53 protein-coding genes, 2 pseudogenes and 1 riboswitch are annotated in these 55723 nt (G+C 62.0%); of the genes and pseudogenes, 34 read left to right on the top strand and 21 right to left on the bottom strand.

Annotation, left to right across the window (positions count from 1 at the left end; genetic code table 11):
* Window positions 1-49: 49 nt before the first annotated feature.
* Window positions 50-781 (top strand): SDR family oxidoreductase, encoded by a 732-nt coding sequence (locus RR51_RS23875; RefSeq protein ID WP_039614886.1) that lies wholly within the window; start codon window positions 50-52, stop codon window positions 779-781.
* A gap of 31 nt (window positions 782-812) precedes the next feature.
* Entirely contained in the window at window positions 813-1424 is a 612-nt protein-coding gene (locus tag RR51_RS23870) for a 2-hydroxychromene-2-carboxylate isomerase (protein WP_039614885.1), read from the top strand.
* A 94-nt stretch (window positions 1425-1518) separates the two neighbouring features.
* Here the strand turns inward: RR51_RS23870 and RR51_RS23865 are convergent, their stop codons facing one another.
* The 4 genes from RR51_RS23865 to RR51_RS23850 form a co-directional block, all read right to left on the bottom strand.
* Window positions 1519-2064 carry a cupin domain-containing protein gene (locus RR51_RS23865; protein ID WP_003248033.1) on the bottom strand — a complete coding sequence of 182 codons (546 nt, stop codon included), beginning with the start codon at window positions 2062-2064 and terminating at the stop codon, window positions 1519-1521.
* Window positions 2065-2145: 81 nt separating this feature from the next.
* The gene (locus RR51_RS23860; protein ID WP_039614884.1) at window positions 2146-3351 is read right to left on the bottom strand and encodes an MFS transporter; all 1206 of its coding nucleotides are present in this window, start codon (window positions 3349-3351) and stop codon (window positions 2146-2148) included.
* An 84-nt stretch (window positions 3352-3435) separates the two neighbouring features.
* A complete protein-coding gene (locus RR51_RS23855; protein ID WP_015270187.1) occupies window positions 3436-3969 on the bottom strand; it encodes a cytochrome b in 534 nt (177 codons plus the stop codon).
* Window positions 3966-5018 carry a catalase family peroxidase gene (locus RR51_RS23850; RefSeq protein ID WP_039614883.1) on the bottom strand — a complete coding sequence of 351 codons (1053 nt, stop codon included), beginning with the start codon at window positions 5016-5018 and terminating at the stop codon, window positions 3966-3968. Before RR51_RS23850 ends, RR51_RS23855 begins: the two co-directional genes overlap by 4 nt.
* A gap of 124 nt (window positions 5019-5142) precedes the next feature.
* On the opposite strand from RR51_RS23850, the gene RR51_RS23845 reads away from it, so the two are divergent.
* Entirely contained in the window at window positions 5143-5664 is a 522-nt protein-coding gene (locus RR51_RS23845; RefSeq protein WP_013972484.1) for a sigma-70 family RNA polymerase sigma factor, read from the top strand.
* Complete coding sequence (locus RR51_RS23840) at window positions 5661-6413, top strand: anti-sigma factor family protein (RefSeq protein ID WP_039614882.1); 753 nt, start codon at window positions 5661-5663, stop codon at window positions 6411-6413. The genes RR51_RS23845 and RR51_RS23840 overlap by 4 nt, the downstream gene beginning before the upstream one ends.
* 308 nt (window positions 6414-6721) lie before the next feature.
* Here RR51_RS23840 and RR51_RS23835 read toward each other — a convergent pair whose 3' ends face one another.
* The gene (locus RR51_RS23835; RefSeq protein WP_013972486.1) at window positions 6722-7729 is read right to left on the bottom strand and encodes a GlxA family transcriptional regulator; all 1008 of its coding nucleotides are present in this window, start codon (window positions 7727-7729) and stop codon (window positions 6722-6724) included.
* Between the two features lie 160 nt (window positions 7730-7889).
* On the opposite strand from RR51_RS23835, the gene RR51_RS23830 reads away from it, so the two are divergent.
* A complete protein-coding gene (locus RR51_RS23830) occupies window positions 7890-8360 on the top strand; it encodes a hypothetical protein (RefSeq protein WP_039614881.1) in 471 nt (156 codons plus the stop codon).
* Window positions 8361-8583: 223 nt separating this feature from the next.
* Complete coding sequence (locus tag RR51_RS23825; RefSeq protein ID WP_013972488.1) at window positions 8584-8796, top strand: PLDc N-terminal domain-containing protein; 213 nt, start codon at window positions 8584-8586, stop codon at window positions 8794-8796.
* A 44-nt stretch (window positions 8797-8840) separates the two neighbouring features.
* Here RR51_RS23825 and RR51_RS23820 read toward each other — a convergent pair whose 3' ends face one another.
* Window positions 8841-9167, bottom strand: a complete 327-nt coding sequence (locus RR51_RS23820; RefSeq protein ID WP_039614880.1) for a hypothetical protein — start codon at window positions 9165-9167, stop codon at window positions 8841-8843.
* Between the two features lie 225 nt (window positions 9168-9392).
* Between RR51_RS23820 and RR51_RS23815 the strand changes: the two genes are divergently transcribed.
* The gene (locus RR51_RS23815; RefSeq protein ID WP_039614879.1) at window positions 9393-9803 is read left to right on the top strand and encodes a RidA family protein; all 411 of its coding nucleotides are present in this window, start codon (window positions 9393-9395) and stop codon (window positions 9801-9803) included.
* A 108-nt stretch (window positions 9804-9911) separates the two neighbouring features.
* Complete coding sequence (locus RR51_RS23810; protein WP_039614878.1) at window positions 9912-10784, top strand: DMT family transporter; 873 nt, start codon at window positions 9912-9914, stop codon at window positions 10782-10784.
* Here RR51_RS23810 and RR51_RS23805 read toward each other — a convergent pair.
* Together RR51_RS23805 and RR51_RS23800 are read right to left on the bottom strand one after the other, a co-directional pair.
* Window positions 10781-11500 carry a TorF family putative porin gene (locus tag RR51_RS23805; RefSeq protein ID WP_039614877.1) on the bottom strand — a complete coding sequence of 240 codons (720 nt, stop codon included), beginning with the start codon at window positions 11498-11500 and terminating at the stop codon, window positions 10781-10783. The two genes, RR51_RS23810 and RR51_RS23805, sit on opposite strands and share 4 nt — an antisense overlap.
* Before the next feature lie 81 nt (window positions 11501-11581).
* On the bottom strand, window positions 11582-11833 hold the full coding sequence (locus RR51_RS23800) for a hypothetical protein (RefSeq protein WP_004376383.1): 252 nt from the start codon (window positions 11831-11833) through the stop codon (window positions 11582-11584).
* 122 nt (window positions 11834-11955) lie between these two features.
* Between RR51_RS23800 and RR51_RS23795 the strand changes: the two genes are divergently transcribed.
* The 4 genes from RR51_RS23795 (at window position 11956) to RR51_RS29665 (ending at window position 16548) form a co-directional block, all read left to right on the top strand.
* Window positions 11956-12615, top strand: a complete 660-nt coding sequence (locus tag RR51_RS23795) for a VIT1/CCC1 transporter family protein (RefSeq protein WP_015270197.1) — start codon at window positions 11956-11958, stop codon at window positions 12613-12615.
* A 326-nt stretch (window positions 12616-12941) separates the two neighbouring features.
* Window positions 12942-14399, top strand: a complete 1458-nt coding sequence (locus RR51_RS23790; RefSeq protein ID WP_039614876.1) for a DUF3300 domain-containing protein — start codon at window positions 12942-12944, stop codon at window positions 14397-14399.
* Complete coding sequence (locus RR51_RS23785) at window positions 14396-15289, top strand: DUF2950 domain-containing protein (RefSeq protein WP_039614875.1); 894 nt, start codon at window positions 14396-14398, stop codon at window positions 15287-15289. The genes RR51_RS23790 and RR51_RS23785 overlap by 4 nt, the downstream gene beginning before the upstream one ends.
* A 245-nt stretch (window positions 15290-15534) precedes the next feature.
* Window positions 15535-16548 carry an RHS repeat-associated core domain-containing protein gene (locus tag RR51_RS29665; protein WP_082044753.1) on the top strand — a complete coding sequence of 338 codons (1014 nt, stop codon included), beginning with the start codon at window positions 15535-15537 and terminating at the stop codon, window positions 16546-16548.
* Window positions 16549-16614: 66 nt separating this feature from the next.
* Here the strand turns inward: RR51_RS29665 and RR51_RS23775 are convergent, their stop codons facing one another.
* A complete protein-coding gene (locus tag RR51_RS23775) occupies window positions 16615-17478 on the bottom strand; it encodes a LysR family transcriptional regulator (protein WP_039614873.1) in 864 nt (287 codons plus the stop codon).
* A gap of 92 nt (window positions 17479-17570) precedes the next feature.
* On the opposite strand from RR51_RS23775, the gene RR51_RS23770 reads away from it, so the two are divergent.
* Entirely contained in the window at window positions 17571-17999 is a 429-nt protein-coding gene (locus tag RR51_RS23770) for a multidrug/biocide efflux PACE transporter (RefSeq protein WP_039614872.1), read from the top strand.
* A gap of 252 nt (window positions 18000-18251) precedes the next feature.
* Here RR51_RS23770 and RR51_RS23765 read toward each other — a convergent pair whose 3' ends face one another.
* The 3 genes from RR51_RS23765 to RR51_RS23755 form a co-directional block, all read right to left on the bottom strand.
* On the bottom strand, window positions 18252-19271 hold the full coding sequence (locus RR51_RS23765) for a branched-chain amino acid aminotransferase (RefSeq protein WP_013972500.1): 1020 nt from the start codon (window positions 19269-19271) through the stop codon (window positions 18252-18254).
* 136 nt (window positions 19272-19407) lie between these two features.
* Window positions 19408-20985 carry an ATP-binding cassette domain-containing protein gene (locus RR51_RS23760; protein ID WP_039614871.1) on the bottom strand — a complete coding sequence of 526 codons (1578 nt, stop codon included), beginning with the start codon at window positions 20983-20985 and terminating at the stop codon, window positions 19408-19410.
* Window positions 20986-21310: 325 nt separating this feature from the next.
* Window positions 21311-21670 carry a hypothetical protein gene (locus RR51_RS23755; protein WP_039614892.1) on the bottom strand — a complete coding sequence of 120 codons (360 nt, stop codon included), beginning with the start codon at window positions 21668-21670 and terminating at the stop codon, window positions 21311-21313.
* Window positions 21671-21769: 99 nt separating this feature from the next.
* A riboswitch (cobalamin riboswitch) is annotated at window positions 21770-21982 on the top strand.
* Between the two features lie 100 nt (window positions 21983-22082).
* Between RR51_RS23755 and cobW the strand changes: the two genes are divergently transcribed.
* The 4 genes from cobW (at window position 22083) to RR51_RS23735 (ending at window position 28607) form a co-directional block, all read left to right on the top strand.
* Complete coding sequence (cobW, locus tag RR51_RS23750; RefSeq protein WP_039614870.1) at window positions 22083-23150, top strand: cobalamin biosynthesis protein CobW; 1068 nt, start codon at window positions 22083-22085, stop codon at window positions 23148-23150.
* 3 nt (window positions 23151-23153) lie between these two features.
* Window positions 23154-26915 (top strand): cobaltochelatase subunit CobN, encoded by a 3762-nt coding sequence (gene cobN / locus RR51_RS23745; protein WP_039614869.1) that lies wholly within the window; start codon window positions 23154-23156, stop codon window positions 26913-26915.
* A gap of 1 nt (window position 26916) precedes the next feature.
* Window positions 26917-27939, top strand: a complete 1023-nt coding sequence (locus RR51_RS23740) for an ATP-binding protein (protein ID WP_039614868.1) — start codon at window positions 26917-26919, stop codon at window positions 27937-27939.
* 101 nt (window positions 27940-28040) lie between these two features.
* Complete coding sequence (locus RR51_RS23735) at window positions 28041-28607, top strand: vWA domain-containing protein (protein WP_013972505.1); 567 nt, start codon at window positions 28041-28043, stop codon at window positions 28605-28607.
* 108 nt (window positions 28608-28715) lie between these two features.
* Here RR51_RS23735 and RR51_RS23730 read toward each other — a convergent pair whose 3' ends face one another.
* Window positions 28716-28982 carry a hypothetical protein gene (locus RR51_RS23730; protein WP_013972506.1) on the bottom strand — a complete coding sequence of 89 codons (267 nt, stop codon included), beginning with the start codon at window positions 28980-28982 and terminating at the stop codon, window positions 28716-28718.
* A 342-nt stretch (window positions 28983-29324) separates the two neighbouring features.
* Here RR51_RS23730 and RR51_RS23725 point away from each other — a divergent pair, with 342 nt between their 5' ends.
* Window positions 29325-30650: a sigma-54 dependent transcriptional regulator gene (locus tag RR51_RS23725; RefSeq protein ID WP_039614867.1), complete on the top strand. Its 1326-nt coding sequence runs from the start codon at window positions 29325-29327 to the stop codon at window positions 30648-30650.
* Between the two features lie 123 nt (window positions 30651-30773).
* Here RR51_RS23725 and yghU read toward each other — a convergent pair whose 3' ends face one another.
* Window positions 30774-31616 carry a glutathione-dependent disulfide-bond oxidoreductase gene (gene yghU / locus RR51_RS23720; RefSeq protein WP_013972508.1) on the bottom strand — a complete coding sequence of 281 codons (843 nt, stop codon included), beginning with the start codon at window positions 31614-31616 and terminating at the stop codon, window positions 30774-30776.
* A gap of 200 nt (window positions 31617-31816) precedes the next feature.
* Between yghU and RR51_RS23715 the strand changes: the two genes are divergently transcribed.
* Window positions 31817-32863 (top strand): alpha/beta hydrolase family protein, encoded by a 1047-nt coding sequence (locus RR51_RS23715; RefSeq protein ID WP_039614866.1) that lies wholly within the window; start codon window positions 31817-31819, stop codon window positions 32861-32863.
* Here RR51_RS23715 and RR51_RS23710 read toward each other — a convergent pair.
* The 3 genes and pseudogenes from RR51_RS23710 to RR51_RS23700 all read right to left on the bottom strand — a co-directional run.
* Window positions 32825-34018 (bottom strand): MFS transporter, encoded by a 1194-nt coding sequence (locus tag RR51_RS23710; RefSeq protein WP_039614865.1) that lies wholly within the window; start codon window positions 34016-34018, stop codon window positions 32825-32827. The two genes, RR51_RS23715 and RR51_RS23710, sit on opposite strands and share 39 nt — an antisense overlap.
* A 409-nt stretch (window positions 34019-34427) precedes the next feature.
* Window positions 34428-36014, bottom strand: coding sequence for an ABC-F family ATPase (locus tag RR51_RS23705; RefSeq protein ID WP_013972511.1), 1587 nt, complete (start codon window positions 36012-36014; stop codon window positions 34428-34430).
* Between the two features lie 35 nt (window positions 36015-36049).
* Window positions 36050-36481: pseudogene (locus RR51_RS23700) on the bottom strand (tyrosine-type recombinase/integrase); the annotation flags it as partial.
* A gap of 182 nt (window positions 36482-36663) precedes the next feature.
* Between RR51_RS23700 and RR51_RS23695 the strand changes: the two are divergent.
* The 4 genes from RR51_RS23695 to RR51_RS23685 all read left to right on the top strand — a co-directional run bounded on the left by RR51_RS23695 (window position 36664) and on the right by RR51_RS23685 (window position 39037).
* Window positions 36664-36870, top strand: coding sequence for a hypothetical protein (locus tag RR51_RS23695; protein ID WP_052261098.1), 207 nt, complete (start codon window positions 36664-36666; stop codon window positions 36868-36870).
* A 314-nt stretch (window positions 36871-37184) separates the two neighbouring features.
* A complete protein-coding gene (locus tag RR51_RS23690) occupies window positions 37185-37736 on the top strand; it encodes a lecithin retinol acyltransferase family protein (protein ID WP_052261097.1) in 552 nt (183 codons plus the stop codon).
* 123 nt (window positions 37737-37859) lie between these two features.
* Complete coding sequence (locus tag RR51_RS30860; protein ID WP_161795760.1) at window positions 37860-38321, top strand: HNH endonuclease signature motif containing protein; 462 nt, start codon at window positions 37860-37862, stop codon at window positions 38319-38321.
* Between the two features lie 386 nt (window positions 38322-38707).
* Complete coding sequence (locus RR51_RS23685) at window positions 38708-39037, top strand: hypothetical protein (protein ID WP_232881747.1); 330 nt, start codon at window positions 38708-38710, stop codon at window positions 39035-39037.
* Between the two features lie 131 nt (window positions 39038-39168).
* Here the strand turns inward: RR51_RS23685 and RR51_RS23680 are convergent, their stop codons facing one another.
* Both RR51_RS23680 and RR51_RS23675 read right to left on the bottom strand, forming a co-directional pair.
* Window positions 39169-39834 (bottom strand): SOS response-associated peptidase, encoded by a 666-nt coding sequence (locus tag RR51_RS23680; RefSeq protein WP_039614864.1) that lies wholly within the window; start codon window positions 39832-39834, stop codon window positions 39169-39171.
* Between the two features lie 130 nt (window positions 39835-39964).
* Window positions 39965-41332, bottom strand: coding sequence for an HD domain-containing phosphohydrolase (locus RR51_RS23675; protein WP_039614863.1), 1368 nt, complete (start codon window positions 41330-41332; stop codon window positions 39965-39967).
* A 171-nt stretch (window positions 41333-41503) separates the two neighbouring features.
* Between RR51_RS23675 and RR51_RS23670 the strand changes: the two genes are divergently transcribed.
* The 7 genes from RR51_RS23670 (at window position 41504) to RR51_RS23645 (ending at window position 51817) form a co-directional block, all read left to right on the top strand.
* Complete coding sequence (locus RR51_RS23670; protein ID WP_236693301.1) at window positions 41504-42430, top strand: cytochrome-c peroxidase; 927 nt, start codon at window positions 41504-41506, stop codon at window positions 42428-42430.
* A complete protein-coding gene (locus tag RR51_RS23665) occupies window positions 42427-44238 on the top strand; it encodes a DAHL domain-containing protein (protein ID WP_039614862.1) in 1812 nt (603 codons plus the stop codon). Before RR51_RS23670 ends, RR51_RS23665 begins: the two co-directional genes overlap by 4 nt.
* A gap of 463 nt (window positions 44239-44701) precedes the next feature.
* Window positions 44702-47257, top strand: coding sequence for a type VI secretion system Vgr family protein (locus tag RR51_RS23660; RefSeq protein ID WP_152619931.1), 2556 nt, complete (start codon window positions 44702-44704; stop codon window positions 47255-47257).
* The gene (locus RR51_RS23655) at window positions 47254-49269 is read left to right on the top strand and encodes a T6SS effector phospholipase Tle3 domain-containing protein (RefSeq protein ID WP_039614860.1); all 2016 of its coding nucleotides are present in this window, start codon (window positions 47254-47256) and stop codon (window positions 49267-49269) included. Before RR51_RS23660 ends, RR51_RS23655 begins: the two co-directional genes overlap by 4 nt.
* Window positions 49266-50954: a type VI lipase adapter Tla3 domain-containing protein gene (locus RR51_RS23650; protein WP_082044752.1), complete on the top strand. Its 1689-nt coding sequence runs from the start codon at window positions 49266-49268 to the stop codon at window positions 50952-50954. Before RR51_RS23655 ends, RR51_RS23650 begins: the two co-directional genes overlap by 4 nt.
* Window positions 50951-51220 (top strand): PAAR domain-containing protein, encoded by a 270-nt coding sequence (locus RR51_RS29660; protein WP_082044751.1) that lies wholly within the window; start codon window positions 50951-50953, stop codon window positions 51218-51220. The genes RR51_RS23650 and RR51_RS29660 overlap by 4 nt, the downstream gene beginning before the upstream one ends.
* A gap of 108 nt (window positions 51221-51328) precedes the next feature.
* Window positions 51329-51817 (top strand): hypothetical protein, encoded by a 489-nt coding sequence (locus RR51_RS23645; protein WP_039614858.1) that lies wholly within the window; start codon window positions 51329-51331, stop codon window positions 51815-51817.
* A 108-nt stretch (window positions 51818-51925) separates the two neighbouring features.
* On the opposite strand, the pseudogene tnpC reads toward RR51_RS23645, so the two are convergent.
* A pseudogene (tnpC, locus tag RR51_RS23640) lies at window positions 51926-52537 on the bottom strand (IS66 family transposase); the annotation flags it as partial.
* Entirely contained in the window at window positions 52497-52658 is a 162-nt protein-coding gene (locus RR51_RS31640) for an IS66 family transposase zinc-finger binding domain-containing protein (protein ID WP_236693300.1), read from the bottom strand. The pseudogene tnpC and the gene RR51_RS31640, both read right to left, overlap by 41 nt.
* Window positions 52659-52861: 203 nt before the next feature.
* Here RR51_RS31640 and RR51_RS31090 point away from each other — a divergent pair, with 203 nt between their 5' ends.
* The 4 genes from RR51_RS31090 to RR51_RS23625 form a co-directional block, all read left to right on the top strand.
* Window positions 52862-53017: a hypothetical protein gene (locus RR51_RS31090; RefSeq protein ID WP_161795759.1), complete on the top strand. Its 156-nt coding sequence runs from the start codon at window positions 52862-52864 to the stop codon at window positions 53015-53017.
* Window positions 53018-53315: 298 nt separating this feature from the next.
* Window positions 53316-53648, top strand: coding sequence for a hypothetical protein (locus RR51_RS23635; protein WP_052261094.1), 333 nt, complete (start codon window positions 53316-53318; stop codon window positions 53646-53648).
* A gap of 129 nt (window positions 53649-53777) precedes the next feature.
* Window positions 53778-54089 carry a hypothetical protein gene (locus RR51_RS23630; protein WP_039614856.1) on the top strand — a complete coding sequence of 104 codons (312 nt, stop codon included), beginning with the start codon at window positions 53778-53780 and terminating at the stop codon, window positions 54087-54089.
* A 381-nt stretch (window positions 54090-54470) separates the two neighbouring features.
* Window positions 54471-55723 (top strand): Ig-like domain-containing protein (locus tag RR51_RS23625; protein WP_039614855.1); only part of this gene is annotated, 1253 nt, incomplete at its 3' end.

Raw genomic sequence — 55723 nt, 5'->3', positions numbered from 1 at the left:
ATAACATAGCGTTCGTTTACTAAACGATCATTTACTAATAGGGGCTGGCATGACAGAACAACAAAAAGTGGTGCTCGTGATTGGCGCGGGGGATGCTACCGGCGGCGAGATCGCCAAGCGCTTTGCCCGTGAGGGCTACATTGCCTGTGTTACCCGGCGCCAGGCTGACAAGTTGCAGCCGCTGCTGGACGAAATCCGCGCTGCCGGCGGCCAGGCCCACGGGTTTGGCTCCGATGCGCGCAAGGAGGAGGAGGTGGCGGCGCTGGTCGAAACCATCGAGCGTGATATCGGCCCGATCGAAGCGTTTGTGTTCAATATCGGTGCCAATGTGCCCTGTAGCATTCTTGAGGAAACCCCGCGCAAATACTTCAAGATCTGGGAGATGGCCTGTTTTGCCGGTTTCCTTACCGCCCAGGCGGTGGCCCGGCGCATGGTCCAGCGCGAGCGTGGCACCATCCTGTTCACCGGCGCCACCGCTGGCACTCGTGGCGCGGCGGGCTTTGCGGCATTCGCCGGGGCCAAGCATGCCTTGCGCGCCCTGGCCCAGAGCATGGCGCGCGAGCTGGGGCCGCGGAACATCCATGTCGCCCACTTGGTGGTTGACGGGGCCATCGACACGGCCTTCATCCGTGACACTTTCCCCGAGCGCTACGCCCTCAAGGACCAGGATGGCATCCTCGACCCGGCCCACATCGCCGACAGCTACTGGTTCCTGCACGCCCAGCCCCGCGACGCCTGGACCTTCGAGCTGGACCTGCGCCCCTGGATGGAACGTTGGTAAGCCCCTTTTACCGAGCAAGGACCGTAACCATATGAACAAGACTGTCGATTTCTTTTTTGACCTGGGCAGCCCGGCCAGCTATCTGGCCTGGACTCAACTGCCTGGCCTGTGTGCCCGCCAGGGTGCCACGCTGCGTTACCGGCCGATGCTGCTGGGCGGGGTTTTCCAGGCCACCGGCAACGCCTCGCCGGTGATGATTCCGGCCAAGGGCCGCTACATGTTCACCGACCTGGCGCGCTTCGCCGAGCGCTACGGGGTACCGTTCGGGTTGCCGCCGGGGTTCCCGGTCAATACCTTGACCCTGATGCGCGGGGCAATGGGCACCCAGCTGAGTTCGCCGGAGCGGTTCGATGCGTTGCTGGCGGTGCTGTTCAATGGTCTGTTTGCGCAGCGCCGCAACCTGGGCGACAACGCCGTCCTCGACGACACGCTGAGCCAGGGCGGCTTCGACCCGCAGGCATTTCGCGCGCTGGCGGGTGATGACGAGGTGAAGTCCGCGCTCAGGCACGCGACCGAAGCTGCAGTGGAGCGCGGGGTGTTCGGCGCGCCGACCTGTTTTGTCGGTGACGAGATGTTCTTCGGGCAGGACCGCCTGGACTTTGTCGAAGAGGCCCTGCGTCAGGACGCCGACAGCCCGTCCTGAATGCGCGCTCCCACAGGGTTGGCGCTTTCCCTGTGGGAGCGGCTTTAGCCGCGAACACCGGCGAAGCCGGTGCCATCCCCCACGCATAAAGCAGTCAGAAGTTCGCCGGGGTGTTGGCGCTGATGATTTCGGCCTCGTCCGGGCCGATGTTCTTGAAACTGTGCGGCAGGGTAGTGGGGATGTAGTAACCGTCGCCCGAGTTGAGCACGCTCACCTGGCCATCGACCCACAACTCGACGGTGCCGCGTGTGACCAGGCCACACTCCTCACCCTCGGCATGCACGATCGGCTCGCCCGAATCGGCACCCGGTGCATACAGTTCACGCAGCATGCGCATCTGCCGGCCTTCGACGCTGGCGCCAACCAGCAGCATGCGCAGGCCGTTGCGGCCCAGGTCTGGCTGCTCGCCGCCACGGAACACGTAGCGCTCTTCGCGCACCGGCTCGTCGAAACTGAAGAACTCCGCCAGGCTCATCGGAATGCCTTCGAGCAGTTTTTTCAGGGAGCTGACCGAAGGGCTGACGCGATTCTGCTCGATCTGCGAGATCGTCGAATTGGTCAGCCCGCTGCGGCGGGCCAGTTCCCGTTGGGAGAGGTTGTTGCGTTCACGCACCAGTTTGAGTCGCGTCCCCGTGTCCATAGCCGCCTTGTAATCAGAGGTGTCAATAATAATGAGCGATGCGCATTAAAACACACTCTGCGCGCTTGCGCGCTGTGCTTGTCAGGCCCGCTGATCGCGCGGCATCGGCCATGACCCGACCAGCAGCAACAGCGCCGCCACCGCCAGAAATGGCAAGCGTGGATCGACGGCATAAACCAAGGTGCCGGCCAGCGGCCCGATCACTGCGCCCATGCCCTGCGCAGCACCGATGGACCCGGCCGTGGCGCCTTGCTCGGAGGCGTGCATGGCATTGGCCGCCAGCGCCGAAAACGCCGGGAAGACAAAGCCCATGCCCGCCGCCGCGACAAAGTAGCAAGCCCACAGCCAGGGCGCCGTGGTGGCCAGCGAGCCGCAGGCAAAGCCCAGGGCCGAAACCGTGGCGCCGACCCGGATCATCTTCAACGGCGGCCATTCCAGCTGGCGCAGCAGCACCTGCGCCAGGATCAGCGCCACACCCACCGTGGTCAGGGCGATGCCAGCGGCCTGCGCAGCCTCGGCAGGGCGCAGGTGCAGGCGGTCGAGGGCAAAGAAACCGACGATGATCTGCGATACCGTGACGCTGAGCATGGCGCTGAACGCCACCAGCAAAGGCCGGCGCAGGCGTGGGTCGTTCAGGCGCACCGGGCTGGGAGCATGGCTGTGCGGCAGCGCCTGCGGCTTCAGGGTGAACAGCAGGACCAGAAAGGCACTGGCCGGCAGCAGCGACATGATATGGAACGGCAGGCTCAGGCTATGCCGCGCCAGCAGCGCTGCCAGCGCCGGCCCCACCACCAGGCCGACGGCGTTGGCCGCCCCCAGCGAGGCCATGGCCCGGGCCCGGCGTTGCGGTTCGACATGGTCGGCGATCAGCGCATTGCAGCCCACCGGGATGGCAGCATAGAAGGCGCCGATACAGCCGCGCGCGACCATCAGGCCGATGAAGGCCAGGGTCGCCCCCGGCAGCCAGCGCAGCGCACCTTCTACGAACAGGCACAGCAGCCAGTAGGCCAGGGTGAAGCCGGCGCTGCCCAGCAGCAGGATGCGCCGACGACCCAGACGGTCTGCGGCGCGCCCCCAAGGCCGGGCCAGCAGCACCCAGACCACGCCCGCCACGGTCACGGCGGCACCGGCTTGCCAAGTGGCCATGCCGAGCTGGCGGGCGATCGGGCCGATCAGGGCGACGAAGGCCATCATCGACATGGTGCAGGCCATGTTGGCCAGCAGCAGGGGGCGCAAGTCCAGGGTACTGGCGGGTGCGAGTGTGGCAGGATCCTTTGCGACATTCATAGGGCAGTCCAGGGCGGTACGGCAAATAGAAAGCCGATCTTGTTGGGAATCGTTATCGGTGTCGAGCCCCTGGGCTGCCGAGCGTCATTGGCTGCGGCGCAGCGGGCCAGGCCACATGCTACGCAACACGCCATCGCGGCGCACCCACGCGTGCATCAAGGCCGCACCCACATGCACCAGCACCGTGGCGAACAGCAAGTAGCCAGCCCAGCCATGGGCCTGGCGCAGCACTGCATACAGTTGCAGGTCATGGGGGGCAATGGCCGGCAAGCCCAGGGGGCGGGGGTAGCCACCGGCCGACAGCATGGCCCAGCCCAGCAGCGGCATGGCAAGCATCAGTCCGTAGAGCACCAGGTGCGAAGCCCCGGCGGCCCAGCGTTGCAGTGCAGGCAGGTCGCGCGGCAGGGCTGGGTGGGGCAGGGCCAGGCGAACGGCTATGCGCAGCAGCACCAGCACCAGCAGGGCCAGGCCGGTTGCCTTGTGCAACCCGATCAGCACGGGGTGGCGCGGCGACAGGTCGGCGACCATGCTCACACCGATGAACAACATGGCCAGGATCAGCACGGCCATCAGCCAGTGCAACAGGCGGGCGAGGGGGTGGAAGGCGTCGGTTTTCATGGGTGGGCTCCGGTGTCGAGCGATTCGCGGCTGCGGCGGTTGAAGGATTCCGAGTAGGCGGCCGAACGGGCGGCGAGAATCGGGTCGGTAGAGGCCTGGATGCCCCGGGGTAGAATCAGCGGGTCGAAGTTGATGTCGCGGCAGGCCCCTTGCTCGGGGCCGTCGACCTGTTCCAGTACCAGCGTGCCGGCGTCCACGCTGCGTCGGTCGGCAGGCCACGGGCTGGCAGGGTCGTCCACTGCATCGCCGGGTTCCGCCAGTACCAGGCGCAGCGTCCAGCGCAGCGGGCCCTGGGCCAGCCGTTGCTGCAGGTCGTGCTGCAGGAACTGTTTGTCATCGACTTGGGCAGGCAGGGCGGCAAACGCTGTCTGCGGCTCCAGTTGCCAACGCACGGGGTGGGACGCGCCGCTTGCGTCGATCAGGCGGAAGGCGTTGATGCTGTGGTACTGCGTGCTGGCGAAGCTGTTGCTGGGCTTGTACCCCGCCGCCCATTGGCGAAACGCCGCGCTTTCCGGGTGGGCGGCGAAAAACGCCTGCAGTTTGCCCGGGTCCGGTTTGCCGGTGGCCGGGTCGGGTGCCCCCGCCAGTACCTGTTCATAGAACGCTTGTGGCGTGCTCACCGCCAGCACCGGCGGGTTGTTCATGCCGGTACGCCAGACCTGCCCGTCGTCGGTGCTCAACTCGATGGCCAGGCTGCGCACCGGTATGCCGGTATCCGGCGCGAACGGGTTGGCGCCGCCGATGGCGAAGCGGCCGATCACTGGCACCCGCGGCTGGCTGAACGCCCGCGCCGTGGACAGGCTGACGGCCTGCCCGCTGGGCTGGAAGTAGCCGCTGACGCACAGGCCCTTGGCGTGGTTCTTACGGTAACCCGGGTAATGCCCGGCTTGGGCTTCGAAGGTGTCGATGATGCGTTGTGGGGTCAGGCGGGTATCGCCAACCCAGCCGGCGGCATAGGCAAAGGCGGCGCCCGCGCCCAGCATCACGACGCCGATGGCGGCCAGGCGCAGGGCCTTGGCCGGGCCGTGCAGGGGTGAGTTCATGGTCATTGTCCGGTTCAGTGAAGGTGCCGGTACGACGGCGCAGAGAAAAACTTATTCCCTTGCCGGGAATAGATTTTCCTCGCAGGCGTCTGCCTCTTACACTGACAACCCCAGAGGCCGGGACCTTGCCATGCATGATCTGGACGACCACCAGTGGCGCGAGCTGCTGGCCCGCCTGCGCCGCTTTGCCGTGTGGCTGACCCGCGAGCCGGGCAGCGCCGACGACCTGGTACAGGCAACGGTCGAGCGGGCCTTGAGCCGGCGCGACCAGCAACGTGATGCCGATGCCCTGCGGGCCTGGCTGTTCACCATCCTTTATCGGCTGTTCCTCGATGGAAAGCGCCGTGAGCGCCTGCACGCGCGATGGCTGTCCTGGTTCGGCCGCGGCGAGCGCGATGACGAGCCGGTTGGTGGCAACCTCGAGGCCATTGTCCTGGCCCAGGCCGACCTGCAGGCTTTCGCCCGGCTCACGGCAGAACAGCGTGCGTTGTTGCTGCTGGTCAGCATTGAAGGTTTGAGCTACAAGGAGGCCGCCCAGGCCCTGGGCATCCCTATCGGCACTGTGATGTCGCGCCTGTCGCGCGCCCGCAATGCCTTGCGCGAATTGACCGAGGGCAGCCCCCAGCCCCCGGCCTTGCGGAGACTGAAATGACGCGCCTGATCCCCAGCGAAGACGAACTGCACGCTTATGTCGACGAGCGCCTGGAGCCTGCGCGCCGGGCCGAGGTTCAAGCCTGGCTGGCGGCCAACCCGCACGCTGCGGCCAAGGTCGAAGGTTGGCGTGCCGACGCCCGCCGCCTGCGTACGGCGCTGGCCGGGTTCGGCGAAGTGCCCGGGGCGGCGCAGCTGGACCTGGGGCAGTTGCGCCGGCAAGTGCGCCAACGCCGCCAGCGCCGCTGGGCTACGGCGGCGGTGTTGCTGCTGGCGTTTGGCGTAGGTGGCCTGGGAGGTTGGCAGGTGCGCGATGCGACCTTGGCGCGTGCCGAGCTGCCGATGGCCGATGCCGTCCAGGCGCACCGCTTGTTTGCCGGTAGCCAGGCCTTGGATATCCAGGCCAGCGACCCAGGCCAGTTGCGCGACTGGCTGGGGCGCCACTTCAGCCGCGTTGGCCACTTGCCGGACCTGGCGGGCTACGGCTTCAAACCGGTGGGCGCGCGCCTGCTAAGCAATGAGCAGGGGCCGGCGGCATTGCTGGTGTTCGAGGATGGCAAGGGCCAGCGCATCAGCCTGTTCCTGCGCTCACCAGGTGATCATTATCGGCGCATGCCGGACGGGCAGCGCGTGGACGGGCAGCTGGAGGCGCGGTACTGGTCGCATGGGGCCTACAACTTTGCTCTGGTCAGCGCGGTGGACGATTTGCGTGGGGCGGGGGTGGGTGAGGCGTTGCGCTTGGGTTTGTGAGCCCGCTCTCGCCGGGATCGCACGTGGATGCTGTGGTGATCCTGTGGGAGATTGCCCAGCCCTTTGGGCTGCGCTGTCGCGCAGAGAACCAATATCGCTCGTCTGACGCGTCCTTTGTAGGAGCAGCCTTGTGCTGCGAAGAGGCCGGTACAGCCAATAGACAGGCTTTGTCAGCCCCGGCCTCTTCGCAGCACAAGGCTGCTCCTACAGGACCTCGCCGAACCAATGAGTCATGTGTTGTTCTATGGGAGCGGGCGCGCCGGCGAAGAGGCCTCGCCAGGCCACACATTCCTGCCATTTTCCCCTGCTCACTCGCCCAACCGCTGCTCACGCGACGGCGGGTAGCCAAAGTAAGCCGCATAGCATTTGCTGAAGTGCGACACCGAAACAAACCCGCAGGCTACTGCCACCTCCATCACCGACAGGTCGGAATACTGCAGTAGACGGCGGCTTTTGGTGACGCGCAATTCCATGTAGTAACGCCGCGGCGAAGTGCCCAACTGGGCCTGGAACAGGCGGTCGATCTGTCGGCGCGAGCGCCCGCTGTAGGCGGCCAACTGGTCGAGGCTGAGGGTTTCCTCGAGGTTGTTCTCCATCAGCTCGACGATGGTGCGCAGGTGCAAACTCATGGACTTCTTCGCGCCCGGGCCGACCTGACGATAGCGGGCACCGGAGAACGACAGGATCTCCTCGACGCCTTCGGCCAGGCCGTCGCCATACAGCCGGCGCACCAGGCCGAGCATCAGCTCCATTGCACCATTGGGGCTGGCAGCGCTGAGGCGGTCGCGGTCGAGAGTGAAGCTGGCCGGGGTGATCCGCGTCTGCGGGCTGCGCTCGGACAGGCTGGCGCGCTGCTCAGGGTGGATACTGCAGCCATAGTCGTCCAGCACCCCGGCGCGGCCGAGGAACCACGCGCCGTTCCACAACCCGCCCAGGGCCATGCCGTGGGCCGCGCAATCGCCCAGCAGGCGGTCAAGCTCGGGGTACTTCAATGGCGTGCGCAGGCCGCCACAGATCACCAGCAGGTCCAACTCCTTCAGGGCCTCGGCGGATAACTCGGTAGCTACCAATTCCAACCCCAGGTCGCTGAGCACGCGGTCGCCTGCAAGCGACAGTGGGGTGAATCGAAAGCTGTCGGCGCGCAGCAGGTTGGCCGTGACCAGCACGTCCATGGCAACGGTGAAGCTGGCCATGGAGAAGTGTTCGAGCAATACGAAATCGACCCGATAGGGGGCTTGGGCATTGGCGCTGGTGGACTTCAGCCGCAGCATGTTGCTGGTACTGGTCTTCTTGCTGAACTGGCGTGGCGTGGGCACTCTGGACTCCGCTTCCTGGCTGGCCTTGAGAGTGTGGCGGGTGGCCGGGTGAAAGACAATCTCCCGGGTGGCCGTGTCGTATTCCAGGTCGTGTTCAGGCAACGTGTCTGGCTTGGCCCGTTGCCGCTATGCTGATGCTCCTGTCACTGAGGATACCTTGATGAAGTATGCCGCTGCCCTGTTGCTTTGCCTGATGCCATTGCTGGCCAATGCCCTGGAGCAGGGCGACAAGCTCGCCCCGTGGACGCTGCTCGACCAGTACGACCAGGCCTATAGCCTCGCCGCCGGCACGCACATCCTGCTGGTGGCACGCGACATGGACGGTGCCAAGCTGGTGAAGGCGGCGCTGGCCGAACAGCCCAAGGGTTACCTGGAGGCGCGCGATGCGGTGTTCGTTGCCGACATCCAGCGCATGCCGGCGCTGATCAGCAAGCTGTTCGCCATCCCCGCCATGCGCGATTACAACTACCGCGTGCTGCTCGACCGCGATGGGCGCGTGGCCAGTCGTTATCCAGGGCAGGATGGCCAGGTGCAGTGGTTGCAACTGGAGCAGGGCAAGCTGGTGAGCCAGCGGGCATTTGCCGATGCGTCGACGTTGAAGGCGGCGTTGGAAGCTGCACCACGGCATTGAGAGCTGTCACTGCTCCCTGTAGGAGCGGCCTTGTGTCGCGATGGGCTGCATAGCAGCCCCCTGCGGTCCTTTGTAGGGCAAAAATCCTGGGGCCGCTGCGCAGCCCATCGCGACACAAGGCCGCTCCTACAAGGGCCGCGGTGCCATGCCGCCAACCAAATCAATCTGAACCCTCGGCAGCCTCTGCAACCCAACCCATTACATGCCAAATGGGAGAGCGCTCATGGAAATAGGAACGATCTGGATCATCGTCGCGGCCTTTGTGATCCTGCTGGAAATCTGGGCCATCTGGCACATCATCGGCAGTGACCGGCGCGCCGAGCGCAAGATGCTGTGGATCGTCTTCGTGGTCTACGCACCGTTCCCCGGCTTGCTGTTCTGGGCCTGGCGCGGGCCTCGGGCGGTGAAGGGCAGGGCGGTACTGCAGGAAAAATGATGGAGAACGGCCTCAGCCGCGGGGGCGCCTGAGGCCGTCGATGTTCACTTGGGCAGGATATCGAAGCGAATGGCTGACCCCAGCCCGTCCACCATCAGGCAACCGTAGAACTTCACGGTCGACAGCACACGCAGTTGCTTGAGCGCTTCATGGATGTAGTCGTGAAGCAGCTTTTCGGCTTCGTGCTTGCGCTCTGCAAGTGTGGCGCCTTTGAGTGTGACCATCCCGAGCAAGGTGGTCTCAATGTGCTCGACGGTGTCCAAGCCAATTTTCTCGCGCAGGTGCAGGCGCGCCTGCGCCGCATCGGTTTCATCTCGGGCAGGGTTGTTTGGCTTGATGGTGTAGGCCAGTTGAAAATTGTATTTGCTCATCGCTTTATCCTTGTTACGTACAGGCCTCCATGCCGGGCCTCGCAATCTAGCGCCTGACGGCCACTTCGCATATGAACGCGTAGTTCACGGAAGCTCGTGCGCTGTGCGAAACGTCCTACAGTCGGTGCCTGTTTCGCGGGCAAGCCCTCCTGAAAACCGCGCTTGACCTCGAGTTAACTCAAGGTTCGATACTCCGTCCTTCTTCCAACTGATCGAGGGTTTACCGTGAGCCATTCAACCGCGTTCCAGCTGAGCAATCCCGAAGGCCTGTACGACCCCAGCGGCAATGCCTACTCTCATGTCGCCGAGGTTCATGCCGACAGCCGCCTGTTGTTCATCGCCGGCCAGGGCGGGGAGGACCGCAACGGGCAGCTGTCGCCGCTGTTCGCCGAGCAGGCGCGCCAGGCACTGGCCAACCTTGAGATTGCCCTGGCGTCGAAAGGCGCCAGCCTGGCCCAGGTGTTCAAGCTGACCCTGCTGATCGTCGAGCATTCCGAAACGCGACTGCATGAATGGGTAGCCGAGGCTGACAGGGCCTGGGGCCGTTGCATGAAACCGACCTGCACGCTGATACCGGTACCCCGGTTGGCGCTGGACGGCATGCTGGTGGAGATCGAGGCAGTGGCGGCTGCATAGGTCCGGGCGATTCGGTGGTGGCGGCAGATAAACACTATGTTGTATATCGGTGCTGGCCCAACCAGCATGGCCGCTATAACAACAATTGACCTCAAAGGTGACCACACCATGAGCACCGGCACCACCACGCTTACCGACCCCAAGGCCCGGGCCTGGATCTGGCCGGCACTTTTCAGCCTGGTGGCCTTCGCTGCCAACTCGGTATTCTGCCGGCTCGCGCTGAAGGATGGGGCCATCGACCCAGCCTCCTTCACCGTGGTGCGCCTGGCCAGTGGTGCACTGTTCCTGCTGCTGTTGATCCGCCTGCACAAACCCGCGCTTGCCATGGGAGGGAGCTGGCGCGGCGGCTTGGCCCTGTTCCTCTATGCATTCCTGTTTTCTGCGGCATATCTGCAACTGGGCGCAGGCGCGGGTGCGTTGCTGCTGTTCGGCGCGGTGCAGATCACCATGTTCGGCTTCGCCTGGTACAAAGGCGAACAAATCACCGCGCGGATGCTGCTGGGCATGCTGATCGCCTTCGTCGGCCTGCTGGTGCTGCTGTTGCCCGGTACTGCGGCGCCACCTTTTGCCAGTGCCTTGCTGATGGCCCTGTCTGGCGTGGCCTGGGGCGTTTACACGCTGCTGGGCAAAGGTTCACCCAGGCCGCTGGCCGACACTGCCGGCAATTTCACCCGGAGCCTGCCGTGCCTGGTGCTGCTGGCGCCGATGCTGTTGCTGGGCGCCGACTTGCACCTGAGCCCGCTCGGCGTGCTGTATGCGCTGGGTTCTGGTGTGCTGGCGTCCGGTGCTGGCTATGCCGTGTGGTACAGCGTGGTCAGGCAAGTCAGCGCGCAGCAGGCGGCGACCATGCAGCTCAGCGTCCCGGTGATCGCGGCGTTGGGCGGGGTTGGCCTGATCGGCGAGCCATTGTCGTTGCGCTTGCTGGTGGCCTGCGTGGTGGTGCTGGGCGGTATCGCCCTGGCGCTGGCGTCGCGCCGTTAAAAGAAACGGCGTTGCGCCTTGAGCGTGACCATGCTGTCGCAATAGGTGTTGATGCCCGAATACGCATCACACCCGCCACCACTGAGGTTTGAGTTGCTGTAGACCAGGTTCAGGTCGATGCCGAGCCAAGGCCGGGATAGTTCCAGCGACCAATCGGAAAAGGCATTCACCTCGCTGCCATCACCAATGGTGAATGGCGTACCCAGGCGGTGATGGGCGAGCTTGACGCTCAGGTCGACATCAAACAGCGGCAGTTGGCCGAAGTCGGCGAATAGCGTGGCGGTGCGGTTGTCGGGATTGTCGCGCAGCGCTCCACCGAAACGGCTGCCCAGCACCGAAACACCACCGTACAGGGCATAGCTGTCGGGGCCCGCAATGTTTGGCTGACTATAATGGATCAACCCCACCTCGTAGCCCAGGCTACTGTCGAACCGGTGCTTGTAGCCCAGGTAACTGTCCAGCCGCAGGGTGGAGTCGGGCGTCACGCCCATGCTCGGGGCATACTGGCCAAGGTACCAGCCGCTGGGGTGGCTGAAGTCGAGGCCACCGTGGAACGCACCGATGGCGCTGGGCGATATCAGCCCCTGGGCCATACTGCGTGAGGGGGTGGTGCCGAGTGTAAAGTCGAAGTCGCCCAGTTCGCGTTTGATCTGTTGGGCCAGCAGCATGGGGCTGAACAGCAGTGCAGCACTCAGCAACAGAAGGGGCCTGGTCATGGTCTCCGTCCTGGAAGGCTTGCGGTTGAGCGGTAAAGCATACCTGTGCAGGTAACGTGAGGGAACCGCCGGCTAGCCCATTCAGCCTTTGGTCGAACGGTCGGCGTCTGCAGCTTCGGTCACCACGGGCAGGTTGCCGGCACGCTGGATTACCCGTCGTTGCTGCTCGTAGTCGTCCAGCGACAGGCCACGGCGTTGCAAGGCTTCCAATTGCAGTTGACGGGTTTCTTCGGCGGTGTAGGGACGCAGTTCGGGGTGGCTGGCACAGCCGCTGGTGATGGCGATGGCAATGACGGCAAGGGTGGCGGACAGCAGGCGGGCCAGGATGTTCATCAGGTAGCTCCAGGGGCCGGGGTGGTGGGCGGCGAGTCGATGGAGCTAGGTTATTCGGCCATGTCGTTCGGCAGAAATTGCCATTCTCGATAGTGACTATCGATGGTTCCTGGGAGGGTGCGATGGGGCAAGACGAGCAACCGCGAAAATGGGGCGTGCTGGAACCGATCGACCGGATCACCGAAGTCATCTTCGGCCTGTTGATGGCGATGACCTTCATCGGCTCGCTGAGCGTGGCCACGGCAGGGCGCGAAGACGCGCGGCTGATGCTGATTGCCGCGCTCGGCTGCAACCTGGCCTGGGGCCTGGCCGATGCCGTCATCTACCTGCTGCGTACCTGGACCGAACGCACCCGCAGCCGGACCTTGCTGGCCCGCCTGCAAGCAGGTGATATCAACCAGGGGCGCAGGCTGATTGCCGATACGCTGCCAGAGCGCATCGGCCTGGCACTGGATGAAGACGGGCTGGAGATGCTGCGCGGGCGCATGCTGCGTGATGCTGGCCGCCCGCTGCCGGCACGCCTGGGGCTGGATGATTTCAAGGCTGCCCTGGCCACTTTCCTGCTGGTGGTACTGGCAACTTTCCCGATGGTCATTCCGTTCCTGCTGATCGAAACCACCGGTACGGCCATCCGTGTATCGAACCTGGTCGCCCTGGCCATGCTCTTCCTTGCGGGCTGGCTGCTGGCACGCTATTCCGGTGGCCGCACCCTGTTGACCGGCGTGGTTCTGGCGGTAGTCGGGGCGTCACTGATCGTGGCGATCATCGCCTTGGGCGGTTGAGCACTGCCCGCTCAGTATTTTATGTAGCGGGCGCGCTCACGGCCTTGCTGTGGATACGGCCTTGTGCATGCGCCGGCCTCTTCGCGGGCACCCCCGCTCCCACAGGATCACCACAGGTTTGAACATTGTGGAGTACCTGTGGGAGCGGGCGTGCCCGCGAAAGGGCCGGTACAGTCAATTACAGATCTCAGCCCAGCCCTGATATAGATTCAAAAGCAGCAACCACCGCACCCTTAGAGCGCGAAAAGTTTGCGCCCCCGTATCTGGCCAAAAGCAGCGCCATTGCTACCCTTAACCCACGCGGCCTGATCTCACGGAGAGATGCGATGCGCATGCCATTGTCAGCGGTCCTGTCGGTGATCCTGTATCTGAGTGCCACGCCCGGCCTGGTGCTGGCAGAGGATGTACCGGCCCCCGACCCGGCACCACAAACCGACACGGTCGCGGCCAAGGACCCGGTGTTCACCCAGGAGCAACTGGATCAGATGCTGGCACCCATCGCGCTGTACCCCGATGCGCTGCTGGCACAGGTATTGATGGCCTCCACTTACCCGGGGCAGGTGAGCGAAGCTGTGACCTGGTCCAAGGCCAACCCCAAGGCCACCGGCGACGATGCCGTCAAGAAGGTGGCGAACCAGCCCTGGGACCCGAGTGTACAGGCGCTGGTGGCCTTCCCGCAGGTACTGGCGACCCTGGGGCAAGACCCGGTCTGGGTGCAGCGCCTGGGTGACGCCTTCCTTGCGCAGCCCGACGATGTCATGGGCGGCGTGCAGCGCCTGCGCCACCAGGCCCAGGCCGCCGGCAACCTGCAGAGCAACCAGTACCAGAACGTGACCGTGCAGACCGCCCCGGCACCGGCCTCCAGCGGCAGCAGTACCCAGGTGGTTACGGCCAGTAGCCCGCCCACCACCATCATCATCGAGCCAGCCGACCCGCAAGTGGTGTACGTGCCCAGCTACAACCCGACCACCAGCTACGGCACCTGGGCCTACCCGGCCTCGCCGCCGGTGTATTACCCGCCACCGCCCATGTATTACCCTGGTTCTGCACTGGTGGCGGGCCTGGCCTTTGGTACCGGCGTGGCGATCGTAGCCTCGCTGTGGGGCGACTGTGACTGGGACAACAACGACATCGACATCGACGTCAACCGCTACAACAACATCAACGCCAACAACCGCATCACCAACAACCAGAACAAATGGCAGCACAACGCCGCCAACCGCGACGGCGTGCCGTACCGCGACTCTCGCAGCCGCCAGCAGTACGGTCGCCAGCTGGACGGTGCCACCCAGCGTACTGCCTTCCGCGGTGACGACGCCCAACGCGCCCAGGCGCGGGACAAGGCCCGGGCGTCGATGGACCGGGCCGGCATCGAACGTCCGGCCACCAGCAACCGCCAGGCACGCCAGCAGATGCGCGAGGCGCAGGCAGGTAATTCGGTCGGCAACCGCATGCAGCCTCGTAGCGACAACCCCAGGGCAACCGACCGTCGACAGGAAACCCGCAACACCCAGGCTCGCCAGCAGAACAGCCAGGTGAACCAGCGCAGGCAGGGCGAAGGCCAGGGGCGGCAGCTGGCACAAAATCGGCCTTCCAATACCGCCGGCCGTGCGCGTAACAATGCCTTCGACGGCGTCCGTTCACCCTCGCGCACCAGCGTGCAGGCCAGCCGTGGCCGCACCAGCCAGTCGTTCGCCCAGCGACCGAGCGCATCACGTGCCGCCGGGCACCAGATTTCCCGGCCCAGTGCGCCCGCACGCCGCGGGGTAGGTGGCCGTCGATGAACCGTCAAACGATAGCGGCACTGGTAATCGCAGCCGGTATGACATGGTCATCCCTGGCCGCTGCGCAGGAAGCCTTCCCGACACCGGAGAAGGCCGTGGAATCCTTTGTTGCGGCGCTGGGCGAGGAGAAACCTGATGAAGCCCGCCTGGCCCGGTTGCTGGGTGATGACTGGCGTGCCTACATACCGCGCGGTGGTGTGCAACGCAGTGATGTGGACACGTTCCTTGCGCAGTATCGCGCGCAGCACAGCATCAACCTGTCGGGTACAAACAAGGCCATCCTCGCGGTGGGCAGTGATCACTGGACGTTGCCTATTCCGTTGACCAAAGGCGACCAGGGTTGGCGCTTCGACCTCAAGGCCGGCAGCGCCGAAATCCGCGCCCGGCGCATTGGCCGCAACGAGCTGGGTGCCATGCAGTCGATGCTGGCCTATCACGATGCGCAAATGGAGTACGCCACCCAGGACCACAACGGCAACGGTGCGCTGGAATACGCGCAGAAGATATTCAGCGAGCCCGGCAAGCATGACGGGCTGTACTGGGACGACGATGGCGATGGCCAGGTCAGCCCGCTGGGCCCGCTGTTCGGCCAGGACCGGGTTGGCGACGACTGGTATGGCTACCACTTTCGTATCCTCGATGCACAGGGCCCATCCGCCCCTGGTGGTGCCTACAGTTACCTGATCGGCAACCAGATGAGCCGTGGCTTCGCCATGGTCGCCTGGCCGGCCAGGTACGATGACACCGGGGTGATGAGTTTCATGATCAGCCATGACGGCGAGGTGTTCGAGAAAGACCTCGGGCCGCACGGTGACAAGCTGGCCAAGGAGATGAAACGCTTCGACCCGGATGACAGCTGGAAGGTGGTGGATGTGCCGGTGGATGACTGACTCTGCAGGGCCTTTGAGCCGCATCGTTTCGTTTGCGGGTATGGAAGCCGACGACTGAAACTGCGCTGCGCAGAAAGTGGCTCTCATCTGATGGGGTTTGGTACCTATGGGCTGCAAGGTAGCCCTGGCTTTCATACCGCCAGATCGGTTTTTAGTGTTTTACGGTAGCCGTACCTGTCATTTCTGACAGTTGTTTGATCGGGCCCGACGCGAAAATATGGCTACCTCATCCACGGGAGCCAGCTATGACCTCGCCAATGAAGTACACGCGCTTTTTCATGCAGCAAGACAGGGTTCATACCGCTTTGTCAGGCGACGCTGCCGTGGTCTGCATGAGAGGGCAGGCAGGCGTTCTGGCAGAAACCAGGCTGGAGCAAGAAACAGCGCGCTCGGCATTACTGGCTGCAGACAGCGGGGATTCAGTTGTAGGCGTCCGATCTCAGGGGCAGCCGGAGGCGGTGACTTACAATGCCTATGGGTATCACAATCCCAATGACATTCCCTTGCATCGACCGGCATTCAATGGTCACCTGCTGCTGTGGTATCTCTATTTGCTCGGGAATGGTTATCGTGCCTTCAATCCGGTCTTGATGTGTTTTCAGAGTCCCGATAGCCAAAGCCCATTTGGAGCGGGTGGCTTGAACTGTTATGCCTATTGTGCGGGTGATCCGGTCAATTTCAGTGATCCCAGTGGGCATATGCTCAAACGAAAACTTCCTTCACCAAGTCACACTCTTAGCAAGCGTCCGGCATTAGGCCAGAGTGGAAGACCCTCACCTCAAGAAGTGATTGATAAAATGTATGCTCATCCAGGCTGGGACCTGGCCTACGCACCTGAACGAGAAGCTGCGCCAGCTCAGCACTCGACGCGGCCTGATCAGGTATTGAACACGATGGTGACCCCCCGGGATCGTGCAATGACGACTCATGTTGCAGAGTTGTCTTCATCCAATGCAGGAACTCCTGTGGCGTCAAGCATGCGTTTGCCTGAAAATCACCGGAGGAGACCTGTTATAAAGGCTAATCCAGCTGGTTTGGCTAGGTTCACCGTGCTGAACCAGGTAAATGAGCATACGTTTCCGGGTATGACGATTGAAGAAAGTAGACAGGCGCGTCAACTGGCAATGGACGCAAGGCAGAGTGGAGCTAATATTGCCGGTACATTAAAAACAGCTTTTCCGAGCATTACGCTTGGTGCAATTGATAATATCAGGAAAGGGGCGAGAAGAATAATTAATAAATACTCATCCAATGAATAATTTGTATTGATTAATTGGTTTATTCGCGAGTCGTGCCACATTTCACATCGCCCTTTGAATAAAATTTTATTGCGGACTATTTTCCAGCATCTGCCGCACCAGCCACTGCCCCGCGGGCCCGAGCGCGCGCCGGCTGGACCAGGCCACGTCCATATCCACCCGCCGTGGATAGCCCGCGACCTGCAACTCCACCAGCCCACTGCCAAACCGTGCCACCAGTGCCCTGGGCAGTTCGGCCCAGCCGAACCCGCGCACGGCGAACTCCAGCAAGGTGAGGTAGTCCGGTGCCGACCAGGCTTGGCCACGACCGTGGTGCAGGCTGGGAGCATAGGTCTTGATATACAGCTGCCGGACGTTCTCCAGGTGCTGCGTCTGCACCTGGGGCAAAGCCGCCAACGGATGCCCGCTGGCCACGTACACCCCAAACTCTGCCTGCTCTGGCAAGCGCGCAACGGCAACGTCCGCAGGGTAACTGGGCTGGGTGGCAAGAATGCCGACATGTGCCAGGCCCTGCTGGATCAGCTCGATCACATCGGCATCTTCCGATGGGCCGCAGCGCAGCTCGGTATGCGGGTAGTGCTGGGCGAAGCGGGCCATCACCGCGCCCTGGAAGGTGACGCTGTAGCTGTCCGACATCACCACCGAGACCAGTGCCTCGACGTTTTCCGCCAGCCGCACCGCCAGAGCATCGAGCTGGGCGCTGGCATCGAGAATCGCCTCCACATGGCTCAGCACCTGCCGCCCAGCCTCGTTCAGCGTAGGGTGGCGACCGCCACGCTCGAACAACGGGCAACCCACATCGGCCTCGAAATTGGCGATGGCGATGCTGATGGTGGACTGGCTTTTGCGCAACTTGCGCGCCGCAGCGGAGAACGAACCCAGCGATGCGGCTTCGACAAAGGCGACCAGAGCTTCGGGTGAGTAGCGCATGGTATTGATAAAGCCGATGGTAGCTATGTCGCGAGTATCAGTTCTATCAAAGAAAATAGGAAGCACGACTCACGCGATGGATGGAATTTGCAATGAAAAACGTGTCTTTCACCGAACGCCTGGTTCACGCCGTCGGCTATGAAGTGTTCGCCGTGCTGCTGTGTGCGCCGCTGTTGTCCTGGATCATGGGCAAGTCGCTGGCGACGGCGGGGGCGCTGGCGGTGACCCTGTCGGTGATCGCCATGCTGTGGAACATGGTCTACAACGCGCTGGTCGACCGCTACGTGCAGGTCGAGCGCATCCACTGGAAGGCCAGCGCACGCTTTGTGCACGGCCTGGGCTTCGAAGCCGGGCTGGTGGTGTGGTGCCTGCCGGTGGCGGCGTGGATGCTGGAGATTTCGTTGCTGCAGGCGTTCATGGTGGAGTTGGGCTTCTTCGTGATCATCCTGCCCTACACCGTGCTGTACAACTGGGCCTTCGACAAAGCCCGGCACCTGCTGATGCAGCGTCGCCTTGCATGAAAACCATCTGCCTGCGCTGCTCATCGATTTGTGCATTGTGCGGATATCCTGGGCTGCTTCGCAGCCCTTTCGCGACACAAGGCCGCTCCTACAGGGACGGCGCAGACTTCAGGCTTGCGCTGTACCTGTGGGAGCGGCTTTAGCCGCGAACACTGGCGCAGCCGGTGCCATCTATAGTTGACCGCGTCAGCCCATAAAAAAACGGGGCATGCCATCGCTGGCATGCCCCGTTTTTCAAACCGTTAAAGCGCCTCAGGCAACCTTGACGATCCAGCCAGCCGGTGCTTCCACGTCACCGCTCTGGATACCGGTCAGCTCGTTGTAGAGCTTCTGGGTAACCGGGCCGACCTTTTCCAAGTCGTGGAACACGTGCAGCTTGCCGTTGTACTCGATGCCGCCGATCGGGGTGATCACCGCAGCGGTACCGCAGGCGCCGGCTTCGATGAAGCGGTCCAGCTTGTTGATTTCCACATCGCCTTCGATCACGGTCAGGCCCAGGCGCGATTGCGCCAGTTCCATCAGCGACAGGCGGGTGATGCCCGGCAGCACCGAAGCCGATTTCGGGGTGACGAACTCGTTGTTGGCGGTGATGCCGAAGAAGTTGGCCGAACCGACTTCCTCGATCTTGGTGTGGGTCAGCGGGTCGAGGTAGATGGCGTCGGCGAAGTTGGCTTTCTTCGCTTCTGCACCCGGCTGCAGGCTGGCGGCGTAGTTGCCACCGACCTTGGCCGCGCCAGTGCCTTGGGGGGCTGCGCGGTCGAAGCTGGAGATCTGGAAGTTGTGCGGCTTCATGCCGCCCTTGAAGTACGAGCCAACCGGGATGGCGAAGATCGAGAAGATGAACTCGGGGGCGGTGCGCACGCCAATGTTGTCACCGGTGCCGATCACGAACGGGCGCAGGTAGAGGGCGCCTTTACCATGCGGTGGCACGAACTTCTCGTTGGCCTTGACCACTTGCTTGCACGCCTCGATGAATACATCGGTCGGCACCTGCGGCATCAGCAGGCGGGCGCAGCTGCGCTGCATGCGGGCGGCGTTCTGGTCCGGGCGGAACAGGTTGATCGAACCGTCCTTGCAACGGTAGGCCTTGAGGCCCTCGAAGCACTGCTGGCCGTAGTGCAGGGCAGTGGAGCCTTCACTGATGTGCAGTACGTTGTCTTCGGTCAGGGTGCCCTTGTCCCACTCGCCATTGCGCCATACGGACAGGTAGCGTTTGTCGGTCTTGATGTAGTCGAAACCCAGCTTGTCCCAATTAATGCTTTCGTTGCTCATGACACCCTCATTGTCTTGCAAGTGCCCGATTGCTCGGGCTGCTGTTATATGCGCACCACGCCACCATAATACATCCGTGGCAGATCGGGAACGGCCAGTCACGAATTGATAGCCTGCAATGCATTTATTGCGGCTTCTACAGGTGCAGGTACTCGTCCAGCGCCAGCCGGTCGAGCAGTACCTGGTCGTGGGACGCCACCACCAGCGCCCCGCGAAACTGCCCGAGCATGTGTTCCAGTGCGGCCAGCGACGGCAGGTCCAGGTGGTTGCCTGGTTCGTCCAGCAGCAACAGGTCGAGCGGCCGTTCGCGGTACAGCACGGCGGCCAGTGCTGCCTTCATTCGTTCACCGCCGCTGAGCAGGCCGCTGGGCAGTTCGATGCGGGCCGCATCCAGGCCAAGTTGCGCCAGGCGGCTGCGCAAGTCGCCTTGGGCCAGTGTCGGGTTTGCCTGGTGCAGGTGGTCGAGCACGCTGGTATGGCCTGGTAGTGCGCTGCAGTGCTGGTCGAGCAGGGCGGTTTCACCACTGAGGCGCAGGCTGTCGGGCGGTGCTGGCAACTCGCCGTTCATCAGCTTGAGCAAGGTGGACTTGCCACTGCCATTGGCGCCGACCAGGCCCACCCGCTGGCCCAGGCACAAGCGCAGGTTCAATGGTTTGCGCGTGCCGCGGGGTAGGTGCAGCGCCTGCAAGGCCAGCACTTCGCGGCCCGGATGACGCTGCGGCGTGGGTGCATGCAGGGTAATGGCGCAGTCCTGCTCGACTTCGCGAGCGGCGTCACGCACTTTGCCCTGCAGCGCCTGCCGGACGTCGCGATGGTCGCGGCACTGCTTGCCCGCAGTGGCCTGGCTGCGTTCCTGCTGGCGGTCGACCAGGATCTTGGCCTGGTTGGCGTGCCTGGCGTTGCGCCCGGCGCGGGCTTGATGACGTTCCAGGTCTTCGCGCTGGCGCTGCAGTTCGCGCGCCTGGCGTTGCTGCTCCTGTTTCAGCCGGGCAAGTTGCTGTTGGGCCAGCGCCGTCTGGCTGGCTTTCTGGGCCGAATAGAAGCTGTAGTTGCCGCCATAGGCCTGCAAGCCCAGGCTGGACAATTCGACGATGCGCGTCATGTGCGCGAGCAGTTTGCGATCATGGCTGATCACCAGCAAGCCCCGGTCCCAGGCTTCGATCATGCTCAGCAGTTGGGCGCGGGCGGTGCTGTCCAGGTGATTGCTCGGTTCGTCGAGGATCAGGTAGTCCGCTTCGCTGAGCCAGGCGCCGACCAGCGCCACGCGCATGGCCTGGCCACCGCTCAGGCTGTGGGCGGGCTGGTGCCAGTCGAGCTGGCCCAGGCCGTGGCGTTGCAGGTGCCCCTGCAATTGCTCGCGGATATCCCAGCGTTCGCCGACGGTGTCGAAGTCACTGGGGGCGACGCTGCCTTGCTCGATGCGCTCCAGCGCAGCGAGCACCGCGCCCACCTGGGCCAGGTCGGCGACCGTGGCGCTGCGCTCGATCACCTGCTGGTCCAGAAGATGGATGTGCCCAAGGCGCCGACACTGGCCGCTGCTTGGTTCGCGCTGGCCGGCAAGTACCTGCCCGAGCAGGCTCTTGCCCACACCGTTGCGCCCGACCAGGCCGGTGCGGCGTTGGTCGAAGGTTTCGCTGAGGTTGGTAAATAACAGCCTGCCGTCAGGCAAGGCCAAGGAGACGCTGTCCAGCGTCAGGATCGACGTGTTCGTCATGCACTACTCCACAAATGCCGCGACATCTCCGGAGCGAACCGGAGGCTGAAGACAGGCCGTCGAAGGGACGGCGGCATCAATGGCGCATTGGACGAACACCTCGTGACAGGGGAATGCGTAGCCTAACGGATAGAGGCATCGTTGTCGCGGGAAAACAGATTCCGCGAGTGCGCCGCGTGCCCTGTAGGAGCGGGTTCACCCACGAAACAGGCGACGCGGTGGATGGCACGGGCTTCGCCCGCGTTCGCGGGTAAACCCGCTCCCACATGGTCGGCATCGCCCTTAAGGCGTGCACTGGACCTGTAGGACCGCGCATGCCCCTGGTTCAGCGCCCCATCAAGCGCTTGCCCCAGTCACCCCCGTGGCTCTGCCGGCAGGCCTCTTCACTGTCAAACCGCACATGCCAGGCCGGATGATCCAGCTGAATGCCGGCCTGCTCCAGCGCAAGGCCTGTCAGTGCCAGCATGCGCACCTTCGCGTCGCCCGCCACGGCGGCGGCCTTGTCGGCCTCTCGCTCGAACACCCAGGTAATACGCAGGCTGGCCGGAAAGTCCTCGGGCGCGAGACGATGGGTAAGCCAGCTGAAACCGACGATCTCCGCCTTGGCGGTTTCGCAGGCTTCGGTCAGGCAAACCACCAGTTCACGCTCCAGGCGTGCCATATCGCGCTTGTTCAGGGGTTTCACCGGGGGGGCCTCGCTGCTCAAAGCCACCACTGTAACGCAGTTGCGCCACTTGTTGTCGGCCAGCCCGACAGCAATGGTTGACCACCCGCCAGCCACTGCGTAGCCTTGCCACTTCGAGGTTCTTCGGCCAGGCCGAAGCTAAGACGGGAACGCGGTACAAGCCGCGGCTGCCCCCGCAACTGTAAGCACCGACAACGGATCGACACAGCCACTGCGCCCGCGCGCGGGAAGGCGTCATCCCGCCAGACCGCTGCACCAGCGGGCACATGGAACGGTGCGAGCCAGGAGACCTGCCTCGTCACGTTTTCGACTTTCAACCGGGCGGGGTGATCCGGTGGCGAACAAGCCCGGCCGGCCTGGCCTGCGGCTGTCGTCCTGCATGCCCGCGCCAATCTGCCAAGGGCAATGCGACATGAAAACACTGGCCAAGCTCCCCGTCACCATCGTCACCGGCTTCCTCGGCTCGGGCAAGACTACCTTGCTGCGCCACATGCTCGACAACGCCCAGGGCCGCCGCATTGCGGTAATCGTCAACGAGTTCGGCGAGCTGGGCATCGACGGCGAAATCCTCAAGCAGTGCAGCATCGGTTGCTCCGAGGAAGAAGCCACCGGCCGCGTCTACGAGCTGGCCAACGGCTGCCTGTGCTGCACCGTGCAGGAAGAGTTCTTCCCGGTGATGCGCGAGTTGGTGGCACGCCGTGGCGACCTGGACCATATCCTCATCGAAACCAGCGGCCTGGCGCTGCCCAAACCGCTGGTGCAAGCCTTCCAGTGGCCAGAAATCCGCAATGCCTGCACCGTCGACGCGGTGATCACTGTGGTCGACAGCCCTGCTGTGGCCGCCGGCACCTTCGCCGCCTACCCGGACCAGGTCGATGCCCAGCGCAAGCTCGACCCCAACCTGGACCACGAGTCGCCACTGCACGAACTGTTCGCCGACCAGTTGGCCAGTGCCGACCTGGTGGTGCTGAACAAGGCCGACCTGATCGACGCCGAAGGCCTGGCCAAGGTCCGCACCGAGGTGGCCGAAGAACTGCCTCCGGCGGTCAAGGTGGTCGAGGCCAGCAGCGGCAAGCTGCCGCTGGAGGTGCTGCTGGGTGTGGGCGCCGAGTCCGAGGCGCACATCGATGGTCGCCGTACCCACCATGATTCGCACCATCACGGTGATGACCATGACGATCATGACCACGACGCCTTCGACTCCATCTCCATCGACCTGCCCGAAGCCGACGAAAGCCTGCTGCTCGATGCCCTGACCCAGCTGGTGGTGGAGTTCGGCATCCTGCGCGCCAAAGGCTTCGCTGCCATCCCGGGCAAACCGATGCGCCTGCTGGTGCAAGGCGTGGGCACCCGTTTCGACAAGCACTTCGACCGCGCCTGGCGCGCCGACGAACCGCGCATCACCCGCCTGGTGCTGATTGGCCAGGACCTTGACGCCGCCCAGCTGGAAGCGCGCCTGCGCCAGGCACTGGACGCCTGACCCATGCACCTGCTGCGGACCCAGCCCGGCGGCTTCGTGCCGGATGACAGCATTGCCGACCTCGGCCAGACGCCCGCCGAGCTGGTGATTCTCTGCAGCGGCGATTCGCACCTGGCATTGCTCGCCGATACCGCCGAGCAATTGCCCGAGGATTACCCCAGCCTGCGCCTGGCCAACCCGATGCAGGTACAGAACCATGCCTCGGTCGACCTGTACGTCGACCAGGTACTGCGCCATGCCAAGGTCATCCTGGTGTCGCTGCACGGTGGCGTCGGCTACTGGCGCTATGGCGTCGAGCAGTTGGTCGAGCTGGCCGGCCGTGGCGTGCAGCTGATCCTGGTGCCGGGTGACGACCGCCCGGACCCGGAGCTGACCAGCTTGGGCAGTGTCCGCGGCGAGCAGGCCGAACGCCTTTGGCACTACTTGCGCCAGGGCGGCAAGGCCAATGCCATCAACCTGTTCAACTGCCTGGCCAGCCAGTGGCTGGGCCGCGACTATGCCTGGGACGAGCCGCAGCCGCTGCCGCGCACTGCCGTGTATCACCCGGCCAAGGGCAGCGCCACGCTGGAGGATTGGTACTCCCAGTGGCATCCCGAACAGCCGGTGGCGCCACTGTTGTTCTACCGCTCGCACCTGCAGGCGGCCAATACCGCGTTCATCGATGTGTTCTGCCAGCGCCTGCAGGCGGCCGGGCTCAACCCATTGCCGATCGCCGTGGCCAGCCTCAAGGAAAGCGCCTGCCTGGAGCAGGTCGAAGCCTGGTTGGACGAAGTAGGTGCCGAGGTGCTGCTCAACACCACCGGCTTTGCCCTGTCCAGCCCGGAACGCCCAAACCTGCGCCCGTTCCGTCGCGACATCCCGGTGCTGCAGGCCATCTGCGCGCAAGACAACCAGCCCGGCTGGGAAGCCAGCGAGCAGGGCCTGGGGGCGCGTGACCTGGCCATGCACATTGCCTTGCCAGAACTGGACGGGCGCATCATCACCCGCCCGGTCAGTTTCAAGGACATGGCCTGGCGCAGCGAGCGCAGCCAGTCCGATGTGGTCTGCTACCGCGCCCACCCCGAGCGCATGGATTTTGTCGCCGAACTGGCCCGCCGCTGGGTCGAACTGGCGCGCCTGCCTAATGCGCAAAAGCGCGTGGCCCTGGTGCTGGCCAACTACCCGACCCGGGATGGCCGCATTGGCAACGGCGTTGGCCTGGACACGCCAGCGGCCGCGCTGAACATACTCAAGGCCCTGCAGGCCGAAGGCTATCCGCTGGCCGACTTGCCGGGCAGCGGCACGCAGCTGATCCATCAGTTGCTCGGTGGCGTGACCAACGACCTCGACCAGCTGGACCTGCGCCCCTGCGCGCAGAGCCTGAGCCTGGCCGACTACCAGGCCGCCTTCGAGCGCCTGCCAGAGGCAAACCGCCAGGCCGTGCTGGAACGCTGGGGGCCGCCGCAGCAGGACCCGATGTACCGCAGTGGCCGGCTGATGGTGGCCGGCCTGCGCTTTGGCTTGACCTTTGTCGGCATCCAGCCGGCGCGCGGTTACCAGGTGGACCCCAGCGCGGTGTACCACGACCCGGACCTGGTGCCACCGCACGGCTACCTGGCATTTCACTTCTGGTTGCGCCACGCCTTTGCCGCCGACGCGGTGATCCATGTCGGCAAGCACGGCAACCTAGAATGGCTGCCCGGCAAGGGCGTCGGGTTGTCGGCGCAGTGCTGGCCGGACGCCTTGCTCGGCCCGCTGCCGAACATCTATCCGTTCATCGTCAACGACCCGGGCGAGGGCGCCCAGGCCAAGCGCCGCACCCAGGCGGTGATCATCGACCACCTGATGCCGCCGCTGACCCGTGCCGAAACCTATGGCCCGTTGCGCCACCTGGAGCAATTGGCCGACGAGTTCTACGAAGCGCAGCTGCTCGACCCGCGGCGCGCCCGCGAGTTGCAGCGCGACATTCTCGAACTGGTCAAAGCCAACCACATCGACCGCGAACTGCAGCTGGAAGGCCAACTGGACGATGCCGCCGTGTGGCTGCCACGCCTGGATACCTACCTGTGCGACCTGAAGGAATCGCAGATTCGCGATGGCCTGCATGTGTTCGGCCAGTCCCCGGAAGGCCGGCTGCGGCTGGATACCTTGCTGGCGCTGTTACGGGTCGAGCGTGGCGACGGTCGCGGTGGCAATGCCAGCCTGTTACGGGCCCTGGCCAAGGCGCTGGTGCCAGGCTTCGATCCGCTCGATTGCGAACTTGGCCAGCCGTGGCAAGGGCCACGTCCGGAACAACTGCAGGCCATGAGCAGCGAGCCTTGGCGCACCTGTGGCGATACCCGCGAACGCCTCGAACTGTTGGCGCTGCAGTTGATCGACCAGGCGCTGTGCGGCACCGTGCATTTACCTGCCCAGAGCGAATGGCAGCCGGTGCACGATGTGGTACGGACGCTGCGAGAATCGGTGGCACCCAGCCTGGACGCCTGCGGCAGCGCCGAAATGGATGGCCTGCTGGCGGCGCTGGCCGGGCGTTTCGTGCCCGCCGGCCCCAGTGGCGCACCCAGTCGTGGTCGCCTGGACGTGCTGCCCACCGGTCGCAACTTCTATACCGTGGACGTGCGCAACCTGCCCACCACCACCGCCTGGCGCCTGGGCTTCGCCTCCGCCAACCTGATCCTGGAGCGCCATCTGCAGGACCACGGCGATCACCTGCGCCAGCTCGGTCTTTCGGTGTGGGGCACGGCAACCATGCGTACCGGCGGTGATGACATCGCCCAGGCCATGGCGCTGATGGGCGTGCGTCCGGTGTGGGCCACGGGGAGCCAGCGGGTAGACGATTTCGAGATCCTGCCGCTCAGCCTGCTCGACCGCCCGCGGGTGGACGTGACCTTGCGCGTTTCCGGCTTTTTCCGTGATGCCTTCGGCAACCTCATCCGCCTGTTCGATGCCGCAGTGCAGGCGGTGGCCGCGCTGGACGAGCCCGACGATCTCAACCCCCTGGCCGCCCGCGTGCGTAGCGAGCGCGCCGCGCTGCAGGCGCGGGGCGTGGACGCCGAGCAGGCTGCGCGCCAGGCTGGCTGGCGGGTGTTCGGTGCCAAGCCCGGGGCCTACGGCGCCGGGGTGCAGAACGCCATCGACGGGCGCCTGTGGCACAGCCGCGACGACCTGGCCGAGGTCTACCTCAACCACGGCGGCTATGCCTACGGCGCCAGCGACGACGGAACCCCGGCCCGAGCACAGTTCGCCCAGCGCCTGGCCAAGGTGCAGGCGGTGCTGCAGAACCAGGACAACCACGAACACGACCTGCTCGATTCCAACGACTATTACCAGTTCCAGGGTGGCATGCTGGCGGCGTCGGAAACCTTGTCCGGTGCGGCAGTTGCCAGTTATCACGGCGACCATAGCCAGGCCGACCGGCCGCGCATCCGTACCCTCAAGGAAGAGCTGAACCGGGTCATCCGCGCCCGGGCGCTGAACCCGAAATGGATCGACGGGGCCAAGCGCCACGGCTACAAAGGCGCCTTCGAGATGGCGGCGACGGTCGACAACCTGTTCGCCTTCGACGCCACCACGCAGCTGATCGACGACCATCATTACCAGGCGCTGGCCGATGCCTACGTGCTCGACCCGGCGACCCGCGACTTCATGCGCGAGCACAACCCCGAGGCCCTGCGCGACCTTACCGAGCGTTTGCTGGAGGCCCAGCAGCGCGGTCTGTGGCAGGCACCGGGTGACTACCGCGAAGCCCTCGAGGAACAACTGCTCGACGGCGAGGAACAGGCTTGAAATGAGTGAACCCGTGCAATTTCCACTGGCAGCCGTGGTCGGTGCCGATGACCTGAAACTGGCGCTGTGCCTGACCGCAATCGACCCGAAGATCGGCGGCGTGCTGATCGAGGGGCCACGTGGCATGGCCAAGAGTACCCTGGCCCGTGGCTTGGCCGACCTGCTCGGTGAGGGCCCGTTCGTGACCCTGCCACTGGGCGCCAGCGAAGAGCGGCTGGTCGGCACCCTCGACCTGGATGCCGCACTGGGGCAGGGCAAGGCGCAGTTCTCCCCAGGGGTACTGGCCCAGGCCGATGGTGGCGTGCTGTACGTCGATGAGGTGAACCTGCTGCCCGACACGCTCGTCGACCTGTTGCTCGATGTGGCGGCCAGTGGCACCAACCGTATCGAGCGCGACGGCATCTCGCACCGGCACAGTGCCCGCTTCGTACTGATCGGCACCATGAACCCGGAGGAGGGCGAACTGCGCCCGCAGTTGCTCGACCGCTTTGGCCTCAATGTGGCCCTGGAAGGCTTGCCCGAACCTGAGGCGCGCCAACAGATCATTCGCCGCCGTCTGGCCTTCGACAGCGACCCGCAGGCCTTTTGCGCGCAATGGGCCGAGGCCCAGGCGCAATTGCGCGAGCGCTGCCAGGCGGCGCGTCAGGCCCTGGCCGGCATTGCCCTGGACGACCAGGCGCTGGCCTGGATTACCGAACGCTGCTACGCCGCTGGGGTCGACGGGCTGCGCGCCGATCTGGTCTGGCTGCGCGCCGCACGCGCCCACTGTGCGTGGCGTGGTGGCGAGGCCATCGAGGAGGCCGATGTCGATGCAGTGGCCGAGTTCGCCTTGCGCCATCGCCGCCGCGTTTCGCCCCAGGCCAACCCGCCTGCGGCGCCGCGCCAGCCTGAACAGCAACCCGGTCGACAAGACGCGGGCAACCCTGGCGAACAGGGCGGGCAGGGCGACTGGGGCGCAATGCCGGCGCAGCCTGTGGCCAGCGGCGCGCGCCGCGAGGTGCCGAACTGGGCAAAAAAGCCCTGAGCATCCCCCAGTCACCTGCCAAAGGGGCGGATGCCAAAGCAGGCGCAGGTAAGCAATACGGTGCCAGCCGAGGCCGGGCGCGCAGTGCTGCGGCCGGGCGGGTGGCCTGGCTGCCGACCCTGCTCAAGGGCCGGCCCCGCCAGCGCCAGGACCTGTGCTGGCAGCAACGCCAGGCCAGGCCCGCAGAACTGTGGCTGGTAATCGTCGATGCTTCGGCCTCGACCCGTCGCCACCAGGCGTTGGCGCAAACCAAAGGGCTGCTGGCGGCGCTGTTCGACCAAGCCTACCGCCAACGTGCCCGGTTGGCCCTGCTTACCGCCAGCGGGCGCTCACCTCAGTGGCAGCGCCACGGCCTGAAGGCCTCGGCCGCCTTGCAACCGTGGCTACAAGCCTTGGGAGCTGGTGGTGGCACGCCGTTGATCGCTGCACTGGAGCAAGCTCGGCACTGGTTGCAGGATCGGCAGCGGGCCCACCCCGAAGAAGCGTTACGCTGCCTGGTGTTCACCGACGGTCGCCTGCAACACTGGAATACCGTGCAGCCGATGCCTTGCGCCACTCTGTTGGTGGACATGGAACTGGCGCCGGTGCGCCTGGGCCGTGCGCAGCGCCTGGCGCAGCAACTTCAGGCGGATTACCAGCACCTGCAACAGTTCAGGTTGGTGGATTGAAAAAGCACCGGTGCGACACTATGCCGCAATAAGAAAAAGTTGCCAGAACAGCAACCCGGAAGTTGTACAAGTGCGTGGCGACGCACGCACTTGGTTTGCCGGCCGATATTATTTCGGCATTGACCACGGCTGCAGGTCGTAACCTTTTTCGCACAGTTCGGCGCGCACTTCCTCGATCAGGCTGGCCCACTGGGCCGGGTCGGAATAGATGCGCGAAGACACTTGCTTGCTGCCGATGCGGGTGCTGGTCCGGTCGATCACTGCCAGGCTCAGTTCACCAGTACCGTTGGGTGCATCCCAGGCTACGCACTGGAAGGGTTCGAAGGCGTGGTCGGCAATCAGCAGTGCTTCGTTGACACGGAGCGGGGCATTCATGGTTCGGTCTCTCTATGGTCCCAAACATCCAGTTAAAGTCCGCGTTGCTTCGAAGTCGCCTCGGTTATCGCGAAGTGCAGCGCGGGGTTATGTGTACTGATGCTCGTTGTCCGGGGGCGAGTCACACATTGGTTGTAAAAAATTTTGCCAGGGTCGAATCCGTTCTTGCCCATGCCGCCATGTGATGTCGATAAAGTGCGAAAATTCCCGTCACGCATTGTAAAAAAATGATTCGGCAGACAGACGGTACTGGGAACCGTCAACTTAGTTGCTACTGTTAATCGGGCGCCACAACTTACTGTTTTATTTCAAAAAACTGAAAACTGGCGCCAAGGATTGGTCATGCAGCAGCCTGCCGCCCAACGCCGTTTGCTCATCGTCGACCCCTGCGATGACTGCCATCGTTTGTTACCCGGATTGCGCAGCGCAGGCTGGGATGTGCACAGCTGCATGCTCGGCGCCGCGTTGGATCACCCTTGCGATGTGGGCCTGTTGCGCTTGCAGGCGTCGCACCTGAGGCGCCCGGACGGGGTCAAGGACTTGATCAAACGCAGCAACACCGAATGGATTGCCGTGCTCAGCGCCGAACAATTGCGCATGCCGGCCGTCGGCGATTTTGTTTGTGAATGGTTCTTTGACTTCCACACCTTGCCGTTCGACGTTTCCCGCGTTCAGGTCACGCTGGGCCGGGCCTTCGGTATGGCGCGCCTGCGCGGCAAAGGGATGGCGAGGGTGGATGAAACAAGCCACGAACTGCTCGGTGATAGCCGCCCGATCCGCGAACTGCGCAAGCTGCTGGGCAAGCTGGCGCCCACTGAATCGCCCGTGCTGATCTGTGGTGAAAGCGGCACCGGCAAGGAACTGGTGGCCCGCACCCTGCATCGCCAGTCGCAACGCAGCGAGCAACCGTTCATTGCCATCAACTGCGGGGCAATCCCCGAGCACCTGATCCAGTCGGAACTGTTCGGCCATGAAAAGGGCGCTTTCACGGGTGCTCATCAGCGCAAGGCCGGGCGCATCGAAGCGGCTAATGGTGGCACGCTGTTTCTCGACGAAATTGGCGATTTGCCGCTGGAGTTGCAGGCCAACCTGCTGCGCTTTCTGCAAGAAAAGCACATCGAGCGCGTGGGGGGCAGCCAGCCGATCCCGGTCGATGTCAGGGTGCTGGCGGCTACCCATGTGGACCTGGAAAGGGCCATCGAGCAAGGGCGCTTTCGCGAAGACCTGTATTACCGCCTGAACGTGTTGCAGGTAGTGACCGCACCATTGCGAGACCGGCATGGCGACCTGTCGATGCTGGCCAGTCATTTTGCCCATTTCTACAGCCTTGAAACCGGGCGTCGACCGCGCTCGTTCAGCGAGCATGCCCTGGCGGCCATGGGCCGGCATGACTGGCCGGGCAATGTCCGCGAGTTGGCCAACCGGGTAAGGCGCGGGCTGGTGCTCGCAGAAGGCCGGCAAATCGAGGCACAGGACCTTGGGTTGCAGCCCCTGGACCAGGTACAGCAACCGCTGGGCACGCTGGAAGAGTACAAGCACCAAGCCGAGCGCCAGGCGCTGTGCGATGTACTCAGCCGGCACAGTGACAACATGAGTGTGGCGGCCAAGGTGCTAGGTATATCGCGGCCGACTTTCTATCGGTTGCTGCACAAGCACCAGATTCGCTGAGCAGCAGCCCTCGGCTGTGCTCGAGCCTTTGGGAGCAGGCATGCCCGCGAAGCAGGCGCTGCGGTGGATGGCACCGGGCTACGCCGGTATTCGCGGGTAAACCCGCTCCCACAAGAGGCCGTGTTATTCGTCCAGGTCTGCCGCTGCATGCCGCTCCGGCACCTGGCTGGCCTCATCCCCCCAGGTCCGGTTCACCCGTGTGCCACGCTGCACCGCCGGGCGCAAGGCAATCTCCTCGGCCCAGCGCTGCACATGCTTGTACTCGTCCACCGCCAGGAACTCCGCCGCGCCATACAGGTTGCCGCGTACCAGCTGGCCATACCAAGGCCACACGGCAATGTCGGCGATGCTGTATTCCTCGCCGCCCAGGTAGCGGCTTTCGGCCAGGCGCCGGTCGAGCACATCCAGCTGACGCTTGGCTTCCATGGTGAAGCGGTTGATCGCGTACTCGAACTTTTCTGGCGCATACACATAGAAGTGGCCAAAGCCGCCGCCCAGGTATGGCGCCGCGCCCATTTGCCAGAACAGCCAGTTCAGGCTTTCGGTGCGTGCAGCTGGCGCTTTCGGCAGCAAGGCACCGAACTTTTCCGCCAGGTACAGCAGGATCGAACCCGACTCGAACACCCGCACCGGCGGCTCGACGCTGCGGTCGAGCAGGGCAGGGATCTTCGAGTTGGGGTTTACCTGGACAAAGCCGCTGGAGAATTGGTCGCCCTCGCCAATGCGGATCAACCAGGCATCGTACTCGGCCCCAAGATGGCCCAGGGCAAGCAGCTCTTCGAGGGCGATAGTGACCTTCACGCCATTGGGCGTGGCCAGGGAGTACAGCTGCAGCGGGTGCTTGCCCTGGGGCAGGTCCTTGTCGTGAGTCGGGCCGGCAACCGGGCGGTTGATGCTGGCGAACTGGCCACCGGACGCGGCGTCGTTGCGCCAGACCTTGGGTGGCACGTAGGCGGGCTTGCTCATGCGTGAATCTCCTTAAATGGCGCGAAACGGTCACGTAGAGACGTGGACCTGCATCTATGCCACGGGTTCGACGAAAAGCGCAAATGCATAGGGCGCGGGCGTGAAGTGCATGACTTCGGTTTCATTCAGGTTTCATCCTGTGCAGCCCAGGCCGGTTCTATGCTGGGCTATCTCTTCGCCCTGCAAGGAACCGCCGGCCGATGACTCTTTCTCGCTGCGTGCTGGCGCTGGCCCTGCTCGGTAGCCTTCTGGCCCATGCCGAGGCCGCACCCTGGGTTGTCGGCCTGCATCACATGACGTTGGCCGACCCGGTCGACGCCCGGCCCATGCAGGCGCTGGCGTTCTACCCGGCCATTGGCAAGACCCGCAGCAGCCGGATAGACGGCTACCCGGTCGACGTGAGTGAAGAGGCGCCGGTAGCATTGGGCCAGTTCCCATTGCTGGTGCTGTCCCACGGCAATACCGGCAGCCCGCTGGCCTTGCACTACCTGGCAACGTCGCTGGCGCGCCAGGGTTTTATCGTGGTGGCGGTGGTGCACCCCGGCGACAACGCCCGCGACCACAGCCGCCTGGGCACCCTGAGCAACCTGTACGGCCGGCCGCTGCAAGTGAGTGCCGCAATTACGGCCGCCCGCGATGATGCGTTGCTGGGGCCTTACCTGAACGGTGGCAAGGTTGGGGTGATCGGCTACTCGGCCGGTGGTGAAACTGCCTTGATCCTCTCAGGCGCGCGCCCGGACCTGGACCGCCTGCGCAAGTACTGCCTGGAGCGCCCTGACGACGCCGACGCCTGCAAGACCCACGGTGTACTGATTGCCGACCGCAGCGAGCTGGTGCCAGAGGCCGACCAGCGGGTGGGGGCCGTGATGCTCATGGCGCCGCTCAGCCTGCTGTTTGGGCGCCATGCCCTGGCCGGGGTGCAGGTGCCGGCGCTGATCTACAGTGGCGACAGCGACCAGCTGGTGGCGGTGGACCGCAATGCCGAAGCCCTGGCCCGCAAGTTGCCGGTCACACCGGACTATCGCCTGCTGGCCGGCGCCGGGCACTTCGTGTTCATGGCCCATTGCGATGCCGAGCAGTCCGTGCGGATGCCGGCGCTGTGCAACGACGCCGCAGGTGTGGATCGTCGGCACATCCACCATTCCCTGCAGCAGGAAGCCGCGGTGTTCTTCAGCCAGGCGTTGGGCGCGCCGGAGCCGGCCGAGCGTTCAGCCGCGAGTGGCGCGCCGCGCCAGCAACAGCGTTAGGCCGACACCGGCCAGGGCGAGCAGGGCGGCCACACAGAAGATCGAGGCATAGCCTAGATGTGCGGCCACTGCGCCCATCACCGGCCCGGCGATGGCCAGGGCCATGTCGAAGAACACGGCGTAGGCCCCCAGCCCTGCACCACGGCTGCTGCTGGGTACCTGCTTGATCGCTTCAACCCCCAGCGCCGGGTACACCAGCGATAGCCCGAAACCGGTAAGCCCGGCACCGATCAGCGCCCACGGCGGCGACGATGCCAGCCACAGCAGGCTCAGGCCGAGCACTTCGGTGGCCATGCACGCGACCGCCACGTTGTAGCCACCAAAGCGGTTGACCGCATTGACGAACAGCAGCCGGGAAATGATGAAACACACGCCAAAGGCACTCAGGCACCAGGCTGCGCCCACCCAGCCGCGCTCCAGGTAATACAGGGTGACGAAGGTGGTCAGGGTACCGTAGCCGATAGAGGCAAGGGTCAGGCCCAGACCGCACGGTGCGACCCGGCCGAAGGCCGACCAGAAGGGCAGGCGCTCGCCACGCACCACCACCACGTCCGGCCGCTTGCGCAGTACCAGCAGGGCAGATACCGCCAGCACCAGCAATGCCGGCCCCAGCACGCTGAAGTCCAGCCCGTCGACGGCCAGTACACCCAAGGGGGCACCAATGGCGATGGCGCCATAGGAGGCGATACCGTTCCACGAAATCACCCTGGCGGTGTGTTCGGGCCCGACCTGGCTGATGCCCCAGCTCAGCGTGGCCACGCCGATCAGCCCTTGGGCGATGCCCAGCAGCAGGCGCCCGCCGAGCAACAGCGCCAGGCTCAGCAGCGGTAGCGTCAGGGTCCAGGCCGAGAGCAGGGTCAACACCCCGCAGCCGGCAATCCCCAGCAAGCCGAAGCGAATGGCCTGCTTGCCCCCCAGGGTATCGGCCACGCGCCCGGCAAACGGGCGGCTGAGTAGCGTGGCCAGGTATTGCAGGCCAATGGTCAGCCCGGCGACCACCGCGCCAAACCCCAGCTGGTCGTGCACATGGCTGGGCAGCACGGCGATCGGCAGGCCGATGCAGAGGAAGGCGATGAAGGTGTAGAAAACGATCGACAGGATCTGCAGGGTGATTTGCAGCGTGTTACTGGCGGGGGCGGGTTGTTGCGCGGTCATGGGCTCGTTCGCGGGCGGGCGGTTGGGCGTGGCCCCATCATGGCCGTTGCGCGAAGGAAATGAAAGCAGGCTAACGAATTATTCGTCGGGCAGTGCCAGCTCGTGGGATCGGCGGTGAATTCTTCGCGGGCTCGCCCGCTCCCACAGTGACTGCACAGAATTCAAGGCCTGTGCAGTCCCTGTGGGAGCGGGCGTGCCCGCGAAGAGGCCGGCCCAGCCATACAAGATGGCCAGGCCGCCGCATCAATCAGACCAGCACACCCTGGCTACGCAGGTAATCGTCATTCGCGGGCTCGCCAGCTCCCACAGGATTTGCATAGGCCTCAAGTGCTACGCAGCCCCTGTGGGAGCGGGTTTACCCGCGAAGAGGCCGGCCCAGCCATACAAGATGGCCAGACCGCCCCATCAATCAGACCAGCACACCCTGGCTACGCAGGTAATCGTCGTAGGTACCGCTGAAGTCCACCACACCATCAGCCGACAGCTCGATGATGCGCGTGGCCAGCGAAGACACGAACTCACGGTCATGGCTGACGAACAGCAGGGTGCCCGGGTAGTTCTCCAGCGCCAGGTTCAGCGCCTCGATCGATTCCATGTCCAGGTGGTTGGTCGGCTCGTCCATCACCAGCACGTTCGGCTTCTGCAGGATCAGCTTGCCGAACAGCATGCGGCCTTGCTCACCACCGGAAATCACCTTCACCGACTTGAGGATCTCGTCGTTGGAGAACAGCATGCGCCCGAGGGTGCCGCGGATTACCTGCTCACCGGAAGTCCACTGGCCCATCCAGTCGAACAGGGTCATGTCGTCTTCGAAGTCGTGGGCGTGGTCCTGGGCGTAGTAGCCCACTTCGGCGCTGTCGGTCCACTTCACTTCACCCTTGTCCGGGGTCATTTCACCGACCAGGGTGCGCAGCAGGGTGGTCTTGCCGATACCGTTGGGGCCGATGATCGCCACGCGCTCGCCAGCCTCGATGGTAAAGCCCAGGTCCTTGAACAGCACCTTGTCGTCGAAGGCCTTGGCCATTTTTTCGACGGTAACAGCCTGGCGGTGCAGTTTCTTGGTCTGCTCGAAGCGGATGAACGGGCTCACCCGGCTCGACGGCTTGACCTCGGCCAGCTGGATCTTGTCGATCTGCTTGGCCCGCGAGGTGGCCTGCTTGGCCTTGGAGGCGTTGGCCGAGAAGCGGCTGACGAAGGTCTGCAGTTCGGCGATCTGGGCTTTCTTCTTGGCGTTGTCCGACAGCAGCTGCTCGCGGGCCTGGGTGGCAGCGGTCATGTATTCGTCGTAGTTGCCCGGGAACACGCGCAGCTCGCCGTAGTCCAGGTCGGCCATGTGGGTGCAGACACTGTTGAGGAAGTGCCGGTCGTGGGAAATGATCACCATGGTGCTGTTGCGCGCGGTGAGGATGTTTTCCAGCCAGCGGATGGTGTTGATGTCCAGGTGGTTGGTCGGCTCGTCGAGCAGCAGTACGTCCGGGTCCGAGAACAGCGCCTGGGCCAGCAGGACACGCAGCTTCCAGCCCGGAGCCACCTCGCTCATCGGGCCGAAGTGCTGTTCCAGCGGAATACCCAGGCCCAGCAGCAGTTCACCGGCGCGTGATTCGGCGGTGTAGCCGTCCATCTCGGCGAATTCGGTTTCCAGTTCGGCGACGGCCATGCCGTCTTCCTCGGTCATTTCCGGCAGCGAGTAGATACGATCGCGCTCGGCCTTGACCTTCCACAGTTGGCCGTGGCCCATGATCACCGTGTCGATCACGGTGAATTCCTCATAGGCGAACTGGTCCTGGCGCAGCTTGCCCAGGCGCGTGTTCGGCTCGAGCATGACCTGGCCGCCGGACGGCTCCAGGTCACCGCCGAGGATCTTCATGAAGGTCGACTTGCCGCAACCGTTGGCGCCGATCAGGCCGTAGCGGTTGCCGTTGTTGAATTTGACGGAAACGTTTTCGAACAGCGGCTTGGAGCCGAACTGCATGGTGATGTTGGCGGTGGAGATCAAAGGGCTTACCTATCAGTCACTTACAGTGCTGGATTTCAACCTGATACCGATTTGATACCAATCTTGAGTTTTTCCAGCTCGCTCCAGTCGGAGCTTGAGTTGAGCCAACGGGCATACGTCGACAGCAGCATTTGGACGCTGTGACCCAGCTGTTGGGCGATAAATGCGGGGTTGAGGCCGGACATTAAGCATATTGTCGCATAGGTGTGCCGGCAGTTATATGGGGGTCGACGCCGAATGCCCAGCTCATTCAGCACCGGCACCCACTGTTTGTGCAGATCGGAGGTCTGTTTCAGGTACTCGGCGCTCTTCGACTGCGGGAACAGGAACGGCGTTTCGGTCACCGCCCCCTTCCCATGCCTGCGGCGGTCCGCGCATTCCCTGGCGAACTGGATCGCGCGCAAGGCCCGGTCATTCTGCAGCGCGAAACGATCTCTTCCTGTTTTCGTCCTTTCCTCCACCCCGCCCCAGGTGCTGAGCCGCTTACCCGACTAGGAAGGCTACCCCAACCCCGTCGATTGGCCTGTGGCACCGATGTAATCCATCGAGATCAAGCCCGCCATTCCAGATCGGTGGCGGAAACCGCTTTTCGAGATGATGGCATATTGCTACATTGTGCGCCGCAATTTTCCTAAGGATAGAAGCCCGCATGAAACACCTGATTTTTATGTCAGCCATTGCTGTCAGCGCTGCTTTGAGTGGCTGCGTTGTTCAGAGCTCGTACAGCAAGACTATTGCAGTTACCAAGGATGCAGACGGCAAAATCCTTCAAACAGTTGAATCCGAAACTGTCGTACAGCCCGGACAGGGCTACCCCATGCGTCTTCAGCTGATCAGAGGCATACAGCCAAACTGATCAGCACATTGCACATAGCCCGCTTCGAGCGGGCTTTTTTTCGCCTAGATGGCCAGACTTACCGAACGCCAGCCAGGCAGGAACCTCTGCAGTCGTGGTGCTTGAGGATTGCTTGAGGACGCTGACCGAATGGCGGGTGACCTCGTAGCAGCGCTTGAGCGAAGTCGAATAGCAGGAATTGCATGCGAAGCCATCCACCGAAAAATCAGGAATAGCGGAGCATTCAGCAACCCAAGATAACCTGCGTCCTTGGACCCGTTGTACTAAAGCTGGCTCGGTGCCATGATTGGTTTACGTTTTTAAGGAGCATTTAAATGCGTCGAGGAGACCATCTCGTCAGCTTGCGGGCAGGTTACACGCATCATGGTATCTACATTGGATGTGGAGAGGTGCTCCACTATTCCGGCTTCGGAGACAGTGTTTCGGGACCTATTTGCAGAGTCAGCTTGGATCGGTTTAGCGGCGGAAAGCCCACAACTGTTTTGTCCCATCCTGCCGCTGTTTACGATGCCGAAGAGCGAATTGCCCGGGGATACTCACGCTTGGGTGAGAACTCCTATAACCTTGTCACCAACAATTGCGAGCATTTTGTGAGTTGGTGCATTTACGGAGTTTCGACCTGCCAGCAGATTAGAAACGTGCTCCGCGCCGCTGGTATTCCTGGAACCACTATCGTTCCAAGCATAGCCGCTGTCATTTCTGCTGCCTCACAATCAGATGAGTCGGTTCAGACGGCGGCCAAGGTCGCGGCGAAGGAAGCAATGAGTAGTGCTGCAATCATCGGCGCAGCGACTATCGTTGGCGGGCCTATTGGTCTAGCGGGGGCTGCGGCCATTCTGGCGGCAAAGAAGGTTCTCCTCAAATAACAAGGCAGGTGAGTCGCTGATCCAACACGCTCTGAATGCCACAGGCTGAAGGCCTTTTAGTCGAGTTGGATGCACAAAATATCATTAATTGAGCGCGATAGAATGCCTAAAGATACACCTTCCATGGCAAAAAATAAGATGCGGCGATGCTTCGTTGCAATCTTGGATCCGCATCCATCCCGTGCCGAGGTCACTGCATTGTGGGACTACTTTCAATCATCCTGCGCATACTGCGGAGTGTTATTGGATCGTCTTTCTCGGAATGGGCATATGGATCATATCCTATCTTCCGCAATGGGAGGCTCGAACGACATTCACAACCACTTGCTTGCATGCGCAGTATGTAATGGGGATGAAAAAAGAGATGAAGAGTGGAGCAGCTTTCTCGCTAGGAAAGTAGCGGACAGCGAGCTCGCAGCTGATCGTCACGCACGCATTTCAGCTTGGATCGAACGAGCTGAAATTGGAAATGGCCTTGACCCCTCAGTTAGGTCTCAAGCCGAGACCATCATTGCTGAAGCGCTGAACGATTTTGATGCGGCGGTGCAAAAGCTAAGGGCGCTGCGTCAAGCTACTGATGAGTGAAAGTCGATTCCAAAACAGAGGAGCTTTTCTAGCTCCTGCCAGTCGTTGGACGAGTCAATCCAGCGCGCATAAGTCGATAAGAGCATCTGCACGCCATACCCGAGCTGATGGGCGATAAATGCGGGAACACGCCGTTGGAGCGCGCAGGCCATTCCATCGTCATGGATGCTCCAAGCGTTGGCCTCATCGGGGAGGCGTCATTGTTTGAAAGGGGGTGATATTCTCCCCCCGCTTACCAAACAGGGAGATTGGTAATGGATTTTTTGCGAAGGTTCAGGGCGCTTGGCTTACGAATAAAGCCGAGTGGATCTCCAACGGCAGCGTTCGTATGGCTTGCGATTTGGATAGCGATCCTGCGATACGGGGACCCATCCGCGTCATTTATCATGTATTCGGTGCCTTTCGGCATTGCTCTGATCGCGCTGGGGCCGCTGGAGCTGCTGCCAGAAAAGTGGCCCAGGCTCAATTTTCTGGCGAATGCCCTGGCCAGCGGTTTCTTCTTTGTCAGCATCATGTTCGCTGGCGTGGCACTGTCTTATGAAATGCCATTGGAGAGTGGCGGAAGAACAACGTTCTGCCTTGGCTTCTGGGCTTTACAGCTGTTTATTTTGCACAAGGCTCAGCCCTGGATAAAGCAGTCACCTTTTCGTCGACTTGGCGAGTATCGCATGGCGTACTCCCCTCCGGAGGCCAGCCAAAGAGCCGAGCGGGATTGACGTTTGTGCTGGGGGAATGAGCAGTCGCCCGAAAGTGGTGATCGGCCCGTGGTATCTGTCCAAGCTGTTCAAACGGGTTCCGTACAGGTCGATTTCTGATACCAAAGCGCGCGGAAGGGATTTGCCTCCATTCACTGAAGCGGGTTCATCAGCTCGGCACCTTGGTTACGCACATTCCCCACGGCGATACCCACCCGGTACCAGTCGAAGGCTTCGGCCGGCTCACCCAGGTTGAGCACCAGTTGTTCTGCGCGCTCGCTCGGCATTGCTGCCGCGATCCACTCGTACGCCAGTTCTGGCGACAACACGACAGGCCGGCGGTCGTGAACGTCGACCATTCCGCCCTGAGCGTCGGCGGTGATGATGACGAACCCGTCGCGCTCTGTGCCGGTGAATTGGCCGATCGAGGCGCAAAGGGCAGGGCGCCCATCCTGGCGGCGGATGTAGTACGGCTGCTTCTTCGGCCCACCTTCATCAACCCATTCGTACCAGCCGTCGATTGGGGTGATGGCCCGGTGTGGCCAGATCTCCCGGAAGAATGGGCCATGCGCCACCTTCTCGACGCGGGCGTTGATCGGCGCAGCGCGATCGGTCGCCCAGTGCGGGCGCCATCCCCACTTCACCAGGTCCGCTCGTGGGCCTGCATCATCCATCCGCAGTACTGCCACCGGCGTGGTCGGCGCGATGTTGTACCGGCCAAGCGGCTGGTCGCCGACGTTGTTCCGCCAGGCCTCTGGCAGGCTCAGGGTTTCAACGAAGTCATGTATGCCACGGTACTGGCTGAGCCTTCCGCACATACGCCCTCCTACCGAAACCTGAAGGATAGCCGTTGGCTGGTAGTAGTGCCGGCAGTCATACGGGGACGGCCAGGCACCCCGCTTGCCACGATGCACGACCAACGGATTTCAGCACCTGCCCGCAACGGGGTCAGCCTGCCGTTGCGGGCGATGGCTGCAGGCTGCCTGCCTGCTCGGGAACCCTGACGAACACGCTGTATCTGCCACCTTCCATTTCTTCGAAGGCAATCAGTTTTTTCACCAGCGCACCGTTCAGTACCTTGCCGGCATTCAATAGCAGCATGCCGTTGTCGGCGTTGAGGTTGCGCGCCAGTATCATGCCATCCGCCAGTTCGTGCGTGCTCAATACCTTGATCGCCGGGTCGGTCAAGGTAATGTCGCGCATATACTCGGCACAGACGTTGACGAAGTCTTCCACCAAGTCTGGGTCATACAGCTTTCCAGCATACTTGCGTATGTAGAGCAGTGCCTCATCGCTATTGAGCTGGCGATCCAGAACCAGTCCGCGCTGCAATTCGATGAAATCCACGGCCATTTTCAACCAGCGGGCGCCCAGTGGAATTGCCACTCCCTTCAGGTGATCCGGAAAACCGCTGCCATCCCAGCGCTCCTGGTGGTGAAGTATGAGTTGTGCGGCTTCTTTTATTGGCTCCAGGGTCATGACCAGCGCTTCGCTCTGTTTCGGGTACGACCGGTACAGTTCGCGCTCTTGTGGAGGTATGAGATCGGCGGGGCAGGTGAGCATGTTGTCGGTCCAGCTCATCTTGCCGATGTTGTAGAGGGCTGCAGCCATGGTCAGGTTGCGACAGGTACCTTCGTCCAGTCCATGGCTGGTGCAATACACCCGTATCAATTCTATGACTTGCCGGTTGGTCTGCTTGGCCTTGGGCAGACGCATGTTGCCCAACTGCGAAAAGAACTCGGTGGTGGTCACGTAACTGCGCTTGAGTTCTTCATAGGCAAGGTCAAGCATGTCGGCAGTTTGCTGCAACTCGGCGGTGCGCGCCGCTACACGCTGTTCAAGGCTTTCGTTAAGCGCCTTGAGTTGCGTGATCTGAACCTGAGTCAGCTGTTCAAGGCGCTTTCGCTCGCTTTCCGAATGTTGGTGGGCCAATGCCTGGCGCAAGGTGACCAACAGCTCTTCATCATTCCAGGGTTTGCTGATGTAACGATAGATGTGCCCATCATTGATGGCTTTCGCGATGGTGTCCGTGTCAGCGTAACCCGTAAGCAGAATGCGCAACGTGTCGGGAAAACGCTCATGTACGTGGGCCAACAGTGTTGCCCCGTCCATGTTTGGCATGCGCGCATCACTCATCACCAGATTGATCGGGCGTTGTTGGAGCAGTTGCAGGGCGTCGGCACCGCTTTCGGCAAGGAGGAGTTCGTAGGGTTGGTTGCGAAGTAGACGACGAAGGCTGCTGAGAATCGAGGGCTCGTCGTCAACCAGAAGTATCACCGGCTTGTCTGCTGCGCCATCGGTAACGGGTAGCTCCATGGGTCCCTCCCTGCCGGTCTCGGCCAGACTACTCCTTGGCCACAGCCTAGATGATATTTGCCCCCGCCGTTAGCTTTTGTCTGTTGGCCTCACTATGCTCGGAGGCAGGTGCATCTCGCCAGGGAGGGTTGTGCTGTGCCGATTTGTCTGCAGGTTCGCATCGTTGCCTCGATGCTTGTCGTTTTACCGGCATGGGTGCTGGCCCAGAGCATCGGTGGGCCGCTCACGCCATTGCCGGCGGTGCCTGAGCTTGACCCTGCCCGGGTGGAACTGGGGCGCAAACTGTTCAATGACTCGCGTGTGTCCCTCGATAGCAGCCAGTCCTGTGCCGATTGCCATCGCCTGGATCGTGGTGGCGCGGACGGGCAGGCGCGTTCGCCTGGTGCAGATGGCAAACCCTTGCCAGTTCACACACCCAGCGTCTTCAACGCCAGCCTGAACTTCCTGCAGTTCTGGGATGGGCGCGCGCAATCGTTTGACGGCCTGGTGCACCTGGCAACCGGTAATACGGACGGCAAAGAAGATGGCTGGGCTACCGTGGTCCAACGAATTGCTGACGATCCGGCTTACCAGACGGGGTTCGCCGAAGCCTATGGCAAACCAGTGACCGCCATCGATGTCAAAGATGCCCTGGTTACGTACCAGCGTACCCTGCTGACACCCGATTCACGCTTCGATCGCTATCTGAAAGGAGATACCAGCAGCCTCAGCCTGGAAGAGAAGCATGGCTATCAGCGCTTCCAGGAGTACGGTTGTATAGCCTGCCACCAGGGTGTGAATATCGGCGGCAACATGCTGCAGAAGTTCGGTGTTTTCGATGATTATTTCACCAACCGTGGCAGTGTTACCGTGGCAGATCAGGGGCGCTACAACGTGACAGGTGATCCGGACGATCTCCACCTGTTCAAAGTTCCAAGCCTGCGAAACGTGGAGGTGACTGCCCCTTACTTTCATGACGGTTCGGCGCCCACCTTGGAAGCAGCCGTCGATGCCATGTTTCATTATCAGTTGGGACGTACGCCGAGCGACGATGATAAAGCGCTGATCATCAAGTTTCTCCAGACCCTCACCGGCCAATGGGAGGGTAAACCGTTATGAGGTTGAACGCTCGGCGCAGTCTGCTGCTGTTGGCTGCGTGCTCCATGTCGCTGGCTTCCGTGCTGGTCTACCTGTACTGGATGTCCAGGTCCGATGAGAGTGGCAACTACGCCCAGGCGCGCGATCTGATTCGCCAGATCAAGCAGTACGATGCGCAGTGGGAGGGGGCAGTGCTCAAGGCGCGCACCACCACCAATTACAACTACGACCCGCTGGTGCTGCCGTTGATCGAAATGAAGCGCCTATGGCGGGAGTTCGGCACGCTGGAAGGGCGTCATCAAAAAACAGAAATGCTCGCTTGGCAGAAGGCTTTTCGCGATTACCAACAGGCCTTTGACGACAAGGTCCTGCTGGTCTCGCGGTTCAAGACGCACAATGCGATCCTGCGAAATTCCCTGGCTTTTCTCCCGGCTGCGGCCGATGTAATACAGGTGCACCTTCGTCAATTGGTCGATGCCGATACACTGCGTCTGCGCAGAATCACCAGCGATACCTACGACTTGATGTTGAGCAGCCTTGAGTTTGCCCATACCACAACAGATGAAAAAGCTGCCGACATCCTTGTCGGACTGAACAATCTTTCGGTCAACAAGGAGCGCTTGCCTGTCAATTTTCAGATGCCCATCGATACCATCAGCAAACACATAGCGTTGATTCTTCGTGAGCAACCCAAGGTCGATCAATTACTTGAAGCGATCGAGGCGGTTCCGATCGCCGAGAGTCTGGACGCCATTGCGCTGATGCTGGACCGCGACGAGCAAGCAGCAGCGCTGACGGCTCAGCGATACCATTTCTACCTGTTGGTGTTTTCCACCCTGCTGGTATTGCTATTGCTGTACATGGGGATGTGGCTGACGCGTAGCTACGCCGAAATAAACCGGGTAAACCGAGCGCTGGTGAGTGCCAACGACGAACTGGAACAGCGGGTCGAACGGCGTACCCAGTCACTTACCCAAGCCAGCGCAGCACTGCAGCGCGAGGTGGATGAACGCCGGTTGCTCGAGAACCAATTGGTCCAGTCCGAAAAGCTCGCCTCGCTCGGTCAACTGGCAGCCGGCGTAGCCCATGAAGTCAACAATCCGATTGGTTTTGTCTCTTCCAACCTCGGTGCACTGGACGACTATTTCGGCCGTTTGCAGGACATGCTGAAGGCATATGCTGACGCGGAAAATACCCTGCTTCCGAACGCGCTCGGCGCGGAGCTGGCGAAGTTGCGCACGGAAATCGAGCTGGATTACTTGCTGGAGGATATTCCGGCGCTGATCCGCGAATCCAAGGACGGTATCAGCCGCGTTGCGCGGATCGTCAAGGACCTCAAGGACTTTTCGCGAGTAGAGAGCAGCCATGACTGGCAAGTGGCAGACCTGCAACAAGGCATAGAGTCAACGCTGAACATTGTTGCCAGCGAACTCAGGCACAAGGCGGACCTTGTCAAGGATTACAGCCCATTGCCGCCGGTCGAATGCCTGCCTTCACAGATCAATCAGGTAATCATGAATCTGCTGGTCAATGCCACCCAGGCGATGGGGGCCGAGCGTGGCAGAATTACCCTGCGAACCGGTGCCAGTGACAAGTGGGTATGGATCGAAGTCGCAGACAATGGTTGTGGCATTCCTGGCGAAAGCCTGCAAAAGATCTTCGATCCGTTCTACACGACGAAGCCCATCGGCCAGGGCACCGGGCTGGGATTGTCACTTTCGTACGGAATCATCAAGCGTCATGGTGGCGAGATCCGCGTAGACAGCGAGGTGGGCGTCGGTACGACATTCAGGGTCGAACTGCCCATCCATCAGGCCCGGTCGGCCTGAGAGCACCAGGGAAGTGGAATGCAAATTGCTGCGACCCTGGGGCATCGATCATGCGGAGTACGCAGAAATGACTCAGAATGACCGCTACTACATGATCTTCGTTGTGGTTGCTGTGCTGGTCCTGGATCTGGCAGCGACATTTGTGTTTCTCAAGGCCATCGCCTGACCCCCATTTGTGGGCCTGGTTGTACCCGAAATCGGGGTCATCTGCAGAGTGACTACCCGGTTTGGGACAAGTTTTGTCCGCCCCTGTCTGGTTCACGACCGCACGGCACCGCAGGCCCTGAGTCGACCGCCAGCAACGCCCCCACCCAAGTCGGTGAAGCGGTCGGTGGAAAGGGAAAAGTTCCGGCAATGGAACGATCGTCACAGTTTGTCAAACTCTGACTCACCCTGATCGGTCCGGTCCTGTCAAAACCTGTGATACCTTCCGCGACTTGTTTTGCTCAGGGATATAACGTCGATGGAATTGACGAGCATCTTTGCACCACAGAACCGCCGACTGATCAAATTCACCACCCCCATCCGAGATGAGCAGGCGTTGTTGCTGGAGCAATTCAGCGGCAATGAGGGGTTATCCACGCTGTTCAGCTTCGAGCTATCGTTGATCAGCCAGGATGCCAGGCTCGAACTCAAATCATTGATCGGCCAACCTGCCCGCCTGGACATCGAACTGGCCGACGGCGGCGTACGCCATATACATGGTCATATCACCCGGTTCAACCTGCTGGGCAGCGACGGTGGCCTGGCGAGTTACAGCGCGACACTGAGCCCCTGGCTGTGGATGCTGACGCGACGCATTGATTCGCGGATCTTTCAAGAGCAGACCATTGAAACGGTCATCCGCACAGTTTTCGATCATTACGGCGGGCTGGGCACATTCGAGTTTCGCCTGCTGAAACCTCTCAAATCCCACAGCTACATAACCCAGTATCGCGAAACCGACCTGGATTTCGTGTTGCGCCTGCTGGAGCAGGACGGCCTGTTCTTCTACTTCGATCACGGCACGGACGGCCACAGCCTGATCATCACGGATGAATCCCAGGCTCTGCATGCGTTGCCCGAACAACCGCAAATCCGCTACCACAGCGCCTTTGTCACCGAGACCAGTGACTCGATCACCCAATGGCGCAGCCACCGGGTATTGCAATCGGGCAAGATGGCCATCCAGACGTTCGATTACAAGCAGCCAAGAAACCCGTTGCCCATCCACATGGGCAGCCTCAATGAACAGGGCGATGTCGCACCCTACGAGGTGTACGATTTTCTCGGTGCCTACAGTCATCGCCTGCCTGACGAGGGCGAGGCGCTGGTCCGTCGCCACCTGGAGGTCATTGAAGCCCAGGCCAAGACCTTCAGCGGCAGCAGCAACTGCCGGGCCATGCGTGCGGGCTACACCTTCGAACTGACCCAGCACTTCGACCATGAGGACGGTGCGGCAGAAGCTCGCCAGTTCCTGCTGGTGTCGGTCGAGCACCGGGGGCGCAACAACTACTTTTCGGACGAGCCCGCAGGTTACGACAATCAGTTTGTCTGCATTCGCCAGAGCATCCCTTACCGCCACCCGATCACCGTGCCTCGCCCCACCATCAATGGGCCGCTCAGTGCGATCGTGGTCGGGCCGGAGGGCGAAGAAGTCTTTACTGACGAACTGGCGCGGATCCAGGTCCGGTTCCACTGGCAGCGCGGCGACAGCCTGCCGCAGGGTACCACCTGGGTGCGGGTGGCGATGCCCAGCGCTGGCAATGGCTTCGGTCATCAGTTCTTGCCGCGTATCGGTCAGGAAGTGCTGGTGACCTTCCTGGCCGGCGATATCGACCGCCCCGTGGTCACCTCGGTGCTGTACAACGCCGAGCAGATCCCGCCGCGCTTCAGCAAAGCTTCAGGCCTGCCAGGCAACCGCGCACTTTCCGGCATCCAGACCCAGGAGCACAAGGGCCGCGGTTTCAACGAGCTGTTGTTCGACGACACACCGGGCGCCTTGCGTGCCCGCGTCGGCACCACGCACCAGGCCACAGCGCTCAATCTGGGCAAACTCACCGAGCCACGTACCGACGGCCAGGCCGAGGCCCGTGGCAACGGTGCCGAATTGCGCACCGACGCGGCGATTGCCCTGCGCGCCGCCCAAGGCCTGTTGCTGACCACCTATGCCCGCCAGGACGCCATGGGGGCGCAGTTGGACCGTGAAGAGCTGCTCAAGCTGCTGGCCGAGTGTGGGGAGCTGTTCAAGAGCCTTGGGCAAACCGCCGCCGCGCGAGGCGGGTCAGCGGTGGACAGCGAGGGCATCGATGCCTTGAGCCAGGCCCTGAAACAGTGGCCAGCGCCCGACAGCGACAGCCCGGGCGAACCCGTGATGGCCGTTGCGGCCGAGGCGGGTATTGCCAGTGCCACACCGCGCTCGCAAATCCACTATGCCGGTGCAAACCACGACACCACCGCCCAGGACCATCTGCAGTTGACCAGCGGCGCCGCCATGCGCCTGCAAGCCGGCAAGGGCATCAGTGCCTTCGCCCAGGATGAGGGCATCAGTGCCATTGCCAACCGCGGCAAAGTGCTGGTCCAGGCCCAGGAAGACGACATCATCCTCAACGCCCAGAAGAACCTGCACCTGTCGGCCGCCGAAGGCGAGGTGGTCATCACCGCGCCAACCATCCGCCTGGTGGCTGATGATGGCAGCTATATCAAGATCGGCGGCGGTGTTGATATCGGCAGCCAAGGCAAGGTGATCGTCCATGCCAGCGAGCATGACTGGGTCGGCCCCAACACCGACAGCGCGCAGATACCGGCCTTCACCCGCGACCCGGCGGCGCAACGCCTGGCCTTCCACTACCCGGGGCACGCCGACGACAGCGTGCGAATGGCGGTTGACCACGCCTACCAGATCAAACTCGAAGACGGTAGCACCGTGCAAGGCGTGACCGATGCCAGTGGGCTCACCGAACACGTCGAGCGCGAAGCGATGCACCAGGCACAAGTGGCTGCCTTGCGCAGCACCGGCAGCAAAGGAGGCAGCCAATGAGTGGCGATCAATATGCGGTGGCTGAAAGCGTCACCCGGCTGGTACCCAACTTCAGTACCGAACGCAAAATGGAGGTGCCCGCCGACCTGCCAGGGGTGGTGATCTTCTTGCACGGCGTGAATGACCCGGGGGCTTCATACGAGTCGGTGGAGACGGGGTTGTGCCAGGGGGTGAATGAGCGTCTGGATCGGCCTGATCTGAAGGCGGGGCGGTATGGGGCTGCCTACAGTGCTGCGAAAAAACGCCCAGTTGAAGAGCTCAGTGAAGATGACATTGCAAAGCTGGACGACCCCGACACGTACCTCTATCGGCGAGACACGGCAGACCCCAAAACCCGCAGCCTGATGATCCCGTTTTATTGGGGCTATCGCGCTGAGCCCGGCGAGATAAAGCGCGATGAAAATAACGACCCGACCAAACTGCGTGACCAATACCAGGACGTATTCGGAAACCGTCTGGACCGGCACTTCGCCAAAGGCGGCGGGTTCTTCGCCAATGCCACCAACAACCTGCTGGAGATGTACGGCCCAGGCTTTGCCAAGGCTATCCGGCATCTTGCACAAGTCATGCTATCCAACACCCAATACATGGGAAAAGGGCCACACCGGCGTTACTTTGTGTTCGCAGCAACGCGTTTGGCCATGCTGGTCAGTGAGATCCGCCGAGTATCGCCTGATGAAACCATCACCATCATGGGCCACAGTCAAGGCACCTTGATTACCCTGCTTGCTCAAGCCATGTTGATCGACAAGGGCCAACGCTGTGCCGACACCGTCATCATGGTGGACACGCCTTACAGTGTACTGCCCAAGGCCACACCCAAAGGCCATGACACACTCGCGACATTGATCAACATCGCCACCGCAGTCACCCAGGCACCCCATGCCCAGCCGCCACTGTCTGCGCTCAGGGACAGCAAGACCTACGGCGGTCGCACGGGCCCCAGGTGGTCACCCACGCAGGGCTCGCGCGCGGACAAGGTCGGCAACCTGACCGTTTTCCCCGAGCGGGACAACCGCGGCAAGGTTTACCTGTACTTCTGCCCGGACGACACCACTGTGGCCCTGGACGACGTTCATGGCATCGGTACCTATGGGGTACCCAATACCTTGCCTGACGGCAAACCGGCGATGGCGGCGTTGCAGTCCTTGCGGTTTTACCAGCGCCTGTGGACCAAGCGTCATCGCGACGGTGAGCCGGTACTGGTCGGCGACGCCCTACAGCAAACGGTGCTGCGTGCCAAAGGGGAACCCCGCTACCCTGGCGGGTGGTCAGCTGCCGCCGTGGCCTCGCGAGCGCCAATAGCCAAAGGTGAGGAACTCCTGATCAATGCCGAACCTTTAAGCCCACCCCATGCTCCACAGCTGTTTGGTGGCGAGGCAGTAACTGGCACACCCACCCAGGCAGGCCTGGACAGCCCCGATGACGTGAGTATCCGCTCCGCGCTGGGCAATCCGAAAGCCAGTTTCAAATGGTTCAAGGTGCGTACCAGCCCTCACCGCGTGAACTCGGATGAAGAACGGGCCCGGTGGAACACCGGCAAAGAGCCCGGTGATCAAACTTCAGCCATAAACCAAGTAGCCGTGCGTCAAGGCTCAGAGGTGAAAGAGTATGTCATTTACCGTGAAGAAACGCCTAATGAAATCCAGGCCCGGATGCCCGTAGATCCGAAAGAATGGGAACCTAACAGCTACCACTCGGCCGTTCTGCGCAGTCCGGAGAACCAACGTTGGGTAACGGCGATGGACATTGCTATTGGCCAGGCGCACAGCCTCGATGACCCGGCTATGCGGGAGGTGTTGCTTGCGATTGCGGATTGGAAGATGAATGAAGCGGCATTTACGGAAATCATTAAATTGCCGGGTTGGGCGAGACTGAGTGAGGAGGCTCAAGCATTAGTAACTGCCAGTTCTCGGTATTATGAAGAAGGCCTATTCCCATCCTCTGGTCTGGTATCGCTTACTCCGCCTTCCCTGGTAAGCACTCCACCCGAACAAGGTGTTGGCCGATGAACGACCATTCGCCCTCCGCTCAGACACGGCCCAACCTTAAACCTTATATGTGGATCGCTGGAGTACTGATTGTGCTCTGGCTCGGTTTCATCTGGATTGTCCAACTCAAAGCACAGGAGACCGGAATGGTAATTCGCGACATGAAACCCGTCTTGGCCTGGGGCGTTGCTGCGATTGTCAGCCCGCTACTGCTGATTTTCGGCATTCATTGGTGGGGCAACGCCATGGCCAATGAAAAAACAGAAATGGTTGCGTATAAAAACCAGGTAAACGCCAGAAACGCCGAACGGCAAGCCACCCAGGCTCGGACCTACGCCTTGGAAATTCGAGGTGTGGGGCTTGGCATTTACCAAGATGGTCAGTCCAAAATCTGGCAGTTCATCAAAAAGAAGAACGACAATTTCGCTTCGATTTACTCGCAGGACCCGAAAGACTACGACCCGTCATTAGACACAAGGCGGAGCTCCAGAGACATTAAAGTCCGAATTGCATTCAAGAACTCGGCAGGTGAAGCAGTAGCGTACTGGCCAATCCCGGTGTTTGCGCTGGGACCTCCCGCCCCCTACGACAGCGCCTATAGCGCAGCGGGCCTGATCAATTCAGGCCGTAACGCTGCGACCTTGGGCGTTACCCAGTTTCTGTGGCAAGACGATGAAAGCACGACGCATGCTCAAGGCATGATCGAGCGACTGTTCACGTTTTTTGACGATAACCCCAAGGTGCCACAGGCCCTGATCGCGAGCCGAGACGGTGATGTGACGCGAGACGGCTATCGCAAACCCGGCACACCGGGATTGCAAAATGGCCATGTGGTCCCGACCATCTACGAAAGTATGACGGGGCTCCTAGTCACGCGCTCGGACCGAGTGGACCGCTATATTCGCCCCTTCGTCACCCGTGACACCGAGGACAATCAAGACAAAAAAACTGACTTTGGCAAGTTGTGGGCGTTTTATTGGGATCGGAGCAAGGCATTTTCAGATTGGTATGTAGCCGCCGAGCATGCCAAAGGCACAAAAGTGCTATTACCGCCTAGCACCATGTCCACCGCCTACTGGCAATCGCAACTGCCCACTTTGTGGAAAACCATCAGCAACCGCGGCCCAGGCCATTTCGAACCGTCCCCCTGGCTGCCCGTGCGTTGGGCCGAACACCAGCTTAAAGAGTTCGACGCAGCGCCAGTGCTGGGCTACCTACACCGTCCGATCAAGGTCTCGATGCAGGACGAACACGGCAAGCGCCTCAAACCCGCGTTGCAGGCCAAAGCCTTGCAGGCGGGTTGGCTCAAGGCCCTCGACACCCTGCCCGATGGGCAAAAACCGGTGCGCGTGTTCTACGACACCACTGACAACGCTGAAGCAGAAATCGCCCTGACCAACGCCTTGCACAGCCTCAATACCGATGGCCAAGGCCTGGATGTGGGCAATGTCGACGAGGGCTATGACATCGGTCGACGCCTGGGTAATACCGGCGTCAGCAGCGCGCTGGTGGAAATCAACCTAGCCACCATCGCCAGCTACCACGACGGCGGTGCCAGTGCCGTGGTGTACGCCGGCAGCGACGGTAGCCTCACCGTGCAGATGATCAGCCCGCCGGATGAGGCACGCAAAGCGAAGAACCAGCAGAACCGCGGCGCTGACCCCTTCAAGTATGGCTTGCCAAGTGCCGGACGATCCAAGTCATGAGCCATCCCATCTGCCTGGGCGACCCCACCAGCAGTGGGGGCAGCGTGCTGTCATGCCAACTGGCTGGCACCCACACCGTCAACGGCAAAACGCCAGCGGTACTGGGCGACAAGGCCAGTTGTCCGCTTCACCTAGGGGTTTTTGCTTTTATCGAAGGGCATCCAAGCCGACGCATGAACGGTAAGCCTGTGGTGCTGCAAGGCCATCGGCTGGCATGCGGGTGTCATGGTGTGGCCAATAATGCGCTGAATGTGAGCGTCGTGTAGTCACGAGCTTCGGCCCCCCTCAAACCGCAAACCTCATCAGCTGATCGCCAGAGTGCTAATGGTGATGGCTTATGCCCCGAGTCAAATCACATCCATAAAGGACTTTTCATGCGTAAATTTCTCCGTTTGCCAGTCTCGAAAGTAACCCGTATTACGCTTTTTTCGCTCATTGCACTGACCTTTGGCACGACAGTAACGGCGGCTGATTACTCCTGTGACGGATTTGTCGGTAGCTTCGCCAATCGTCCCGATAATGAAGCAGCCTTGAAAATCGTTAAAGATGGCAACGGCTTTGCAATGTTTTTCCAAGGTGACTCACCTGACGACTGGGAGCGCGTGCCGCTGAAGGTTGGCGTACCCGAAGATGTACAGAAAGAGATGCTCGCGGATGGAAAAAAAATGATACCGCTAACGTGCGCATTATCAGCTGACGAGGTTTTACTCTGGCAGTTTCCGACCGGTAGCCCAGACAATCCTTCTGAGAGCAAAAGCCGCAACCGTTCCAAGTACCCGCAAAAGACCCCTTATATTATGGTCGTCAACGGGGGAGTTGCCGCTGGGGAAACTGGACTATACCGAGTTAGAAAAGAGGATTAAGCCCGCCTAGGGTAAGCGTCCGCCCAACTCACCTTGCGTAAGTTAGGCAGGCATCCACTGATGCGGCAACAGTTGCCCGATCTCACTGGCCAGCTGTGTTGGCAACTACGTCAGCACATCTTTGAGATAGGCATACGGATCATGCCCATTCATACGCGGCGACTGGATCAAGCTCATGATTGCAGCCGCCCGTTTACCACTGCGCAGCGACCCGGCAAACAGCCAGTTCGAGCGCCCGAGTGCCCATGGCCGTATCTGGTTTTCGACCTGATTGTTGTCGATGGGTACAGCTCCATCGTCTGGGTAGCGCGTCGGCGCTACCCAGCGTTTCAGGCTGTAATCGAGGGCTTTGGTCGTGGCTGATCCGTTGGGCACCAAGTCGCGCTGGGCCAACATCCAGTCATGCATTTTTTTGAGGATCGGTACCGCCAGTTCCTGACGTATTCGCCAACGATCTTCATCATTCATGTCCCGCGTTTGGCGTTCGATCTCGTACAAACCGCTGATCGAGTGCAGCGCCTGTTCGGCCGACTGGATTTTGTTCGCCACGTGCAAATCGAAAAACTTGCGACGAGCGTGGGCCATGCAGCCGATTTGAACTTCGCCACCATCACGTGGGCCAACAAGCCTGCGGTCGGGATGCATTTGTCGATAACCTGCGCCGGCACCGGCGCCTGCATCAGTGTCTCGCACTGACGGCTGCCCATTTGCCACGTACATGTTGCTCGACGGTAAACACGCCCGGTGTGTAATCCAGCTTCTCGCTGACGTCTGCGCCGATGCGTTGAAGTTGGCAGCCACAAGCGCACTGAGTGTTTTCTGGTTCGTGACGGATCGGCAAATGCGTCCGTGTCCATGGTAAGCATCTCTTAGCTTGGATGAAAAAGTTGGCTGGATAATATCCAGTAAAATCAATGAGTTGCGTTCAGTTAATTGTTAGTCTCATTCAGATAGCAGTCCAGTGGCGTACCTCTGCCTGAACATCCCACCTTGGTGCGGTCCAACGAAAGCAAGGCCTGGTTTCACCTGGCCGGAGGTACGCACATGAAACGCAAGGCTGTATGGGTCGTAGTGTTGTCAGGGTTGCTGCTGCTCGGTGGTTGCTGGCCATATTGGCACCACGGTGGGCATCACGGCGGCGGCCATCACCGGCATTTCAACGACGGCTACCATGGTGGTCAGGACTACCGCCGCTATTGATGCCTTCCGCTTGCGGCCACGCCTGTGCGAACACACTGCAAGGCAGCGCATGCTCGCCCAGGCTGGCTTGCCTGCAACTTGCCCGCTGATCCATGAACGAAGTTTAACTTCGCGGGTAAAGCCCGCCTTGGAGCCGATATAGCAAACAAGCATATTGCCCGGCTAAAATTGAGCAGTAACATGGTCAAACTAAAACAAAAAAGGGGCATGCAGTTCGGCAACACTTCCCAAGTTACTCGATGGGGTGGCAGGAGCGTGTCGCGTGAAAAGTTCAAGATCGGTAGCAGGTGCAATACTGATGTCCACCTTCACCACACTGTTCATGACAGGCTGTGCGCATGACCCCGATGTGCGTCAAGGCCATGGGTATGCAGCCGGGGCCACGGAAAGAAGTACGCCGGCGTACCTGGGGTGCGTCAAAAGCGAGCTCCAAGGGAATGTGAAAACCTACCAGGTCGATGGCGACAACTCGGTCAGGCTGTTTGTCGATAGCACCGACCCCGACACGGCGGGTGGCCTGGTCGAGGTGCGGGGCACGGGAGCCCAGCGCCAGTTCGCGGCCTATCAACGTGATGCCTGGTACGACCATGGCAGGCTGCTGGACGCCGCGCTGATGTGTTCGAAAGCATGATCATCTGACCCTTGATGCAAAAGGCCCGCCCTCGAGAGCGGGCTTTTTGCATTTGCCACCCCCAGCCGCAATAATCCGCTCATTTGAACGGAGAACACCAAGTTGGAAACAAGAAGCGTTGTTGCTGAGATGTTCATTGGGATGCCCACGCATTTCTGGGTTTTGCCCGTTGCCGGCCTGATCGCCTGGTTCGGCCTGAAATGGGCCGAACAGTCCGATAGCCACGCCAGCATGCTGCGGGCCGTGACCTACCTGCTGCTCATCGCGTTGGCGGTGTTGCCCAACGGTTTTTATGCGCTGTTTCCCCCTTCGCCCGACATGCCCGAGCTGTTGTTGAATCGTGAGCCGCTGCCCAACTACGAAGGGCGCTTCTACCTGGATGCGTTCTACGTGTTCAGTGGGTGGGCACTGAGCAAGGTGGCCAAGCTCAAGTTCAACTAGAGCAAATACTGAACAAGCCGCTCGATGAGTGGTACATGCCGGTATCTCGTCTCGGGGCGGCTCGGTTTCCAAGTCGTTCATCGCGATTTTCTCATCTCCATTGCCGGCGAGTTTACATGCCCATGTTCAATTGGATGGGTCGGCAGTGGAGTGTCATCCAATCGCATCTATCAAAATGGGTAAGTTACTCTCCATTCGTATTAATCCAAACAAGATTCTACTTTCGATCAAGAAATCAATTGCGACTGGCGTTCTCGTCAAAGTTGGGAGGGCTCGCAAGTTATTTGTAAAAAACCGGCTGGCGTTTTATGAGCAGCGTGCTATTTCTGGAGATATGAGCGCGACCGCTCAGTCGTGCTGTAGACAAAAGGACTGTCAGGTATGTCGATTCAGGCCAAGGTATCTCCCCTCGCTCAAAGTGTTACTTCTGCCGCCCCCATCGCAATCCCCGACAACGGAATCCTGACTCTTACCCAGAGCAGCAACATTGTTCTGGACATTGCTCCGGAAGGTGTGTCGGGCTACACGAAGAGCGGTGCCGATCTGATCGTACAGCTGAAGACTGGCGAAAGCCTGCGCATTGCCAACTTCTATGTCGAGGGGCAGCCTGCAAGCCAGTTGTACCTGGTAGACCGGGACAAGCTGCTGGCCGTCGACTTGCCGCCGGTCGCTGCCGATGGGCCGCTGGTGGCAGGTTATGTACCCCAAGAAACGCCGGCCGGGTTCGAGTCGCTCACTGGCGCCGACAGCACCATTGGCGGGCTCAGCCCCGGTGCTGCACTTCTGGCTGGCGCTGCGATCATTGGTGGCGGCGTCGCGATCGCCAACAGCAATGGCGGTGGTGGCGGTGGTGGTGGCGGTGACAGCAGTGTGCCGCCCGATACCTCGGCCCCGGCGCCGGCCAGCGGGTTGCAAATTGCCCCGGATGGCAGCAGCATCAGCGGCACGGCCGAGCCGGGCGCCACCGTGGGTATCGACAGCAATGGCGATGGAGAAACCGACGTCAGCGTGGTCGTCGGCCCCGACGGCAAATTCCAGATTCCGCTGAATCCGCCACTGACCAACGGCGAAACGGTTTCCGTGGTGGTGACCGATCCGTCCGGCAATAGCAGCCCGCCCGCTACCGTGCAGGCCCCTGACTTCCCTGATGCGCCGCACATCAACCCGAGCAACGGCTCCAGCCTCAGCGGTACCGCCGAGCCGGGCAGCACCGTGCTGCTCACCGACGGCAACGGCAACCCCATCGGCCAGACTACCGCCGACGGCAACGGCAACTGGTCGTACACACCCGATAGCCCACTGCCCGATGGCACGGTGGTCAAAGCGGTGGTCGTGGATGCCGCCGGTAACAGCGGCCCGCCCGCCAGCACCATTATTGATGGTGTGGCGCCAGCGGCACCCGTGATCAATCCGAGCAACGGTACCGAGCTTAGCGGTACCGCCGAGCCGAACAGCGCCGTGACCATCACCGATGGCAGCGGTAACCCGATCGGCCAGGTGACTGCCGATGGCAACGGCAACTGGAGCTACACCCCGGCGACACCGCTGCCAGACGGTACCGTGGTCAACGCCACCGCGACCGATGCGGCCGGTAATACCAGCGGGCAGGGCAGCACCACCGTGGATAGCGTGGC

It is taken from the genome of Pseudomonas sp. C5pp (assembly GCF_000814065.1).
GTDB lineage: Bacteria > Pseudomonadota > Gammaproteobacteria > Pseudomonadales > Pseudomonadaceae > Aquipseudomonas > Aquipseudomonas asiatica.
The sequence above is the reverse complement of the archived record's forward strand: the minus strand, read 5'-3'. Positions and strand labels throughout refer to the sequence as shown.

Excerpts from the sequence above, each read along its gene's own strand:
- RR51_RS23690 (WP_052261097.1), top strand. The coding sequence starts at position 37,185 with ATGCGTCGAGGAGACCATCTCGTCAGCTTGCGGGCAGGTTACACGCAT.
- RR51_RS23785 (WP_039614875.1), top strand. The coding sequence starts at position 14,396 with ATGAACCGTCAAACGATAGCGGCACTGGTAATCGCAGCCGGTATGACA.
- RR51_RS23875 (WP_039614886.1), top strand. The coding sequence starts at position 50 with ATGACAGAACAACAAAAAGTGGTGCTCGTGATTGGCGCGGGGGATGCT.
- RR51_RS23665 (WP_039614862.1), top strand. The coding sequence starts at position 42,427 with ATGAGGTTGAACGCTCGGCGCAGTCTGCTGCTGTTGGCTGCGTGCTCC.
- RR51_RS23670 (WP_236693301.1), top strand. The coding sequence starts at position 41,504 with ATGCTTGTCGTTTTACCGGCATGGGTGCTGGCCCAGAGCATCGGTGGG.
- RR51_RS30860 (WP_161795760.1), top strand. The coding sequence starts at position 37,860 with ATGGCAAAAAATAAGATGCGGCGATGCTTCGTTGCAATCTTGGATCCG.
- RR51_RS23650 (WP_082044752.1), top strand. The coding sequence starts at position 49,266 with ATGAACGACCATTCGCCCTCCGCTCAGACACGGCCCAACCTTAAACCT.
- RR51_RS23635 (WP_052261094.1), top strand. The coding sequence starts at position 53,316 with ATGTCCACCTTCACCACACTGTTCATGACAGGCTGTGCGCATGACCCC.
- RR51_RS23830 (WP_039614881.1), top strand. The coding sequence starts at position 7,890 with ATGAAGTATGCCGCTGCCCTGTTGCTTTGCCTGATGCCATTGCTGGCC.
- RR51_RS23820 (WP_039614880.1), bottom strand. The coding sequence starts at position 9,167 with ATGAGCAAATACAATTTTCAACTGGCCTACACCATCAAGCCAAACAAC.
- RR51_RS23775 (WP_039614873.1), bottom strand. The coding sequence starts at position 17,478 with ATGCGCTACTCACCCGAAGCTCTGGTCGCCTTTGTCGAAGCCGCATCG.
- RR51_RS23725 (WP_039614867.1), top strand. The coding sequence starts at position 29,325 with ATGCAGCAGCCTGCCGCCCAACGCCGTTTGCTCATCGTCGACCCCTGC.
- RR51_RS23730 (WP_013972506.1), bottom strand. The coding sequence starts at position 28,982 with ATGAATGCCCCGCTCCGTGTCAACGAAGCACTGCTGATTGCCGACCAC.
- RR51_RS23680 (WP_039614864.1), bottom strand. The coding sequence starts at position 39,834 with ATGTGCGGAAGGCTCAGCCAGTACCGTGGCATACATGACTTCGTTGAA.
- RR51_RS23760 (WP_039614871.1), bottom strand. The coding sequence starts at position 20,985 with ATGACGAACACGTCGATCCTGACGCTGGACAGCGTCTCCTTGGCCTTG.
- RR51_RS23805 (WP_039614877.1), bottom strand. The coding sequence starts at position 11,500 with ATGACCAGGCCCCTTCTGTTGCTGAGTGCTGCACTGCTGTTCAGCCCC.
- RR51_RS23740 (WP_039614868.1), top strand. The coding sequence starts at position 26,917 with ATGAGTGAACCCGTGCAATTTCCACTGGCAGCCGTGGTCGGTGCCGAT.
- RR51_RS23850 (WP_039614883.1), bottom strand. The coding sequence starts at position 5,018 with ATGACCATGAACTCACCCCTGCACGGCCCGGCCAAGGCCCTGCGCCTG.
- RR51_RS23685 (WP_232881747.1), top strand. The coding sequence starts at position 38,708 with ATGTATTCGGTGCCTTTCGGCATTGCTCTGATCGCGCTGGGGCCGCTG.
- RR51_RS23790 (WP_039614876.1), top strand. The coding sequence starts at position 12,942 with ATGCGCATGCCATTGTCAGCGGTCCTGTCGGTGATCCTGTATCTGAGT.
- RR51_RS23695 (WP_052261098.1), top strand. The coding sequence starts at position 36,664 with ATGAAACACCTGATTTTTATGTCAGCCATTGCTGTCAGCGCTGCTTTG.
- RR51_RS23855 (WP_015270187.1), bottom strand. The coding sequence starts at position 3,969 with ATGAAAACCGACGCCTTCCACCCCCTCGCCCGCCTGTTGCACTGGCTG.
- RR51_RS23645 (WP_039614858.1), top strand. The coding sequence starts at position 51,329 with ATGCGTAAATTTCTCCGTTTGCCAGTCTCGAAAGTAACCCGTATTACG.
- RR51_RS23660 (WP_152619931.1), top strand. The coding sequence starts at position 44,702 with ATGGAATTGACGAGCATCTTTGCACCACAGAACCGCCGACTGATCAAA.
- RR51_RS23675 (WP_039614863.1), bottom strand. The coding sequence starts at position 41,332 with ATGGAGCTACCCGTTACCGATGGCGCAGCAGACAAGCCGGTGATACTT.
- RR51_RS23630 (WP_039614856.1), top strand. The coding sequence starts at position 53,778 with ATGTTCATTGGGATGCCCACGCATTTCTGGGTTTTGCCCGTTGCCGGC.
- RR51_RS23840 (WP_039614882.1), top strand. The coding sequence starts at position 5,661 with ATGACGCGCCTGATCCCCAGCGAAGACGAACTGCACGCTTATGTCGAC.
- RR51_RS23860 (WP_039614884.1), bottom strand. The coding sequence starts at position 3,351 with ATGAATGTCGCAAAGGATCCTGCCACACTCGCACCCGCCAGTACCCTG.
- RR51_RS29660 (WP_082044751.1), top strand. The coding sequence starts at position 50,951 with ATGAGCCATCCCATCTGCCTGGGCGACCCCACCAGCAGTGGGGGCAGC.
- RR51_RS29665 (WP_082044753.1), top strand. The coding sequence starts at position 15,535 with ATGACCTCGCCAATGAAGTACACGCGCTTTTTCATGCAGCAAGACAGG.
- RR51_RS23800 (WP_004376383.1), bottom strand. The coding sequence starts at position 11,833 with ATGAACATCCTGGCCCGCCTGCTGTCCGCCACCCTTGCCGTCATTGCC.
- RR51_RS23765 (WP_013972500.1), bottom strand. The coding sequence starts at position 19,271 with ATGAGCAACGAAAGCATTAATTGGGACAAGCTGGGTTTCGACTACATC.
- RR51_RS23865 (WP_003248033.1), bottom strand. The coding sequence starts at position 2,064 with ATGGACACGGGGACGCGACTCAAACTGGTGCGTGAACGCAACAACCTC.
- RR51_RS23715 (WP_039614866.1), top strand. The coding sequence starts at position 31,817 with ATGACTCTTTCTCGCTGCGTGCTGGCGCTGGCCCTGCTCGGTAGCCTT.
- RR51_RS23825 (WP_013972488.1), top strand. The coding sequence starts at position 8,584 with ATGGAAATAGGAACGATCTGGATCATCGTCGCGGCCTTTGTGATCCTG.
- RR51_RS23655 (WP_039614860.1), top strand. The coding sequence starts at position 47,254 with ATGAGTGGCGATCAATATGCGGTGGCTGAAAGCGTCACCCGGCTGGTA.
- RR51_RS23710 (WP_039614865.1), bottom strand. The coding sequence starts at position 34,018 with ATGACCGCGCAACAACCCGCCCCCGCCAGTAACACGCTGCAAATCACC.
- RR51_RS23795 (WP_015270197.1), top strand. The coding sequence starts at position 11,956 with ATGGGGCAAGACGAGCAACCGCGAAAATGGGGCGTGCTGGAACCGATC.
- cobW (WP_039614870.1), top strand. The coding sequence starts at position 22,083 with ATGAAAACACTGGCCAAGCTCCCCGTCACCATCGTCACCGGCTTCCTC.
- RR51_RS23770 (WP_039614872.1), top strand. The coding sequence starts at position 17,571 with ATGAAAAACGTGTCTTTCACCGAACGCCTGGTTCACGCCGTCGGCTAT.
- RR51_RS23870 (WP_039614885.1), top strand. The coding sequence starts at position 813 with ATGAACAAGACTGTCGATTTCTTTTTTGACCTGGGCAGCCCGGCCAGC.
- RR51_RS23810 (WP_039614878.1), top strand. The coding sequence starts at position 9,912 with ATGAGCACCGGCACCACCACGCTTACCGACCCCAAGGCCCGGGCCTGG.
- RR51_RS23845 (WP_013972484.1), top strand. The coding sequence starts at position 5,143 with ATGCATGATCTGGACGACCACCAGTGGCGCGAGCTGCTGGCCCGCCTG.
- yghU (WP_013972508.1), bottom strand. The coding sequence starts at position 31,616 with ATGAGCAAGCCCGCCTACGTGCCACCCAAGGTCTGGCGCAACGACGCC.
- cobN (WP_039614869.1), top strand. The coding sequence starts at position 23,154 with ATGCACCTGCTGCGGACCCAGCCCGGCGGCTTCGTGCCGGATGACAGC.
- RR51_RS31090 (WP_161795759.1), top strand. The coding sequence starts at position 52,862 with ATGAAACGCAAGGCTGTATGGGTCGTAGTGTTGTCAGGGTTGCTGCTG.